The sequence below is a fragment of the Flammeovirga agarivorans genome, assembly GCF_012641475.1.
In the GTDB taxonomy this organism is placed as follows: Bacteria; Bacteroidota; Bacteroidia; order Cytophagales; family Flammeovirgaceae; genus Flammeovirga; species Flammeovirga agarivorans.
Map to the genome: position 1 here is coordinate 403,701 of NZ_JABAIL010000001.1, position 57,671 is coordinate 461,371.

The following is a 57,671-nucleotide window of genomic DNA, read 5'->3' on the forward strand; positions in this document are numbered from 1 at the left end:
TCTGAAATTAATACCCCTAATATGTCTAAGCTTGCTGATCATGGGGTAAGATTTACAAATTTTCATGCTTCTCCAGTTTGTTCTGTGACTAGAGGCATGCTATTGACAGGAAATAATAGTCATGAAATAGGTCTAGGTACTTTTGATTATGCTGTATATCCTGAATCTGTTGGAAAAAAAGGATACGAAGGATACCTCACCCATGATGCAGTAGCGATCTCAGAGTTATTGAATGATGCAGGCTACAATGTATATAAATCAGGGAAATGGCATTTGGGAAATGGCGAAGAAGGCGATTTACCTATGGAATGGGGATTTACTAAAGAGTTTGGAATATTATCAGGAGGATCCAATCATTGGAATGATCGAGTGATGGTGCCAGATATGACTACTCCTAAAAATCAGAAATTGATAGAAGAAGGGAAGATGCCAGGTATTGATCGAGAAGAATGGTCTTTAAACGGACAATCTTATACTCGTCCGGAAGGAATATATTCCAGTGAGTTGTATACCAATCAAATGATTCAATTCATTAAAGAAGATAGAGAATCAGGGAAGCCTTGGTTCGCATATATGGCATTTACTACAGCACATTTTCCCGTACAGGCTCCTCAAGAGCTAGTAGGTAAATACTTTGAGTATTACTATGAAAAAGGTTATGAAGGTCTAAAGAAAGCAAGGTACGATCAGTTGGTATCACAAGGTATTTTATCACAAAATACTAATGAAGCACCTCAAAATGATTTAACAGAAGAGTGGTCTCAATTATCCGAGGATGAAAAAAGAATGCAAGCTAAAATTATGGCGACTTATGCAGCTATGATAGAAGATCAGGACATTCGTACAGGTCAGATTATTGATTATCTAGAAAGAACTGATCAATTGGATAATACATTAATTATTTATTTAACAGATAACGGTCCGGAAGGTATGGATCCTAGTAATCCTGAAGTAGGAAATGCCGTGTTTAACCAATGGATTGAAGCTAATTTTGATCAGTCTTTTGAGAATATTGGTCAGGCTAACTCAGCCCATACAATAGGCGTCTCTTGGGCGAACGCAACAACTGGAGGATTGCAATGGTGGAAATGGTTTATTGGTGAAGGAGGAATTCGAGTTCCAATGATTATAGTACCACCAAAAGCATTTACAGAAAACTATGAAAGAGCGGGAGAACTTTCAGATGCTGTAGTAAGTGTTAAAGATATTCCCATGACAATATTGGAATATGCAGGTATCGAACATCCACAAACAGAGTATAAAGGAAGGAAAATAATTTCTCCAAGTGGTATAACAATGAAACCATTTTTAGACCAGCAAACTGATGAAGTACGAACAGAAAAAGATTGGTATGCATTTGAGCTTTTTGGAAATAGTTACTTGATAAAAGGAGACTATAAAATCATCAAAGTTCGAACAGGAATGTTTGGTGACGGAGAATGGCATCTTTATAATATTGTTGAAGACCCTTCTGAAACGGTGCCTTTAGAAAAGTTAGAAAGAGAAAGATTTGCCTCAATGATTTCTCTGTATAAAAAATACTCATATGATCATAATATTATCAATGTAGAGGCTTCTTGGAGTCCCTTTAAGGCTGCTAAATAAGGCTTTTTTTAGTGTTTTTGATGTTAATGATAAAGAAAAAATAGAGTATATAAAATAGTCATTGATCATATTCCTGTCATTTATTTGATGAAATTATGGTCAATGATTTTTATTTAAACATAATTGTGTTTATATTTGAATCAAAGATCAACAAAACAATCAAACACATGAAAACAATACTACATGGTGTTCTAAGTGATGTACGATATGAGGGGCAGCAAGCAATGGCTATTCTTAAAACAGAAAATGGTCAAGATACTGTTTTATACCTTAGACCAATTGGTTTAAAAATTATACAAGGGTATGCTGAGAGATCTTTTACTGTTAGAGTAAAAGGGTGGAAAAGCCATGAGAGTATTGATGATGGTATTTATGTAACCAATTTAACCGGGTACTTAAAAGCATCAGCTTAAAAAAGAAAAAAGTAGTATTATATTCTTAGGGGATTAAGAATAATACATTCTATAGAAAAAGCGGCTCACTTTGTGTGACCGCTTTTCTTTTTTATAATCTTTATATAATTTCTATAGCCTGAATGTGACTCCAAACTGACCGCCAGAAACTGTACCTCCTCCAAATTGAAGGTTCAAGCCAATAAAGTCATTAATAAACCAGCGACCTCCAATTTGAATTCCACCACCAAAGCCGGTAGCATTGTCACTATATCCATAAAAACCAACATTGGCACCTGCATACACATCCCATTCAGAAGTAAGATTCAATAATCTATTGAAGTGATAATTACCAATAGCAGATAATGTCCATGCACTATGGCTTTTATCGTTGTTCCATTTGTTATGGTAAGAGAAAACACCACCTACTGAAATATCAGGGTGAAATCCATTGTATTCACCTCCAACATAAAATGGAATACCATGATTACTAAAACCGAATCCAGCATTTATAAACCAAGGATGACCAGTTGCATAACTTCCTCCTTTCTTGGAGTTGGAAGATGTCTGAGTACTATCATTACTTTGAGCATTTACAGTAATCGTTGCTAGTACAGAAAAAATAAAGACCAGAACTAATGATCTTAATTGTGAAGTTCTCATATCTAAATTGTTTGTATTGTTAATTATTTCCTGCAAGTATAAAAAGAAAGAGTAAATTTTGTTAGGACAAAAAAAATACCCCTTGAAAAGGAGTATTTATATAACATTTTTTTGTAAGTCATTATAGATTTAAGTGGACTCCAAACTGAAAACCATAGTTGGCATACCCACTAAAGAAAGGAAATGAGAAGGAGGCTTGTAGACCAACTTTTTCATTAAAGTGGAACTTCCCTCCAAAACCTATGGACATATTGAAAGCACTATAATTGTAATAGTTTTTCCAGTAATCATCAGGGTAACTATAAGCTTGGAAACCTGCGTCACCTTGAGCAAAGACATCCCATTGATTGTTGGTAATACCAAATGCCCTATCGGCATACCATCTAAACTTACAAGCGAAATAGAATGCACTCCAGCTATTTCCATTACTGTTCCACCATGTAATATCAACATTAGGACCTACAGTCCAATCTTGAGCCATATTGAATTCATAGTCTCCATGAAAGCCAATATTTCCGGCAAAAATTAACCCTAGGTTTAAATTATTGGGCCCCATATATCCTGAGCCACTACCTTTAGATTTTGCAGACTCTTGTGCCTGAAGATGTGTAGAGAACAAAAGTGCAATAGTCACAATCAAAAGCGATAATAGTTTTCGCATAATTCAATAAAATTGGTTTTTGAGTTTTTACAATCAACAATGTCAACAAAAACACTAGAAAAAGGTAGTAGAGAAATTAAAAGTTGGGAACGATGTTGAAATAATGAAACAAAAGATTGAAAAAAGGAAGAATGAAACAAAAAAAAGGTTCTATCAACTTCATTTTGTTGATAGAACCTTAAATATTTCAATTGCTTGAATGCCTAATATTATAATTGGAATGTTACACCAATTTGAGCACCTGAACCGATGATGGCTTGTAAACCAAATGAGTCACTGATGTGGAATTTACCACCGATACCAAGTCCCCACCATAAACCGTCAGGGCCATTGATATTAAAACCGATGTTACCGTTAGCAAATACATCCCATTTAGGGTGAGTAATTTTTAATACTCTATCAGCATACCATCTGAAACGGGCACCAATAGCGAAAGCAGTATAATCTTTTCCTTCGTAGTTGTTCCAAGAGTTAAATTCAACTGATGGGCCAACTGTAAAGTCTTGTGCTAAGTTAAATTCATAATCAGCACCAACTCCAAGGTAGTTACCAAAACCTGAAGTTAAACCAACGTTTAAAGTACCTGGACCTTTATAATCTGCAGATCCACCACCATTTTGAGCAAAGGCAGCTGTAGTTAAAGATAACAGTGCAAGCGTTAAGATAAGATTGAATAGTTTTTTCATAAAAAATGAGTTATAAGTTTAGAATCTAAATCGTAATATGAATTTATTATTTTCATTCATAACATAGTAAAAATATATAATCTCGTTAACAAAAACTAATCTTAAGATCACCTTAAATAAAGAATAGTTGATAACCTATTGAAAAATAATGTCAATTGGTTATTTGTGAAGTTGAATAAAAGCAAAAAGGGCCTTTCTAAACGAATAGAAAACCCTTTTTATTATAGTATATACCTATAAAATGATGAATTATAGCCCGATTGAAACTCCAATTTGAGCCCCTGTTCCTATAATAGCATGTAAACCAATTTTTTCATTGAAATGATACTTTGTACCGATACCAATACCCCAATAAATAGGAGAAACTCCGCTGCCATGATGTTCGCCATAATAGTCCGCATTGGTAATACCGAAACCAATATCACCAGAAGCGAAAACATCCCATTTATTACTTGTAATACCTAAAACTCTGTCGGCATACCATCTAAAACGTACACCAAGGCCAATTGTACTGTATTTAGCATATGAGTTACTATATCCATAATATGATGCAGCAGCTGCTAATGTAAAGTCCTGCCCTAATTGTAGAAATTCATAGTCGGCCATAAATCCGGTACTATTATGATTGAAACCAAAGCCTAAACCAACGTTTAAAGAACCTACCCCTTGGTAATGTCCTCCATTATTTGGAGTTGATGGATTATTTTGAGCTGTAACAAGGGTAGAAATAGTTAATCCTAATACAATTAATAGTGTCTGATAAATCTTTTTCATCTTTATAGTAGTTTTCTGAACTTAATTAATGATTGTTTTTGAGTAATGATGATTTCAACAAAGTGAATTGCATCATTTATAGGTAGGTGTTAGTTTAATTATAAACCAATCGAAACTCCAATTTGAGCTCCTGTACCGATAATAGCGTGTAAACCAATTTTTTCATTGAAATGATACTTTGTACCAATACCAATACCCCAATAGATTGGAGAAACACCACTACCATGATGTTCACCATAGTAATCAGCATTAGTAATACCGAAGCCAATATCGCCAGAGGCGAAAACATCCCATTTATTACTTGTGATACCTAATACCCTATCGGCGTACCATCTGAAACGAACACCAAGGCCAATTGTACTGTATTTAGCATATGAGTTGCTATACCCATAGTAAGATGCAGCAGCTGCTAATGTAAAATCCTGCCCTAATTGTAGAAATTCATAGTCGGCCATAAATCCCGTACTGTTATGATTGAAGCCAAAACCTAAACCAACATTAAGTGATCCTACACCTTGATAGTGGCCTCCGTTACTAGGAGTAGATTGATTGTCTTGAGCAGTAGCGAATGTGGAAATAGTTAATCCTAATACAACTAATAGTGTTTGGTAAAACTTTTTCATCTTATTTATTTAATTGTTAAACAGTAGTAATATTTTTGTTTGATATCTTACAAAACGGGTTTTTGTGATTGGGGTTGAAAAAAATGAAAGCGATAATGTTAAAATATTAGAAATACGGTTTTTAATGGGAAATAGGATGTTGAAAAATTGATCTATGTTAATCAAATGGATGTATTACGAACAAAAAAGCAGATAAACTCATCAAGTCTACCTGCTTTTCCTATAATTATTACTTACTTGTTTCTATTTATTACTTCATCCCTTTAAAGGTTCGAACTAATTTATTGGCAAATAAGAAGTCTTTTAATGCTTGTGGCTCGGCATCAAGAATATTTGTCTTATCACCTTCCCATACTTTTAAACCTTTATACATAAACATAATATATTCACCAATCTCCATTACAGAGTTCATGTCATGGGAAACAATTACGGTAGTAAGGTTGTATTCTTGAGTAATTTCATGAATTAACTGATCAATCATCCAAGCTGTTTGAGGATCAAGACCAGAATTGGGTTCATCACAAAATAAATATTGTGAGTTCATGACAATAGCTCTAGCAATACCCACACGCTTTTGCATACCTCCGGAAATCTCTGATGGCATTTTATGGGCAGCATTTTCGAGACCAACTCTTTTTAGGTAGAAGTTTACTCTATCGTCTTTCTCACTTTCCGACATGTCAGAGTGGACATTAAGTGGGAAGCGAACGTTTTCAGCAACAGTTAATGAATCGAAGAGTGCAGAACCTTGAAAGAGCATACCAATTTCACTACGAATTTTCTTTTGCTCTTTACGATCTGATCTATGGAAATCTCTTTGATCATACAGCACTTCACCATCATCTGGAGAGAATAACCCTACAATAGTTTTTAACAGCACACTTTTACCTGTACCACTGGCACCAATAATCATATTAGTTCTTCCTTTTTCGAAAGTAGCACTAATGTCAGAAAGTACGGTTTTGCCTTCAAAAGACTTCTGTATATTCTTAATTTCAATCATGATTATCCCAGTAAAGTATCTGCTAAAATAAAATCGGCAGCTAAAATAGCAATACAAGAAGAAGTAACAGCATCTGTACTTGCTTTACCTACTTCTAATGCTCCACCTTTAACATTGTAACCTTTGAATGCAGCAATTGAAGTTACTATAAAACCAAATACGAATGATTTGATGATAGAAAATGGTACTTCAAATGGCACAAACTCTAACTGTATACCATATATATAGTCTTCGACAGGAGATAAGTTGCCAAATAGAGTAGCAAGCCAGCCTCCCCAGATACCTAAGGCACCAGCACAAATACACAATAATGGTAGCATAATCATGCCTGCAGCAATTTTAGGTAGTACTAAATAGGAAGCAGAGTTGATACCCATTACTTCTAGGGCATCTATTTGCTCTGTAATACGCATTGTCCCAATTCCACCAGCAATTTGAGAACCTACTTTACCTGCAAATACGATGGCAGATAGAGTAGGAGCCATTTCTAGGATCATCATTTCCCTAGTGGCCAACCCAATGATATATTTTGGAAGAAGTGGACTCACAATGTTATAAGCCATTTGTAGAGCGATTACCGCACCTACGAATAGAGAAACAAATCCAATTAAGAACAGTGAATTAATACCGATATTGACACATTCTTGAAAAAATAGTCGGAGGTAGGTAGAAAAAGATTCCCTGTTTGTAAACATCCTTCCTAGAAAGATGAGGTATTCACCAAGCCTTCTCATTGTATGTATGATATAAAAAATCTTTTGAGTTCAATTTCAATCAGTATACAAATATAAAGAAGTTCGTCACTTTACATAGATATTTTAAAAATAGACAGGCTATTAGTAGAAATATTAAGTTTTTATTATCGCAGCTTAGAAGATATGATAGATATAGTAGCTATAGAGTAATAATAGTAGGACACCTTTGTAACGATATAGGCTGTGTTGGAAATACATAAGAGGAGTGGAAATAACTGCTATACTAATCATCCATAAAAAATCATATAATGAAATGTCGTTGACATGAATGGGAACAATTAGACTACTTGTACCTAAGACAAAAAGGATGTTGAGGATATTTGAGCCAATTAGGTTTCCAAAAGCTAAATCAGTTTCTCGCTTAAATGCGGCAACGATAGAGGTCACTAATTCCGGTAAGCTTGTGCCTAGTGCTAAAACAAAAATACCTACAGCTCTTTCACTCATACCTAATTGAGTAAGGCAAATAGATTTAGAGCCATTGATAAACCATTCTGCGCCAAATTTAAGTGAAATGATACCGGTTAGGATATACATGATGTCTTTGGTCCATAAAAGTACTTTGGGTTGTTCTCTCTCTTCTCTTTCATCTAATTGAAACTCTTCATCGGTTGTAGCCTGTAGATGTACATCATTTTTTGTTCTTTTCAATAAGAAGAAGATGTAGACAAAAAGTAATAGTAGAAAAACGATGCCTTCTATAGAACTAACTACACCATCACGAGAGAAAAGAAGGAAGGTTAGTGAGCAAACTATTACGGAGGGCCAATCAAATTTTAGTGCTGTTTTACTGACTTTAACTGGATAGATAATCGAAATACAACCTAATACCATGGCTAGGTTGCAGATATTGGACCCGACAACATTACCCAAGGCAAGATCAGCGTTGCCTTGTAATGCAGAATATAAACTAATAAAAAGTTCAGGAGATGATGTACCAAATGCCACTATTGTAAGCCCAACAATTATTGCAGGTACTTTACATCTAAGGGCAAAGCTAGTACTACCTTTTACTAAAAATTCACCTCCACCTATCAGAACGATGAGGCCTCCGATAAGTTCAAGTATGTTGATGATTAACTGGTTTTCCATAAAATGAAAAAAGAGCGTATAGATAGTTAACTTTTTAACGCTATACACTCTTTCTTTATTATATGATAAGTCTTATAATCACTGACTTAATTAAATCTTTTCTCCAAAGCATAAATCACCTGCATCTCCTAAGCCAGGAATAATGTAGGATTTACTGTTTAACTCAGGATCTATTGCACCAAGCCATAATGTACTAGGAACATTGATATTTTCTAAAATATAATCAACACCCGGTTGGCTAGCAATGGCAGCCATAATGTGTACATGCTTTGGTGTACCATTTTTCAATAAACCTTCAAGAGCTAATAAAAGAGATTTACCTGTTGCAAGCATAGGGTCAGCTAAGATCACTAGTTTACCATCTAAGTTTCCAGAAGCAACATACTCCATATTGATTTCTACATCACTACCAGGAGTGTTTGAACGATAAGAGGCAATGAAACCACTGTCTGCATGATCAAAGACGTTCAGCACTCCTTGGTACATTGGTAAACCCGCTCTTAGAATAGTTGTTACCACTAATTCATCCGCAATAGTTCTAGAATGATCTACACCTAGTGGAGTAGTTACATCAATATCTTTATATTCTAGTGTTTTACTGATTTCATAACTAAGCAGTTCACCAACTCTTTCAAGATTTCTTCTGAACCTAGCTCTATCAGTTTGTACGTTTATATCTCTTAGTTCATTAATGTAGTTGGAGCCTACATTAGCTTCTTGGTTTAAAATAAATGTTTTTGACATCTTACTAATTAAAATATGATTTCATTTTCACCTCTGTCGAAAGCTAACAAACTTTTAATTTAGATGTTACTTTAGAACGTTAAAGGTTTTCAATTTCGATGATTTATTAAATTGATTATTAAAATACTGATTTCTGTAGTGTATTTTAAAGTAGGAGAGGCTATAAAATAAAAAAAGCAAACATCAAGAGATATTTGCCTTTTCCAACCAATTCAATTATTTAAACTTTATCTTTACGCTAAGAGTAAATACTCTCGCGGTTTATATCATGTTATGCCATCGTTTATGCCAATTTTAACCCAAACAATGTAACTAACTGATAAATAACGATTTAAATATTTTATTGATTTTTGGAGTGTGTTCGAATATGTACATAAAAACTAGGTAGTGTACGAATTACGTTCAAAATCTTACTCTAAATGCTTTTGTTTCGAAGATTCTCCACTATCTAAAGTCCTTTTAATGTCCCAGTCGGGTTCAGTGACAATAGTTTCTATATTTTCAATACGATTTCTCAGTCTTTCATTCTCTTTTTTAAGACTTTCCAGCTCCTGAGACATCTGTTTCGTAAATTTATTATTGTATTTTTTACCTCTTGTAACGATTGCGACGATTACTGCTGGCATTGCTATTGCCATCAGTGGAATTAATAACGGATCCATACTTTTATTTATATTTCATTGATTTTGCACCAGTTAAGAGCTTTTTTATCCCTTTATTTTCTTTAGGACTAGGTAACTCTAAGCCTAATGTTTCCCCTCTTTTTGTAAAAACATAGTAAGAAGGAATATTATCTTGATTGAAGTGTTCGGAAACGAAACACTTTTCACATTTCGGTGATGTGTTCGGTAACTTATAGGTGTATCTGATGGTTTGTTCTGGTCTCACTCCATTTTCATTGATGAAACTTTCCCAATTATTTAATACATCAGCGACAACAAATAGGAAAGTCACATCCTTTCCCATAAATTCTTTTTGTAAATTTTTTATTTCATCAAAATCATCGAAAAAATCCTGACTCCAAGAAGCAGCAAAAATAACGAACAGTACTTTTCCTCTGAAATCGAGCATTTCTACATGCTTCCCTTCTTTGTTGATGAGATAAAAATCAGCCTTCTTTGAATACTCTTTAATTTCATTCTCCTGAGCATGACAAAATTCAAAAGAGAGCAAGACCAATAGTGTTGAGACAATAATAGATCGAGATAACTTCATATTACATAAAACCGAAAGGCTTATTTCCAGATGTTTTTTGTGAAGCAGAGTTTAACGATGCTCCTTTATCGTCCATAAACATTAAATCCATACCATTTGGCGGTATAGCAAATTCTATATCTAGATCTCTTGCTGTTTTGATGATACTTCTAATCACTTCGTGTCTAAAGTGTAATTCGTCACCCCATGTTGGTGCTTCGAAGAAGATATAGAATAGGATATCGTAAGAGTATAAACCAATATTGTTCAGGTTAACCACATAGAAATCTTTTCTTGTATGTGGATGTTTTCTGATCATTTCTTTTAATCTATCTACAAACTCATCGATTTGATCTGGCTTGGTATCGTAGCTGATTCTTAAATACGTTTTATATCTTCTGAATACACGCATACCCATATTATCAATAGTGAAATCGGCCATTCTACTATTAGGAATAGAAACCACAGAGTTTTCAAATGTTCTGATACGCGTAGATCTTAACCCAATTTGTTCTATAGAACCACTCACTCCATCAGCTTTTACCCAATCGCCAATAACAAAAGGACGATCCATGAAAATCATGATTGAGCCAAATAAGTTCTTGATCGTATCTTGGGCAGCTAAGGCTACAGCAACACCACCAATAGATAAACCTGTCAGTAATCCTGAGATTTCATATCCCATGGCACTTACTGTAAATACGATACCTATTAAAATGATGACCATCTTGGCAGTCATTCCAAAGAATGGAGCGAAACCTCTTTGTATCTGATCTTCATTTTCGTTTGCTTTTCTTAGCCAGAAAGCAACCCAAAGGTCAATAAGATTATAGAAGAATCGGACAACCTGGAATATACTATAGACTTTCAGTACAATAATTAAGAATTGTAATTCCTGAATGGAAAGCTCCAAACTTGGAGAGATCAATTTGTACCAATAGCATATAATAATAAGGATACCCGAGCTAAACATATTACGGATATACCGTCTCTCCTCTCTGGATTGGGAGACATACCCTAAGAATAGCATAATGATTCTAGAGACAAGAATAGCGGCTAGCCAAGCCCCCAAAAACATGACAGATAAACTAGTGACTTGCCAAAATTCGAGGCCGAATAATTCATTTCTTGCATAGTTGCCCAATGGCTTTCTAAGGATACTTCCTACAGTTTCTAATCCATCTGTACCAATAGGAAATACTTGCCTGTGTTTGTTCTCAATAAGCTGAATACTTGCCTCAGAGAACATCCATTTATCATTGTATTTTTCTAGATAGAAATCAGGTAATTGTCTATCAAGGACATAAATTTCTTTATTATGACGCGTAGTATCACGGTAATCGGCTTCTTCAGGAATGTCTTCAATTTCAATCCATAATCCAAGACCATCATAAATTTGCTTTAACTTCATCGATAGAGTAATTCTATCTTCTAAAGAAAGCTGCTTTAATGATTCAAGGGTTTTAGCGGCCAATTCAGGATGGTAATTATCATCTTGTTGAAAAACGAAGAAAGTAGTAACCGTTGCCTTAGGATTGCTAAGGTCAACTTTTGCCAATGGAGGTTTAACAATTGGTTTTTCTTCTACCGAGGGTTTTGTAGTGGGTTTGTTCTTGATGATCGGTTTTCCTGTAGAATCTTTCTCTACAACCTGTGTAGAATCTTTAGAATTCTCTTCTTCCGTATTTTCCTTCTTTGGTCTTTTTGGAGGCAATGCGGCAGGGTAATACCTTCTAAATACAGTATTGATTTCTCGAACAGATTTTGCTGAATACACCCAATTTGCATCTTCTCTGATCAAATAAATTTCAGGAATATCTTCAAATACAGTATAGATATAATCACCATCTTCATTGCGGTAATTTCTACGATTTGAAATTTCATCTAAGTCTAATCCACCATGTTTGTCATATATTTGTTTCAGTTTGATGGCTAGACCAATCTTTTGTTCAGTAGAATAATCGTCTCCACCTAATGTTTTGGCAGCAACTTCAGGATTATAAGCTCCAGAAGAAGGACTTAAAAAACCGATATGTGAAACAATTGTTTTATACGGTGATCTTGTACTAAATTTTAGATTAGAAAATTGAGCATAAGAAGTGGTACAAGCAAAAAGAAAAATAATGCTTAAAAGTACCGGTAACTTATTTTTACTATTTGAGTGCTTCAAAAAAATCATATATATATGACAAATACTCCTTTAGTGACAGTAATTTGTTTGAGTTATAATCAAGAAAAATTTGTTGAAAAGACGCTTTTGTCTATTAAACAACAAAACTATTCTAATATAGAAATAATTATTGTAGATGATGCAAGTAATGATGATTCTGTGAATGTAATCTTATCAACATTACAAAAATACGATATTACTGCAACATTCATTCAGCTAGAAGAAAACAAAGGAAATTGTAAGGCCTTTAACAAAGCATTATCTCTGTCCAAAGGAGAATATATAATTGACTTGGCTGCAGACGATATTCTTTTACCCAATAGAATTAAAGATGATGTAGGTAAGTTTCAACAATGCTCAGACGAGTTTGCTGCTGTTTTTTCTGATATATCTACTATTGATGAAAATGATAAGCTATTAGCACCTTCCTATTTTAAAAGAGATACGCAAGGAGCATTGTTATTAGATGTTATTGAAGGAGATGTATATGAGAGAGTATTGAGTAATCCGCCTTTATTCTCTGCTCCAACAATTACTTTTAAAGCCAAATATCTCTTAGAGATGGGAGGATATGATGAAACGCTGGCATATGAAGATTTTGATATTTGGATTCGCTTGGCAAGGAAGTATAAGTTTGCATTCTACGATGAGATAAATACTCAAAAAAGAGAAGTGAGATACTCTTTAGGTAAACAGTTTTACAAAAAAAGAGGAAACCAACTATTAAGGTCAACCTTAAGAATATGTCTCAAAGCAAAAGATCTGAATAGGAACAGAAAAGAGGATTTATCATTGGCTAATTCTGTCCGTTATCATGCCCAATTAGCCTTTTTTACAGAAAACTATATCACAGCAAAAGCATTTTATTCTCTACTCTTTCAGTTGGTTTCTCCTTCGTTAAGAGATAGATGTTTGTTGATCTTTTTAAAAAATAAGGTGTCTCTAAGTAAGGTTTATAGTATCTTTTTATCAAAAAGAGGTAAGTCCTAAAATATTTTTTATTGTATTTTTGCATTATGAAGACCAAACAAATAAACTTATTTTTTATTTCCTTATTTTTAATCTTATCCGCTTGTGGACCATCATCGGAAGATTTAACCAATCAAGGGAAAAAGAAACTCTCCGAGAATAAATACAAAGAAGCAATTAGCTTATTTGATGCCGCTATTAAAAGTAACGTACAAAATATGGATGCCTACAATGCAAGAGGTTACGCCCATATGTCGTTAGAGGAATATAGCAAAGCACAAGATGACTTTACTGAAGCCATCAATATTTACATGAACACAGAAGAAGATGTACCGAATGCCTACAGATTCTACTACAATAGAGGAAATGTAAAACGTTTTCTTAGAGATCATGAAGGTGCAATTGTTGATTATACTCAGGCAATTCAATTGGATAATTCGATTTCAGATATTTATTTGAATAGAGGTTTAGAAAATGCTGAAATAAATGGTGTAGAAGCAGCCTTAAATGATTTTGATAAAGCGATTGCTCTATCACAAAGTTCAGATAAAAGGATATATTTACATAAAGCGAGAGTGTTGATTGCTGATCAACAATTTGAACAAGCTTTAAATGTTATTGGTAAAGCCATTGCTATTGATAAAGAATACGGAGAAGCATACTATTACAAAGCACTAGCCATGAGTGCCTTACGAGGTGAGGCGGATGATGAAGTGTGTAATACTTTAGCTACTGCGGAAGCTTTCGGTTATTCCCTAGCCGCAGCTGAAATTCAAAAACACTGTAAATAATTATTTGCTTGTATGAGCAACTTTGAAAGTTTTAAAATATTTGCCCTGGAGGATAATGCTGTCTTCTCTAAAATGTTACACTACATTTTGTCTATGGATGACGAACATGAGGTAGTAATGTTTAAAGAAGGAAAAGACCTTCTGAATGCTTTAGATCAAAAGCCTTCTGTAATTACTATTGATTATACTTTACCTGATATGACAGGTGAGGAAGTGATTCAAAAGGTGACTTCTAGGCTTCCGGGAGTGCCAGTAATTGTGATTTCAGGGCAAACAGATGTCAAAACTGCAATTAAACTTTTTAAGTACGGCGCATACGACTATATCACAAAAGAAGAAGATATTCGAGAGCGACTCCTCAATGCTTTAAATAAAATAAAAACGAAGCAATCCTTAGAAGAGGAGGTACAACACCTTAGAGAAGAATTATCACACAAGTACGAATTTGATAAATCGATTATTGGTAATAGTAATGCCATGAAAAAGGTTTTTCAGATGTTACATAAAACAGTGGATAATAATATTACTGTATCGATCACAGGAGAAACAGGTACAGGTAAAGAAGTTGTTGCCAAAGCGATTCACTACAATTCTACTCGAGCAAAAAAGCCATTTGTTGCTGTGAACATTGCTGCAATTCCAACTCCTTTGTTAGAGAGTGAGCTCTTTGGACATGAGAAAGGTGCTTTTACAGGAGCAATTGCAAAACGAGTAGGAAAGTTTGAAGAAGCGAATGGAGGTACTATTTTCCTTGATGAAATTGGAGAAATGGATATCAGCCTTCAAGCAAAACTATTGAGGGTAATCCAAGAAAGAGAGGTTGTGAGAATTGGTGGCAGTAATGTGATAAAGCTGGATGTAAGAATTATCACAGCGACCCATAGAGACTTGTCTAAAGAAATGAAAGCTAATCGCTTCAGAGAGGATTTATACTACCGTCTACTTGGTGTTCCAGTATATCTACCGCCATTAAGAGAAAGAGGTAATGATGTCATCTTGTTAGCCAAACACCTTTTACAAGAATTCTGTAATAGTAATGGAATGAATGCCATTTCATTATCAGCAGAAGCAAAACAATTGTTGATCGATTATCACTACCCTGGAAATATTAGAGAATTAAAAGCAATTATTGAATTAGCGGCAGTGATGTGTTCGGAAAATGAAATAAAAGCAGAAGATTTTCAGTTTTCAGGTTCGTCGGATGTTGAAGCCATTATGTCTAAAGAAATGACACTAAAGGAATATAATATTGAAATCATTCAAAGATTTATGAAACGATATGATGATAATGTGGCAAATGTGGCAAAAAAATTGGACATTGGTAAAGTAACCATCTACCGTTATCTAAAAGAGATGGAAACAAATAATTGATAAACTCAAGTTGAAGAACTTGATAAGTTAACTACAAATTATTTTTATACTACTTACATTTTACATTTAGTTTAGTGTGATTTTCAAATGGAAAAGACAAGAATAGATTTAAGTTATCTTGAAACTTTCGCAGGAGGCGATAATGCATTAATCTCCGAGATGATGGAGAGATTCATTATTGACGCACCTGTACAACTTTCTGAAATCAATACTGCTATCAACAACAACGACTGGAAAAATGCTTATAAGAGTTTACATAGTTTTAAATCTTCAGTAAACTTTATCGCCATCCAACCGATCAAAGATCTGGTTCTCTCTATGGAAAAAATGGCCAAAGAAGAGCATGATACTCATTTGTTGAGTGATCAATTCGCTTTATTGCAAACAGAATGTAACTTTTTGATTGATGAGATTAAAATCAATCTGTTATAGACTTCAAAAAACATTAATTAAAAAAACGGCTTCCTTTCAACAAGGAAGCCGTTTTTGTTATGCTTCAGCACCAGGTAGAATATCAACAAAGTGATGTTCGTCGGTATACTTTCCATAAAATGCAGAAAGTGTGCGTGGCGATATTTCTTCAATAGTTAAAACCACATCTCTTTCTTCATTAAGGTACAGCCAATTTTGTCTTCTAAATCCTTCTGTTACATCTCTCTGATCTGTTACATCAAAGATGTACCCTTTGTCACTTTCTTCTCTATAGAAACGATGACCTTTGAAATATAAAATATTTGGAGGGACCTGATGTGCTCTAACTTTTTCTTCTAATTCAGGATCAATTTGGAAGATATTGACTTTTTTAGAGAAAAAGATTTTTTTGAAAGATGAGCCATGCTTGAATTCAAAATAAGCTTCTTCAATTCCTGCATGAGCTTTGAAAATACGATAGGATTCTCCTTTATTATTATCAAACTGGTCCTCTGCTAGCACTTGCCATGTTTGTCCATTATAGTCAAATAAGAAGCCTTTCTTAAGATGATCTAATGTGATAAAAGTAGGATCGAAGCTCGGTAAGTCTAATGCTTCAGGCTGACGGATAAGGTCACTAGAGTACGCATTATTATTTCTAGCAGATCGCTGTGCATACTTGTATTTATGAGCAATCATTCTAAATGTTTCTCTAGCTACGCCTCTATTGAATTCTCGTACTTCTTCAGGTATGGTGATTAACATGATTAACCACCAAATTCCAAGACCTCCGAAAGTAATCCAGAACAAAAACTGTTGTAACCATTTTCCTACGTACCCTAATGAAAAGGGAATAGGAGAGAATATATGAATAATGTACATCAGCAGAGTAGACCTATTGCTGGAGTTCATTTCTTCCATAAATTCATATTGGGCTTGTTCTGGTAATTGTGCAAGATCCTTAGCCATATCGTAGGGTAAGTATCTAGCGTAATCTTGTGGTATTATTAAATTTGACATCTAGTATAATTATTTATGATAGTTATGGCGTTGGTCGCCGATTTAGTTAATGTATGTAATTATTTTCAACGATAAAGAGTTAGTTGGGTTTCGAAAATAGGTGATTTTATTCTGGATATTCATCACCTATTTTTAAACGGGCTTTCTCCTGAATGACATCTTGCACCGTACGCTTCTCAATTTTACCTTCTAACCAAGAAATAATATCAAAATACATAAATGGATATTTCTCAAAACGATCGCCTTCTAGTGGTAATAAAACTTCTTTTAATTGAATAAAAGCTTCCATTAGTTCTTGATCATTCATGTTTCTTGAAAGTTTTTTCAAGAATGCCATAATGTACTTCTGAAATTTGAAAAGATTGTCCTTTCTCAACATGAAGCGGTAAGTTGACTTTACATAATAGTCTACCAAGTCTGTATTACCCATTTCATAATGACTAATAAGGTTGACAATTCTTGCAAAAACATGGACGTCTTCTCTTACATCCATTTCTAACGCATCAGAATTAATAATTCTATTTAGCCATCTTGATGAAAGTCTAAAATCACTGGCGCCGAAATAAAGACAAGCAATTTTATAATAGAGAATAAGTCTCGAGTGCTTATTCAGTTTTGTGATAAAGAACTCAATATTACTCAATAATGCGTTTAACCTTTGAATACCGCCAGTAAAATCACCCAACATAAACAATCTATTGAACTCATGTATGTATGAGTATTTTAATAGTTTCATTTTAATGTTTTCACTCAGTTCAACTTTTTTCATTGTTCTTATTTTTCTAAACAATGATTTAGTATTCACAAAGTCTTTATACTGATTATTCTTGTATTGCCCATTCAACACGTTATTGATGGACGCAATATATAAGTCCAATTTGGCAGGGATGATGTCTTGATTATTATGGAATATATTCAGAGCCTTTTCAGCATATTCTAAACCTGTATTGACATCATTAGTAAAATAATAAAAACCAACATATAAATCGTAAAGACTAAGTTTTTCATTGATCGAAAGTTTGTCCTCATCGATATTGAATATATCACCTTTAACTAAACTCATGGCTTTGTTTAAGTCTTTCTGACTTTTGACATAACCCGTTTTTAGGTAGAAAGCATTAAGTGTTGCGGATATATTTGTAAATCGGTTGATAGTATTGATTCGGTCATTAGCGTCCTGTACTTCTTGGATCAACTTATTTACTCTACGTTGGTTGTGTTTATCCAAAGTATGAGACAGTAAACTCTTTTCCCATCGAAGAATTTCAAGAAGTAACTCTAAATGATCACTCTTTTGTGCTTTCTTTTTACACTTTCGTAGAGTATCAGCGCACTGATCGTATAATCCTCGATTATATAAAAGCTCGACATGATCAATCATTTCTCTAATCTCAGCATCTTCCATTTTTGTTAAATGAAATTGCCTTAAAGACTGAAGAATACGCTTGTATAAGTGAGCTTTGAGATTGGAGAATTGTGATGGTTTTAGCTCAGGTGTAGACGCTAGCAAAGCATCCTCATCGAAGACTTCTTGCTTATCGATAAGGTCAAACAAAAGCATAAACTTTTTGTTCGTATTAGTATTGGTTTCATTCGAGACCAGTTTAAAATAACGTTTCTCACTGCGAGACATCGACTTGATAAGCTGATATAAGTGATTTGATCTTTCTTTAGGCATCGTAATTATTCAATCCTTTTGTAATGCAATACTATCCATCAAAATTACATTTTATGAGGGATAAAAGTAAATTAAACATCGTAAAATGTATCTTTTTTAGTTTTTGATGCTTTTCATCACCATTTACATTTGAAATTACATTGCTTCTGCAATGAATGGTTTATTTCTAAATGATAATAAAACAAACACCTAAAAGTGTTTAAGCCTATGAACGATAAAGTTTTTATTTTCGACACGACATTACGAGATGGAGAGCAGGTACCAGGTTGCCGTTTGAATACTGAAGAGAAGTTAGTAATAGCTCGTGCACTCGAAGGTCTAGGCGTTGATATTATCGAAGCAGGTTTCCCAATTTCAAGTCCTGGTGACTTCGAAGCGGTAAATCGTATTGCTTCTGAAATACGAAATACAACTGTTTGCGGATTGACAAGAGCAGTTAAAAAAGACATTGAGGTGGCAGCTGAGGCTCTTAAGCCTGCAGCAAGACCTAGAATTCATACAGGTATTGGTACTTCTGACCAACATATTTTTACAAAACTAAGACTAGACAGAGATAGAGTCATTGAAAGAGGGGTTGAAGCTGTTAAGTTGGCAAAAACATTTGTAGAAGATGTCGAGTTCTATGCAGAAGATGCAGGTAGAACAGATAACGAATACTTGGCTCGAGTCATTGAGGCTGTAATTGCAGCCGGAGCTACAGTTGTGAATATTCCTGATACAACAGGATATTGTATTCCAGAAGAATATGGTGCGAAGATCAAATTCTTGAAAGAGAATGTGAAAAATATCGACAAAGCCATTATTTCGACTCACTGTCATAATGACCTTGGTATGGCTACAGCAAATTCATTATCAGGCGTAAGCAATGGTGCTCGTCAGATTGAATGTACTGTGAATGGTATTGGAGAAAGAGCCGGTAACACTTCTATGGAAGAAGTTGTTATGGCGATGAGAAAACATAATATGTTGAACTTCGATACAGCTATACATACTCAAAAAATTTACGAAATCAGCCGTTTGGTTTCTGATACAATGCGTATGCCTGTGCAACCTAACAAAGCAATTGTTGGTGACAATGCATTCTCACATTCATCAGGAATTCACCAAGACGGTGTGATCAAGAGCAGAGACAATTATGAAATCATCGACCCTGCTGAGGTAGGAGTTTCGGAATCATCAATTGTTTTAACTGCAAGAAGTGGTAGAGCTGCTTTATTCTATCGTATCCAAAAATTGGGGCACACATTAAGCCACGAAGCGTTAGAAGAAGCTTATCAAGAATTCTTGAAAATGGCAGATCGCCTTCAAACTGTTGAAGACGAACACCTTCAAGAGCTACTTCAAGCTGTGAAAGTTGCATAACAACTTCACAATGCCTACATTAGAATTTATGTTTATATGTGTTTATATATGGTTTAAAACCATTTATGGTTAGTATGTGGTAAGTGCGGCTTCCAGTTGGAGGCCGTTCTTTTTTTGTCTATACTTTTTTACCCCTTATTCCCTTCCTCAAAATCAATCAATTATCTCATTTTAATCTCGGTGTTTGCTTTGTTCTGAAAACCTGCGTTTTCGCAGGTCATTTTATGGTGTAAAAAATTGATGTCTTGTGTATTATACCATAAGTATTGCCTAATAAACCCTCTACATTTGTAATGTACAATAAAGAAAAACAAAGTAAATTTTCATTTCATATCATAGGACAAATAAACATGTACTCAAAGACTATTAATGTTGTAAGAATAGTTTTCACACACACTAACCAAATCACAGTCTAGTTACAGACTTAGTATAACGTGTTGTAAAATACCAATTCAATTATTAATCATTCATTGAAAATTGTTCCAACATAAGTATTACCAAAAAAAATGACATCCGCTTAGATTAGGCGGATGTCATTATTATTTATATCTATATTATTTTAAGTTTAACCAAGTCCTAGCTCTATCAGCATCTTCCAAAACGAAGTATTCAATATTCACACCTGGTGTGATGATATCACTAATTCTAGTAAGTAGGTCACTCCATTGGTTACTTTGACCTACAAAGGCTATTTTATTGATCTTAGAGTAGTGTTTTAGACCATTCTTAAGATCATTCCATAATGCAGAAATATTAGAGTACCCTTTAAAGTTGTCGAACTGTAAGTAAAGGTTTATCTCAGATTTTGTATCTGCTTGATTGGAAAAATCTTGATCGATCATATAAACTTCTTGAGGGTTTATTTTACCTGAGAGCTTGTAAGCCAAGAAGTTATCATTACTGTCTGTGGCTAACTTTTTAATCGCAGGAGAGTACACTTCATCATCTTGTAATAACCAAACTAATGCCTGATCTCTCTCCGATATATTGAAGCATTTTATAGGGAATTCAGACATCATAAAGTCTGCAAAGGAGGATACACCTTGAAGCCATTCTATGTCAGAAACTATGGCAAATTTTTCAATATGTTTTTTCGCAGCAAACTTTTCCTTAATTATCATGAAAAAATCTTTGTAATGTTCTAATCCTCCGATCTTTGTGTATTCAGCAAGGACCCTAACTTTTCCATTTTTAGCTTTTTCTTCTACAGCATCAACAAAGCTTTCAAAACCTTTCGTATCAATTTCTCCATTTAATGTAATGCCGACAACTTGTGCTCCAAGTGAGTTATTTATGTGTATCATTTTTAATGTATTGTTTTTAAAGTGTAATCTATTTTTACTTATTATTCGTATACGGTATTTACAGTCATTATGGCTATAAAAAATCATTTTTTTATCATCAAGATTTTGGTATTTTCAACAGAGAATTATTAACCATACTGTAAATATGAATATCGCAATAATTGGAGGAGGAATTTCCGGGTTGTATACCGCGAGTATTTTAAAAGAACTAAACTATAATATAACTGTTTATGAAGCTTCAGACCGATTGGGAGGAAGAATTTATACTCATTCAAGAATAAAGAAAAAGTTTGTAGAATTAGGAGCGGCTGAAATTCATGGAATGAAGTCGGTGAATTATGAAATGCTCGACCACCTAGAACATAAAATTGAACCTATTGTTGGTAACGAATATGTTTGGTTTGAAAATAAACTTCATGATGTTGAAAAGAAAGAAGACTTTCCTGAAAGCGTCAATGGATTGTTTGCTTACTTTGGTAATATCAGTAACGAGACTTATGAAGGATCAGTGATGGCTTCTTTAAAGGAGAAGTCCTTGTACTCTTCTAAATTAAGGTACATCGTTGATGGAATTACTAGTGAATATTCTGCTTCTGCTGAAAAATTGTATGCAAAATCTTTGGGAGAGGAAGAATGGAGATGGTCATCAGGATTCAGAAATTTCTTTTCTTATGGAAGGTACAGTGATGCTATCGATTTTTTCAAAGATAAATTAGAAAACGAAATTCAGTTAAATACATCTATTGTTGATATTAATTATGCCGATGATGGTGTAACTCTTTTGACAAGAGGTGGAGAATCGCATCATTTCGATAAAGTGATTGTTAGTACTTCTTTGGGTGTATTAAAAAAGGAGAAAATTAATTTCACACCACCAATGCCAGATGAAAAAAGAATTGCAATTCAGAAATTAGGCTTTGGTAAAGGACGTAAATTATTTATTGAGTTTGATAAACCTTTCTGGGAAGAAGATACAACAGAAATTTTAGGAGGGAAAAAATGTCCTATTTATTTAATACGACCAGCTCAACCTAATTGTATTTGTGCTTATATCATGGCAGATGCAGCCAAAGAGTTTAATCAACTAAGTGATGAAGATGTCGCAGAAATCCTTATTAATGAGTTGGATGAGATGTTTCCTGATCTAAATGTTCAAGCCTTATATTCGAATCACTACGGTAAAGATTGGACGTCAGACCCTTATTTTCATGGTACATATTCTTATTCTCGTAAGGATTCTATTATTCATAGAGAGACACTGAAACAGCCAATAGAAGATAAAGTATTTTTTATTGGAGAGGCCTGCAATACCAGTGGTCATTCTGCGACTGTGCATGGAGCTATGGAAACTGGAGAGGAAGTGGTTAGAAAGTATTTTGATTCTAAAGTAGTATAGTTTTTGTATTAAGTAGTGGAAACAAAACTTTAATCACGAGAATATTATAGAATGAAGAAAGTATTAATTTATCTTCTTGTGTTTATTGGTGTCTTGTTAATCGGTGGTCTCATTTTTAGAGAAGTGATGATCACTCAAACCAAGAAACATAGTCCACAAGTAGAAGAAGTATATCATTCTAACGGAATAAACATCTCTATCAACTATTCATCTCCTTTTAAGAAAGGAAGAGTTATTTTTGGTAACCTTGTACCTTATGGACATGTTTGGAGAACAGGAGCTAATGAACCAACCACCTTTATGACGAATGTTCCCTTGGATATTCAAGGCCAACGTTTAGCACCAGGAAGATATTCTATTTGGACAATTCCAGAATCTAAAGAATGGACAGTCATCTTCAATAAAAAGATAAATGATTGGGGAGTAAGTCTTGGCGGAAAGGCAAGTAGAAATCCTGATGATGATGTTTTGCAAGTCGTAGTTCCTACAGAACACCTTCGAAATGTAGTAGAGAGTTTTATGATTGATGTAAAAGCTGCTGAAGAATCTAATAAAATGTACTTGAGATTTGAGTGGGATAATGTTGGTGTACAGTTATTATTGAAAGAAGCAAAATAGCGTTTTCGCTCTGTTTTAGATAAAAATCAAAGCAATTGTTCAATTTTTTAGTTAATATTTGAATGATTGCTTTTTCTATTTTCTCTTTTTAGAAAGTATTGATTATATTATTTTGTGATTTACTTAAATTTGTAGTTCATACAGTAAGATCATTTTGTATTTTACTAAGTAAATCTTGACATTAAACCAACTAAGGAAAATCGACATGACAACGTCTAAAATTACGCTTGAAGAATATTTGGAAAATCACGAAGCTAAATTCATGAGGATACCAAGGTTTTTTCAAGAAGCATCTCGTGTACTAGGCACAATGTGGGAAGCATTGGAAGGTATCGAGGAGTTTCAGGAAAAAGGAAACCCCGAGCAAATTTTTATTACGTTATTCTATGTTGAAGAAGAAAAGAGTATTCTGATTCAGGAAACTCGTTTTGCAATGTCAATGATGTTCCCAATTCAAGTGGAAGACGGAGTACTTATCATTGATACGTTGGATTTAATTACTGCCTTAAGAAAGTTTGCGGAAAAGTTGCCTGTAGAAAGGGAGCCTATTGCAGAAATTCTTGAATTTGTATTGTACTCGGGGTACTATGGTTTTAAAAATTCAGAGGCTCGCACCTTAGCAAAATTAATTGTAGATGCTGCTTATCTAAGTGGTAAAGGGGATGTGGATGAAGATGAATTTTTCACTATAGTAGATACGCTGTATGCCCCTCCTCAACAGTTTTTCACTGATAAGTATATCGATCAGGAAATATTGGATATCATTGAGGTTCAGGATACAGTTTATAATTATTTACCTGCTGCTTTAATGATTTTAAGAAAACATTTAGTTCAGGACCAAAGACAACATTAAACCCATTTATATGTTAGAACTTTCGAAAAAAGAAAAGAACTTAAGTTTAACGATTGCTGATCATTTAATTAATGATCAAGGAATTAAGTCTGAAGATGAGATCGAAAACTTATCAGAAGAGTATTTAACGAATATCATTGTAGAAGTATCTGCTAACTATGAAGACCCTGTAAACGTATCAGAAGTGTTTTTGAAGACATTTAAAGGGATTTTAAAATTTGATGTAGCCTATTTACTTCGATCAAATCGCTGTTGTTCATAGTAATTTCTTTAGTGAATACTATCTATTACTGAACTATTATTTTGCTGACCTGTATTTGATTTTGAGCTTGATATATCTGTAAAATATATAAGCCTCTTTGCCAATGATCAGTTCTGATATTTATCGTCTGATTACTTTCTATTTCTATAGTTAACATTAACTGTCCTAGTTGATTATAGATACGACCGTTAACCAAAGTAGCGTATTCGTTTTTAATATTTATTTGTTGTGAAGTGGGGTTAGGAAAAACCTTTAACTTCGAATAAACAGTTGGATTTTCAACAGCTGTTGGCTGATCATATTGCCCAATTTTGGCTAGATATAATCCTCCTCCTTCTGATCCTGTAATAAGGTAATCACCAAGTTGTGTACTCTTTAGTCTGTTACCGTAAGTACGATCAATAAACTTTTCGTCATTAAAAAATGCTTTACTCTGATAAGTAGGGTTCTCTGATCTAAAGTTTTGCCATACTCTTGGGGTACCACTATCATCCCATACAAGTAAATCGTCACGTCCATCGTTATTGAGGTCACTGACAAAAGCAGATGGATATTTCCTTAAGATATTACCTTCAATATTTAAAAATGACTCTTCCTGAAGCTCGAAAGTACCATTGGTATTTTGATGATGGTATTCTAGAGCACCAGAAAATTTACCTAGTAAAACATCAATTAGACCATCTGCATCAATATCTACGAAATAGGGTATATCTTCGGGCCTATGCTCAAATATCCTTTCAGGAGTAGTATTCGCTTCGAAATCATTTTCTAGTGAGAATAAATAAACTCCTGCTTGATTACTATTTGGAACTCTACCGCTTATTGCCAATTGTGTTGTGTTTTTCCATTGAATGATCTGAGGAGAAATATCTAACATTCCCCATGCCTGAATATTTAAGAAGTTATCCGTGATCCATTGGAATTCAGGAGATGTATTACTGCCTATATTTTTGTAATAAGAGATACCACCTCCAGAAGAGTTTCCTTCATTGTCAAAACTTATTCTATAACCAATTAATAAATCTAATTTTCCATCATTATCAACATCGTATGTGATGGGTCTACTTCGTTCTCCTAAATCAATTCCTGTATTTTGGATAAAGTTATCTTCTTGAAATGTCCATGCAGGTGAAGTCATAGTACCCGTATTTTTATACCTCCAAACGTATTTTGAAAAATCTGTGAGATCTCCTTCATTAGTATCAATATTTGGAGCTATAATCATATCTTCCAAGCCGTCATTATCTGTATCTACAAAGAATGCTACAGGAAAATCAGGGAAACTTACAGGATGACTTTGCGGAAAAAATGTGATGGATTCATCAAAAGATGCATTCTCATTGGATCCTTTATTAGGTAAAGCGACTAGGTTGGTACAGCTTCTTTCCCCAATCAGCAAATCTAAATTGCCATTCCCATTAACATCATACATCGTAAGTGCCGAACCCAGGTGTTGAATTCGTCCATTTGAGGTGCAATTGTCGTCACCGAAGACATAGGTTGCACAGTCACCACATTCTTGGAAGTCACCCCAATTATCTGTTCTTTTTCGAAAAGATGGAATACCTTCTTCAATACCTTGATTGATATGAGCTTCTATGGTACCGCCTAAACCAGGGACGAAAGTTAAAAAATCAATGAGACCATCTCCGTCAACATCGGCAAACGTAGGGGAGTCTGCCAAAGCAGAAGTAAGAGGTGTTGGTGACCCTGAAAATGTAGTGGTTTCTAATTGAGTGGGTAAATCACTAAAACTAAGCGTTGAAGATGAGCTATTATTTGGGTAAATGTAGATGCCATCTTCTTCTCCAATGATAAGGTCCTTTTTTCCATTATCATTAAAGTCTACTAATTGTATCCAGAATCGGATGTCTTGAGGGAATAAAACTTCATATTCAGGAGCATATTCCCATTGATTATTTTGAAACAGATAAGTACTGATTTTTCTAGTCGTACGATCAAAAAGTACTAAATCGTCTGTATTGTCTAGATTGAGATCTAAATTAAAGAATTGAGGTGCATTTATTCCTCCATTCCATGCGTTATTAAACGCAACGTTCTCTTTTATAACTTGGATATCAGACGCGTTGGTGAATCCGATATTCTGAGCATATATACCTTGTAAATTTAAATAAGTAAGGCAGATAAGGATTAAGAAGGTACGTTGCATTTAGTATTATCAAATAGGGTTACGTAATGATTATTAGTCTTACAATCATAAATCTACTTGAAAATCTAGGTAAAACGCAACTGCTTCTTTTATTATTTCTTCTTGTTTTCGGCCTTCTTTATCTGCAAGTGCCTTTATTTTATTTTTCTGATCTTCAGAAAGAGCATCGAATAATGAATTACTAACTTCAGAAGTTGGTGAAGCATTTAAGGGGTTAGAAGGGGTAGGTTCCACAATTGGAGCTTCCTTCTTTTCTTCTTTTTTAGGTGTTGAGTTAGATAATGGTGAACCTCCTAATAATGAATCCAACCCACCTGAGAAACTTTTCTTTGCCATATTTTCAATATTTAGGATGTAACTTTAGTAGTGGAACGTTCTGCAACTTCTTGTGCTAACGCCCAATAGTCTACCGCACCATTACTTTTAGGATTGTATCTGAAAATATTTGTTTGTTTAGAAGGAGCTTCAGCTAAAGCGACGTTGTCTCTAATCACAGTATTGAAAAGTGTATCTCCAAAATGTTTTTGAATTGCTTCTTTCACATTTCTATTTAAGATTTTTCTTTTATCAAACTGAGTAATGAAGACCCCTCCAATTTCTAAGTCTTGATTTAATCTTTGTTGCACTTTTTCAATTACTTCTAAAAGCTTTTTTAGGCCTTGAGTTGCCAAAAATTGCGCTTGCAATGGGAAGTAAACTTGATTAGAAGCGGTAAATGCATTTATCGTAAGTAGACCTAAACTTGGAGGACAATCAATTAATATAAAGTCAAATTGATCTTTCACCTTGTTTAAGTGATCTTTGAGAATAAATTCCCTACCTGCTTCCATACTTAATTCTAACTCAGCACCAGAAAGGTCTAGTTCTGCAGGAATTACAAATAAGTCCATCTCTAATTCATGCATGCTTTCTTCTGTAGTACAGAATCCTCGCAACAAGGTATATACCGATTTTTCAGGTTCGAATATCCCTAAAGACTGACTTAAATTTGCTTGAGGATCCATATCAACCATCAAAATACGCTTACCCATTTGATGTAGAGCGGCGCCTATATTGACAACAGAAGTAGTTTTTCCTACTCCTCCTTTATGATTACTTATAGAAATGACCTGTGCTGCCATTGTTAGTTGTGCTTTTAAAAAATTATGATGATAAACTCTATGTAGTAGTATTTACCTTAAAATATTTTTAAGCAATTAACGTGCACTATTTCGTTTTTCTGCCCATTTTGTTTGAAGCCAAAAGGCAATAGGAACTAATGTATAAGGAACTTGAGCATATTCGATAGCAACGTAGCCTAAAATTAAAGAGATGAAAGCCAAAAGCGGTTCCATCCATAGTCCTTCGCTTATTTCTTTATTGTCTAATGGATCAACAGGGTTTTTAAGCAGTCTATTATTAAAACTAACATGCTTCCAAGCTGAAAAAGAAAGTAGGCCGATAATTATTACATTAATACTGTATGCTGCAATTGCCACAAAATAATCAGGAAAAGCAGTCGCTAAACCGTTAGAAAATGGCAATAATGCAACAAATGCCAGCATTAATAAATCGAGCCACATATACACCGTATCTGCTCCTTTCATGAGTCTTGTCGTAACGGTATGCTTTAACCAGTATACCGCTAATAAAACAAAGGTCGAAAGGAAGATACCAAGTATAGGTAACTGATTAGAAAACGCAGAAAGTAGCTGTTTATTACTTTTTATATCTCCTACTTCTGGAAGATCTATTGCTAAAAGGAGCATAGTCATAGAAGTAGCGAAGATAATATCCGCTAATCGGGTAATTCTTGTTAACCAGCTTTTTGAAATAGTTTTGGGTTGGTAATCTTTTTTAAATACCATCATTTTAGAATGTTGTAGTTAATTATTTTTATGGCATAAGCATCTTTTCTAAGTATTCATCACAAAATTCTAAGATTCTCTTCTGAGTATGTTCATTGTAGTTGGATACTCCTTCAACAGTAGGTTTAATTATTATTCTTTCAGAACGGATGATATAGTCATTCAATGCATTCACTAAAAACGAAACAACTAGTTCTTCGTCTACATCAGCATTGTAGATGCCTTGCTTTTTACCCTCAACGATTTTATCTAAAAATAAGTTACTTACAATATTGGCAACTTCATCATTTTTTGTAATTACCTCTGCTCTAAGCTCCATCATCTCCTCTACGTTCATGATACGGGCTAAATCACGGTTCATTAAAGAAACTTTAAAAAACTTACGAAGTGCTAATTTTAAAAACTCTAACCCTTCATTCTCAGAGTTTTTAAGGCTTTCCACTACATTTTGAATCTGAGAAGAAAAGTCAGTAATAATCTCTTTTAATAATGCTTCTTTAGAACCAAAGTAGTAGTTAATCATCCCTTGGCTAACTTTGGCCGTTTGTGCTATTTCTCTTGTTGATGCACCATCAAAACCTCGTTGTGATATTAGTTTTGTTGCAACCTTTAAAACGTGTTCTCTGTTATTTTTCATATCCTTTAATTGATCGAATGATTAATAATTAATAAAGATAATCATCAATTCGAAAAAAAAAACATAAAATGTATATCAGAGATTGGAAAGATTTATATTTGTATATGAGATAGAGTAATCACGAATTAATACACTCAGAACACTTTAAATGAAACTCTATTTGATTTTCAATTTTTTGAATCTAATTATGTTAACCATGAAAAACTGGATCTTACGTTCATTTACTTTCTTTGTTTTATTCTCATTTATTGGCCTTTCAAATTTTGCTACTGCTCAAGACACTAAACCTGAACAGGAACTTACTGAGAAAGAAAAGAAAAAACTTGCTCGTAAAAAGGCAAAAGAAGAAAGAAAGAAGGCAAAAGAATTAGCAAAACAACAAGCTCAGGCCGAAGAAAAAGCTCGTTTTGAGATGGCAAAGGCAGGAATGTTGTCACAGCAATTTGTGTTACAGGCAAATCAAGTATATGATCGTTATGGAAATACTGCCCAAGTAACAAACAATATTAACTTTGTGAAGTTAGATGATGATAAATGTGTAGTTCAATTAGGCTTTGAAGGTATAGTTGGATACAATGGTGTTGGAGGTATCACTTTAGATGGTAAAATATCTGATTTGAAAGTAGAAGAAAATGATAATGGAAGCATCATGATGTCTTTCAATGTACAGGGGGCAATGATGCAAGCCGCCGTAAGAATAAATTTAAATGGTGCAGACAATTGGGCTGATGCAACAGTTCGTTCTCAAACGGAGAACATTGAAATCAGATTTAGAGGAAATATTCTTCCTACCAACTTGTCGTCTGTATACCAAGGAGCAACTCCTTATTAATTGATTTTTTTAAGCAATGTGGCAAATTTTTCAACGAGAAATAAGTAGTTTTTTTAGTGCCGTTTTAGGCTATTTGGTAATGGCTGTATTTTTAGTGATGATGGGGCTATTTGTTTGGGTTTTCCCTCAAACAAGTGTCTTAGAAGGAAGTTTTGCTTCTCTTGATTCACTCTTTAATATAGCTCCTTACATTTTTATGTTTTTACTACCTGCAATTACCATGAGAGGTATTGCAGAAGAGAAAAAAACAGGAACACTAGAATTACTTTTTACAAGACCTGTGACTGACTTCCAGATTGTTGGAGGGAAATTTTTATCTGCTTGGGCAACCGCTTTACTAGCTTTGTTACCGACAGTTATTTATTACTTTTCAGTTTATGAATTAGGGGCACCCAAAGGTAATATAGATACTGCAGGGGTTTTTGGTTCTTATATAGGTTTGGTATTTCTTGCTGGTGGGTTTGCTGCAATCGGTACTTTTGCTTCTTCCATTACATCGAGTCAGATTGTTTCGTTTATTGTTGCAGTAGTTATCTGCTTCGCTAGTTACGATGGTATTTCATCAATAGCTTCTATTCCTGCTCTAAGCGATTATGCTTACAGTATTGGTTTATGGGGTGTTGATTTTCATTATAGATCTTTAAGTAGAGGATTGGTTGATTCTAGAGACATCCTTTATTTTTGTAGTATGATTGTTGTGGCACTTAGCCTTGCAAAATTATCTTTAAGTAGTCGTCGCTGGGAATAGCGAACATCATTTTTTATATGGCATCATTTGATTTAAAAGAGGCAGCCCAGTTGCTGGCAGATGAACTTGAACAACAAAAATTCGGAGAGGCTCCGGAAACATTATATGCACCATTAAGGTATATCCTTTCGTTGGGCGGTAAGCGTCTTAGACCTGCTTTAACGCTATTAGGATGCTACCTTTTTGATGACGATTACAAAAAAGCAATAGATCCTGCTATTGGAGTAGAAGTGTTCCATAACTTTACTTTAATGCATGATGATATTATGGACGAAGCACCTCTTAGAAGAGGGAAGATGACAGTTCATGAAAAATGGAATTCTAATGTTGCTATTTTATCTGGCGATGTGATGTTTGTACGTTCGTATGAATATATCTCTAATGTTGAGGATAAGATATTAAGACAAGCATTAGCACTATTTAATAAGTGTGCAGCTGAAGTTTGCGAAGGACAGCAATTCGACATGGATTTCGAAGAGAGAGAAACTGTTGGAGAAGAAGAATATATCGAAATGATACGTTTAAAAACTGCCGTTTTGATAGGTTTCGCATTACGTTTAGGTGCCTTAATCGGTGGAGCTACAGACGAACAATCGAAAGTAGTTGAAGAATTTGGTGTTAACGTTGGATTAGGTTTCCAGCTTAAGGATGATATTCTTGATGTTTACGCAGATCAGGATAAGTTCGGTAAGCAAGTTGGAGGTGATATTATCTCTAACAAAAAGACATTGATGTTAATTAAGGCTTTAAAACAAGCGGAAGGTGCTGATGCTGTAGAACTTCAAAATTGGTTAGAAGCTAAAGATTTTGATAAAGAAGAAAAAGTAGCGGCTGTAACTGATATCTATAACAGATTAGGTATTAGAGAAATGGCGACAGAAAAATCCAATGAGTATTTTACAAAAGGATTTGCTGCTTTAGAAAACCTTGATGTATCTGAAGACAGAAAGAACCTGTTAAAAGAATTTGGTGTTTATCTCCAAAACCGAGATCATTAAATTTCAGGTATAATTTATAAAGTAAAAAGCCATCCTTTCCTAGTGAAAGGGTGGCTTTTTGTCTTTTATTAATCAAGGTAATTGGTTCTATGCACATAGACTGCATTTCGGGTACATAAATTGCAAAAGCTATATTTTCCTTTTGTTTCACCAAACGTTTTATATGCAGAAAACGCACAAGTTGCACCAAGAGATTTTCGACCTTCTTATTCAAGAAGGATTAAAAGGAGATCAACTAGAAAAAGAAGTACAAAGCTTCATTATGAAAAACTTGGATTGGAAATTTATCGAGAAATTCGATTTAGAAAATCCAGATGCTCCGAAAGGAGGGATTCCGATACCTTTGAAAGAAGAGCTTTATGACAAAGTCAGAACGAAACAATCAGAGTTGAACCGGATGAGAACTAATGAATCTGCACTTCGATTCCTCCATCGTAACTTTTTAAATTTGGATCAGAATTAACAGAGAATGCCAAGTGCGGCACCCTACTTCGAAAATGAAATTTATGTGATATTAAAATGATTCTGATTTGAGAAAGTTTATACCATTACATCAAACTATTTTAGAAGACTGTTTATTCATTTCTGAGAAAATTGAAAGCCTTAGGAAAACGAATTCAGCGATTCTTAGTCATTTTATTGATGAGGAAGCGATGAAAAATATGAAAGTTGACCCGAACAGGCCACAAAGAGTTCCTATTCGCAAGGAGATGGAAGGTGAATTTGTAAAACGATTAAACGAAATCCAATGTTTGGAAGGTAGGTTGGATGATCTGAAGTATTTACATCAGGCAATCTACAGTCCTCACCAAAATTAGGAAATGAAATGGCCCTACTTCTTCTGGAGTAGGGCCTTTTAAAACTAAAAAGCCTTGATCAGATTGCTCCGACCAAGGCTTTATATGATTACAACAAATGTTGATTATTGTGAACTATTTTGCAGCTGCAAAACGCTTAGCTACTTCTTCCCAGTTTACAACGTTCCAGAATGCAGAGATGTAATCTGGACGACGGTTTTGGTAGTTTAAGTAGTATGCATGCTCCCAAACGTCAAGGCCTAAGATTGGTGTTCCACCGCACTCACCTTTCATTAATGGGTTATCTTGGTTTGCAGTTGAGCAAACAGATACAGCACCATCTTTAACACATAACCAAGCCCAACCTGAACCGAAACGAGTAGCTGCAGCATTAGCAAATTCTTCTTTGAATTTGTCGAATGAACCAAATGCAGCGTCGATTGCAGAAGCTAACTCACCTGAAGGAGCACCACCACCGTTTGGTGAAAGGATTGTCCAGAATAAGTTGTGGTTATAGTATCCACCACCGTTATTTCTTACAGCACCTGATAAGTTGTCTGCAGATAATAAATCTTCGATAGATTTGTCAGCGTCAGCTGTACCCTCAATAGCACCGTTTAATTTTGCAGTGTATGCAGCGTGGTGTTTTGAGTGGTGAATTTCCATTGTACGAGCGTCGAAATGTGGCTCTAATGCGTCATAAGCATATGGAAGTTGAGGTAATTCGAATGCCATTTTTTTAAGTTTTATGTTTTAAGTATAATGTTTTAAAGTTGGATAAGCGATAAAAGCATTTTGATGAGCTAGATCACTTTTTAATCGCCATCGAATTTAGCTAATTCATCTTGAAAAGTGAATTATTCTTGAATGAAAAAATCTATACCCCTATAAATTTTATCAATGCACTATCCTTTAAACTAGAAAATAGGGTTCAAATTGTCTTTTTCGACCATTTCGATCAATTCAGAAGTACCTTTAGACAAATCGCCAGATGTCCATTGCCACTCTTCCTTAAGGTGTAAAGTACCACTCTCATCTGTGAAAGGAGTAGATTTACAGAAGCCTGTCATGATCTCATGTTGAAGGTTCACATGTTGGTAGTTGAATTCTAAAGTACCATCATTTTTGATGACACCTGTAAGTGTACCCATTCTGATACTAGGTCCGTGGTAAGTAGCCCAAATGACATCACCGCCTTGTCGGTAATGAAAAAAAGTTTGTCCATCCACTTCACCATTGTCTGTATTGGAAATTGCTCTGAAACGTTTGTTGTGAAAATTAATCTTTTCCATAAGTGTTGTTAGTAATAATAAGTCTTGAGTGTTTTCAGAGCCGAATATACTATCTTATGCCGTTTTATTTCCTACTAAAATGGTATTTTTTAGTTCTCCTCCAATTGCTGAGTTATTTTGACTAGCCATTTTTAAAATATATCTAGCTTCTCTCAATCTTTGGTTTACAGCACCCCATACCGAACTTTTTGTTTCTGTTGGTGGCTCTTCTTGATAATACGACTGGAAGTCTTTCTGTTGATAGAAAATAGGGAATAACATCAAGTTGGTATTCTTACTTACTTGTTGTCTTCTCATGTAAGTAAAGGAATGGCCTGAATGTATCCATAGATAGTTTGTAAAGATATTTCTATCGTGATTTTTGTTACTTTCTGTTTTTACAACACAAACTTCAATCTCATAAGGACGTTTTAGTTTGTTTTTTAACTCCCATTCTAAATACTTTTTCATAGAAGCAGGTTTATCTCTTAACTCTACACCAATAAGTGTAAGCTGATAAACTTTTGATTCTAACTTTTCAGGTAAAAGGGAATTAAGCATTGGAATTAGGTTTTCATCCATCTCTCCAAGGTCTTTTAAAAGGTAATTATCAATGATTACCATAGAGTTATGTGGATGTTTGAATCGTTCCAATTGATTCCAGTTTTCGAAACGTTTTACCGCTCCTCTGTCTTTTGTGACATTATATAATGACCAATTGAACATAAAACCACCTTTCTGACGAATTCTATTCGCGTTCAAAGTAATTAAGCCCAATTGATTTTCTAGTTCCTCACACTCCGAGTTGCTTTTATCTAAGAAAAACATCGTTTGAGGCATGCTATTATTACTCACTTCTTCTAGGTTATCAAACGCATCTTTTTCACAGCGTAATGATGAACCTCCAGAAGAAGCACTTTTCAACATCTTTTTGATATATGGGTTAGTTTTGCTCATCATAGACAATTCTGTCGGATCAACATCTAACCTTAAATCTGCTTGTTTGTTGATAAATGAATAGAAGTCCATCCATGATCGGCTCCATTCCATATCGTCTAATTCGTCTTCAATAGAAGGACGTTTAGAGAAGAAAGCAGTAAGTGAATTTATATTTGCGTAAGTCGTTATTCTTTCCATGGTCGTCGTGATTTGTAAGTAAGAAAAATGGAGGAAAATAGTAGAATGTAGAAGCAGTCGAAAATCGTCAACCTCCAATAGTTACTACATCTGTTTTAAATGGAACAGTTCAATGGCAATGTTGTCCGCTTCATCGAAGAAGCCTTCTCCAAATTCATTGTCCAATTCTCCATCTTTCATGATGTTCAGCAGTTGTACTTGTGGTTTCCCTTCAGGTACACGCTCAGGGTTATATAAATAATATATTTTGGACTCATAAGGAGTGATTTTCCTTTTCGCAGTCCAGTATTGTAGCTTTCTGATGAGATATTCTGAGTGAGTCTCAATCAAAAAGTTTGTTTGATATCTGTAAGATGCATCAATAATTAAATCGGCCAATTTTGATTGCATTTTTGGATGCAGATTGGTCTCAGGTTCTTCAATTAATAATGATCTATGTTCATCTAAAGCAATTTTTAATAGGATAGGAAGCAGTTGTGATATACCATAACCTAAATCGGCTAAATCCAATTGATGGCCTCTTTTGTTCGTAATGACTACATCATTTGCAATTCCTTTTACCGAGTTGATGGTAATATCATGACCAATTTCAAACTCTCTAATCCAGTGTTTTACAAAATCTTGCGCTTTTTGATCTGCATTTTTTGCAAATTCAAACAACAGTTGTGATAGTACACTAGACTCTGTGTGAAGCATAATACGTTTAGTACTTCCTCTTTGCGCTTCTAGTAACCCAAAGTTGAATAACTTACCACAAGATTTGAAGATATGTTTGATCCCTTGAACACCTTCTTCTAAACATTTTAAGAATGAACCTCTTAATACTTTATCAACATCAATTTCATATAATTTATGGAATTCTTCTGATGTTAAAGGAAGTTCTGGTAAGTGGTCTAAATCCTCCAATGAGTTTTCAGCCGTTTGAACATTAAGAATTCTTCTGTCATTGTTGTCTAATAATGGAAGATCTCTTAACAGGAATCCGAGAGAAGCGACTTTAAAACCACTTCCATCTTCTTTTCTCTCCGCTAAAAATTTCATAAGATCACCTCTTTTAAAGAGGTTCACTTTCTTTATTTTAGATTGATGTTCTGTCATGTAAGCATTGAGTCTAGATCCTAAAAGGGATACGACTTTTTTATGCATTACTTCTTGAAGCACTTCTAATTTATCATTGTCAGTGATACCTGTTTTTTCAGAAAGCTTACGTTTATCGATACTGAAATTTTTACGAACCGGAGTATGGATATCCATATGAGAACCATATTCATATAAATTATTGATATCGAAGAAGCTTGTGAAAACAGGGATTTCTCCATCTGTTTTAAAATAGTCACCTCTGTGGTTGGCAGCTAATAGGTAGCTATTACCGTTTTCACTACCTACATAATGAAGACTACCGTTACTTAATGGAGAATACAAAAGCTTTCTTTTTCCTGTAAATCTTTCTGAATAAGAAAGGCTGATATTACATAACTTTCCTTCTTGGCTATCATAACTTAATTCTAAGAAAAGTCTTTCAGTAGTATTTACCCCTACAGGCTTAAATGTATAGATAATACCGTCATCCTGGATATTCAATAAGTCTTTTACCAAAGGAGACATTGGTATATCCATTTCTAGCCAAGAAACAACGGCAGATCTTAATTCTTCAACATCAGTGATGTTATTTTTCTCAATAAGATCTTTCCATCTTTGGTTATGCTTTTTTGTTTGCTCCTTACCTCTGGTAGGAGTTGGTTTTGCATCTGTTAAATGGTGAAGTTTTTTCACTCCAATAAGCTCATGAGCCCTATGTTTTGCATACCAAGCTTTTTTAATCAGATCGGCAAAAAATGCTCGATCGATATTACTTGGGATATTGAGGGCAACATCTACTGGAATTTCTAAATCTTGAAGTTTTAAAATTACCTTATTGGCTTCACCAAAAAGCATTTCAATATTTTCTACGGTAATTCTATGTTCAAAAGCGATGTTCAATAACTTATGAAGAATAGCTCTTATAGTAGAAGAATATTGGATTTCGCCAGATCTAGTTAATTTCTGAATATGGCGAATCATATCTTGTGATCTGTTGATCAACACACCTCTAAGAAAGTACATCCAATTTTTCCAATTGGGTATTTTCATTAAATCAGAAAATGTCTCTACATTTTTTAGATCTGCAAATGCAATAGAGATATTTCTTTGGCCTAATTCAAATCTTTTAAATGGTGCAGTACCCGGCTGAGGAGCGAATTCCAACATAAATGTGATGGGCTTCTCAGGATCAGTATCATGATTTCTTGCTTTATCGATATTACCAAGGTTATGGTATGGACCTCTAAAGTCAAGTTCTTCTAATCGGTTTTTAGCACCATTATCCTGAAGCAATAGTAAAGCTTTAAACAACGAACTCTTTCCACTACTGTTTGTACCTGTAAGCACATTAATAGGGGAGAAATTAAAAGTCGTACGTTCTTTGAATACTCTAAAGTTTTCTAAGGTCAGGCTTTTGATATTGGCCATATGATGAGTTTATTAAATCAGTCCACAAAATGATACTATTCTCTTTTAGGATATCAGAATAGTAATTTAAAAGGAAGAAAGATTGATAATAAGTACAGCTTATTATTATAGTATTAGGTTCCTCTTGTTTGTGCAAATATAGAAGATTACCACTCTTTAAACAAGTGTTAATCTTCTGTAAGTGCAATATTTATCAATTACTTTAAAATTCTTTTTAATCCGCCTTAAATCCTGCTTTTACATGATTACCGTCACAATACGGTTTGTTATTGGAATGTCCACAACGACAAAGTGCTACTTGTTTATCTCCAAGGTTTTCTGTTTTTCCCGAAATTGTTATGTCAATATTTCCTTTAACGAGAACAGGACCATCTTTTAAAACATTGATTTCTACAGAAGGAGTAGTTGAAGTATCAGTCTCATCACTTTTCAATGATAGTGCTCCAGAAGGACAATTTTTTACTGTCTTGATAATATCAAATGTTTCTCCATTAGACATGTTAACCCAAGGTCTATTAGATGGGTTAAAGACATTAGGTAAAGCTTGAAAACATTTGGTAGAGTGGATACATAAATCAGGCTGCCAAAGTATTTCAATATCTCCATTAGAATAAGTACGGGTAGTGGGTTTATCGCTCATAGTGTGCTTTGCTTTGTGTTAAATAACAATAAATATCTTTAATTTGGGTATCGTAAAAATTTATTATACGTATGTGTCTTCATTAATTTACGTATAAAAATTTTCATAGCAAACTGATACTATAAACATTAATATATCCATAAGTTATTACCAATGAGTGAGAATAATGTATCGGGGTTTATGAGGTCTTTTAGGAAATTAGCTGTTGATACACTAAGTATAAGAGAAGGATCCGACCCCACTGCTACCATAGAGGGTATTAAAAAAGATATGACTTTTAAAGGTCCAGGAGCATGGATTTTGATTTTTTCAATCCTGATAGCTTCTATTGGCCTTAATGCTAATTCGACTGCTGTAATTATTGGAGCCATGCTTATTTCTCCACTAATGGGGCCAATCATCGCTGTAGGTACTGCTATTGGTATCAACGATTTGGAGATGATGAGAAGAGCATTCAAAAACTTAATGATTGCGGTTGTGATTAGTTTGATCACTTCAACAATTTACTTTTCCATCACTCCATTAAATGTCGAGCAATCTGAATTACTGGCGAGAACAAAACCCACCATATTAGATGTGTTTGTGGCTATTCTTGGCGGTTTCTCTGGTATTATTGCGGGTTCCAGAAGAGAGAAGAGTAATGTTATTCCAGGTGTAGCTATTGCCACAGCATTGATGCCACCACTATGTACTGCAGGCTTTGGTTTGGCGAATGGAATGTATAATTATTTCTTTGGTGCCTTTTATCTATTTTTCATTAACTCTGTATTTATCACTTTGTCCACATACATTGTTGTTAAGTACCTGAGATTTCCGATGAAAAGTTTCATTGATAGACGTAAATACAGAAGGTATCAGTTTTTCTTTGGAGTATTTATCGCAGTTGTAATTATGCCATCTGCAGTGATATTCTATCAAATGATTCAAGAAACACGATTTAAGATTGCTTCCGAGAGATTTATCACAGAAAACACCAAGTTTAAAGGCAGTGAATTAATTACTCAAAAAGTGGTGTATACTGATAGTATTTCAACCATCGATCTATATTATATGGGAAATAGAATATCAGATGATATGGAATTATTTCTTAATGATAAAACGAGAAGTTATGGTCTTGCAGCAAAAGATGATGATTTTTTCCCTCTAACAAAGAAAACCATTATTAAGATTCACCAGCAGGAAGGTGCTGAGTTTGGAGAAGGAGAAGCAACAAAAATGATGGAAGCATATACGAAAGATCTTCATATTCAATTACTCAAAGATGTTTACACCAAAAATGAAGAGTTGATTGAAGATAAGGATGCCAAGATCAAGTTATTGGAAAAGAAGATTTATGATATGAGTAAAGTAAAAATCGATACTTTTCCTGTTCATCAATTATCCAGAGAAATACGATTACAATTTCCTGACGTAGAAAAATATGCTGTATCTAAAGTTCAGGTACAGACATGGGAAGGAGATTCTCTTATGGTAAATAACTTACCGGTCTTGTTGGTAGACTTGGGTAAGAAATCACATAAAAAAGAGAATGAGTATATCGATCAACTACAAACTTGGATTAGAGTGAGACTCAATAATAAGACAATAAAAGTGATGAAACTATAAAAGTCTCATCACTCAACGAAAAGTATATAGATAGTTTAAATAGCACTGTAAGAAATTACGGTGCTAATTTTCTCCTAATAAATTCCTTTTTGTTGCCATCTGATTTAGCATATATTTCTTATCCGATTCACTTTTTACAATGTGATTAGTAATTGAAAATCGGTTCTGATAATCATTAAGCTCTACATGAGGCTTGATTTTTATCGTTGAAGGAAAATGCCAAACAGAGAAGTTGATCGAAAGGTATTTGATCATTTGGACGTCATCTTTGAGTTTATAAAAATGCTCAAAAATTTCAGGCTTGTTAAATAGGTAAGCAAATTCTTTACTCATCCAATAATAGTAATCTGCCCAACTTTCGATCGGGTAGTACTCTTCGCCTGAAACATAATAATCAAACACAAGATTGCTTTGTGATAAAGAATCACTTTTGATGCCTCTTCCTGTAATGTGTGGTGGAGGGCTTTTAGAGAACGCATTGTAGCTACTAAATTCGTTTGCTTGAATTTCTACATATTCTAAATCTTGAGAATACACAATATGAAGTACAAACAATAGTGCTAATGTTGGTAATAATCGCATGAGAAAAGAAATGTAAGTAATCTATAATAGAAAGTAGAGTATCTAAATATTGTAAAAAAATAGCAGAAATAATAGTAACTAATTATTTTTCATGTAGTTATATAAGAAATGTGATAAAAAAATCCTCAATTATTTCAATATGTAATAATTGAGGATTTCATTTTTTGCTAACTTCTAAAAACTAGGGGAGTTGATTGAAAATAGCTTCTAATTAAATATCTTTTGGTAGGACTTTATTTAATACAACACCGACTAAAGCAGCAATAGTTAAACCCGATACTGTGATACTATTGTAGACTGCAACTTCCTTAATACCAATGCCTAGTACAAATATCAATGCGGCAATGATTAAGTTTCTAGAGTGATTGAAATCTAGTTTTGCAGAAATTAGGGTACGTACACCCACTGCGGCTATCATACCAAATAATATAATTGAGATACCACCCATTACAGGTACAGGTATTGTTTGAAGTATAGCACCTACTTTACCAATTAAGCTTAGTAAAATTGCGAATACGGCAGCAATACGTATTACTGAAGGGTCATAAACTTTAGTGACTGCAAGTACGCCAGTATTTTCACCGTATGTAGTGTTAGCAGGACCTCCGATGAGACCAGCAAAGATGGTTGCCAATCCATCTCCTAACATAGTTTTATGAATACCAGGTTTCTTTAAAAAGTTTTTTCCAACAACAGCACCATTCGTTGTAATATCACCAATGTGTTCTATAAATACTACCAATGCAATTGGGGCAATAGCGAAGAAGCCTGACGTAGTAAAGTGAGGTATTGTTAAGACCTGATCTACTACTTCACCAGAGAAGCCAAACCAATGAGCTTCTTTTACTGCAGTAAAATCTACTAATCCCATAAAAGCGGCAGTAATATAGCCTACAACTACAGAGATAAGAATAGGCATCATTCTGAAAAATGAATGTTGTACCATAGACGAAATGACCATGGTTGTAATGACCACAAGTGCAATGATTAAACTAGAGTTATCAAAGGCACCATCATTATAACCTGCCATTTCTAAAGCTATGGGGCTTAGTCTTAAACCAATCACCATAATAGTAGGGCCTATAACAATAGGAGGGAAATAGGACTGTACTACTTTTACTCCAAATTTTTTAATGACGAAGGACATGATCACATATACAAGTCCGGCACCAATGATTCCGGCTTTAACTTCTGCGAGCCCTTCTTGTTTTAATACTAAACCAATAGCACCAATAAAAGCGAAAGAAGATCCCAAGAATACAGGGACAATTTTGTTAGTAACTTGATGGAAGATTAAAGTACCACACCCAGCTGCAAATAATGCGATTAATGGGTTTAAACCAGTAAGAAAAGGAACCAACACTGTTGCACCGAACATGGCTAGTACATGTTGAATACCCAAAAGATATTTCGTTTTGCCTGTTATTTTATCCATTTGATTGAGCTTTATGAAAATCGTACAAATCTATATCATTCCATCGCTACATTAAATGTCCAAAGTCAATATGTTGTAAATTGTTATGATATTTTTTTGTCAATAGCGGTAATGTTCAGCACAATAAAAAAGCACAATAATTAATTGAAATTATTGTGCTTTAATGTATATAACATCCTTTCTACAGGATACAATTCTTAAGCGTTTTGTTGTTTTGATGTCAAAATGATTTCAGTAATTTCTGGGTCCATACCGATACGACCAGCATATGCATGGTAACCAAACCCTCTGTTTACATACAACTTTTGTTTTCCTTTTTCGTATAAACCAGCCCATCTAGGATATTTATATTGAACAGGACTCCATTTTATACCAGGTATTTCAATACCGAATTGCATACCATGTGTATGTCCTGCAAGCATTAAGTCCATGTCTTTATGATTTAAAACTTCAGCATCCCAATGTGATGGATCATGAGAAAGTAATACTTTAAATGGAACATTTTCTAACCCTTGATTGGCTCTATTAATATCACCTAATTGAGGGAATGGTTTTAAGCCCCAGTTTTCAACTCCTACAATAGCGATTTTTTCACCATCTTTTTCTAATACTCTATTTTCGTTCAAAAGTAAATCAAAGCCTATATCTCTATTGGCTTGTTTTACATTATCAAGGTTTTGTTTTTTCTCTTCTCTAGAATTCCATTGTACATAATCTCCGTAATCGTGGTTACCAAGAATAGAATACATACCATGTTTCGCCTTTAGATTTTTGAAAACATCAATCCAACCCTCTGTTTCGGAAGCAAAGTTGTTCACTAAGTCACCAGTAAAGACAATAACATCTGGTTTTCTACTATTAATAAGTTCAACTGCTTTCGCAACAGATTCATGTCCTTTAGGAAAACTCCCAATATGTATGTCAGAAATTTGAATAATTTTTAGACCTTCAAAAGCTGCAGGTAGATTGTCAAAACCTAATGTTTTTCTAATTACTCTAAAGTTGTACCTACCTTTTGTAAAGCCATAGGCAAATGCCCCCAGTGGTACAGTAGCTAAACCAGCTCCAACTAAAGTTAAGAATTTGGCCCTACTCATTCCATCACCAGCAAAGTTGGTTTTGGAACCGAAAACATTATGGTACACTTTAGATGCTAAGTAAGTAATATCATCTGCTCCATGAAAAATATTGAAAACCAATTTTGTCATAAATGCCATTAAGATAAAGGCATTAATAGAGAAAATAATATTAGTGTATTCAGGAGCTCTAAACTTATCTGCATTTAGTGCTAGCCAGCCTACTGCGAAGTAAACGAGAAAATTGAAAAACCAGAATCCTCCAATGGATAATTGACGATAAATGGGTTTAATATTTTCAGTAATTAATTTAATGCCTTTGAAGGCGTATAGGTCAATAGCTAAAATTATGGAAATAAAGATCCCCATAAATATTAATACTCGACTATTCATTCTTTATAGTTGGTTAATTTGACATTTATCTTGTTTAAACAACTTTTATACTAAAGAAATATAACTGACAAATTGTCTGAATAGTTTTCCAATAAAGTAGAATATGAAAATTCTATCTTTATCATTTATCAAAGTCGCACAATTTATATTGATCACTATACCTAATTGATGAATTTGTGAGATGCCCCTCTTTTTCTTATCTGAAATTAACACAAAATCCCTTTTTTTTGAATGATAGTGATACACAGTGCATCCACTTTTTACTGAAATTGAAATTTAAGTAAATTGTTTGTAATCAGTGTGTTGTGCTGTTTTTGGTTCCACATATATCCACTTTTTTATTTTATAAGTGTAAAATTGATATTTAATCTATCTACATTTGAATCAGTTAATGACCGGTTTAAAATAAATAACAGAAGATCTTTTTTAACTATATGATTTAATATAAACTATGTTAGATTTTAAAATACCAAAAATAGTAGTGGGCATTTTATTAAGCTCTCTATTATTACTCTTTAATCAGACAATATATGCTCAACAATCTTCTCTATCTGGTAAAGTATCTGATAAAGAAGGGAATCCTATTCCAGGAGTAAGTATTATAATAAAGGGTACTAACAATGGAGTAATTACAGACTTTGACGGAGAATACAAAATAATGAACTATAAGCCTGGTGACATATTAGTTTATAGTTATGTAGGTATGCAAACGTTGGAAGAAAGTATAAACTCAAGAACAAGAATTGAAGTAGAATTATTGGAAGACTTAGTTCAACTAGAAGAACTCATTGTAGTAGGCTATGGTGCACAAGATAAAAAAGACATTACAGGTGCTGTCGGAATGGCAACAAGCGAAGATTTTGTAGATCGTCCAAATTCTCAAATTGGTAGTTTATTACAAGGGAAAGTAGCAGGTGTTCAAATTGCATCGTCATCTGGTAGTCCTTCTCAACAATTAAGTTTAAGGATTAGAGGAACTAACTCTTTTACGGGTAGTAGTGAACCGTTATATGTAATTGACGGAGTGCCAACCGCAGACACAAAGTCATTAAATCCTTCGGATATTGAAAGTATTACGGTATTAAAAGATGCCGCATCTGCTGCTATTTATGGTGCCCAAGGTGGTAATGGAGTTGTATTAATCACCACAAAACAAGGAACGACTTCTGAAACAAGAGTGACATTAGATGCTTATGCAGGTATGTCTCAGGTATGGAGAAAGTTAGATGTATTGGATGGTGCTCAATATAGAGACTTAATGACCGAGATGGGGTATACTACAGATTGGAGTCAGTATAATGAAAATACCAATTGGCAAGATGAAATATTTCAGGATGGAGTCACTCAAAACTATCAGTTAGGGGTTTCAGGAAAGAATGGAGGAACTACTTACTACATGTCTGGAGGTTGGACTAGTATTGTAGGAGCAGTAAGAAGTTCTGAAATGCAAAGAGCCAATGTAAAAGTAAATCTAGATCAAGAAATATATAATTGGTTGAAAATTGGAACTCGATTGAATTATTCAGATTACAATGATGTATCTGTAAACGATAATTCTTCTAGTGACAGAGGAGGAGTTTTACTTGGTGCATTAAACACACCATCTGTGATAGGTATTTATAATCCTGATGGAACTTTTACAAGTAACCCTTTTCAGAATTGGGAAAACCCAATAGCAAGTACTGATGGTACAGATAGAAATTATAACAAACAACGTTTTTTAGGTAATGCCTATGTAGAAGTAAAAATACTCAATGATTTAAAGTTTAGAAGTAATCTAGGCATAGAACAAAGTACAGGGAAATTTGAATCTTTCTTGGATCCATATAGAACAAGTTATGGTAGAGCTATTCAAGGTGAAGGAAATAGCAACATAGATCAATATAAATATCAAATTTTTGATAACCTTCTTACTTACAATAAGTCAATCAATAAGCATAATATTGAAGCGATGGTAGGCCATGTTTATCAGAAATTCTTGTGGAGTGAAAATAGAGTAACAACAAGAAACTTTGCAAGTGATAGAATAAAAACGGCGAATGGAGGATCTGAATTGGTAGAAGCGACAGCATTCGCTACAGAAAAAGCAAACCTTTCTTATATCAGTAGATTAAACTATGCTTTTGATGATAAATATCTATTAACTGCCAATTTTAGAGCAGATGGTTCTAGTGTCTTTGGTCCAAATAACCGTTGGGGGTACTTTCCTTCTGTATCTGTAGGTTGGAGGATAAGTGAAGAGGCCTTTTTACAAGAATCTGAAAAAATCAGCAACTTAAAATTGAGAATGGGCTGGGGTGTTGTTGGTAACGATAACGTTGGATCGTATGCGTACTTGGGCCGAGTAGGGTCAGGTGCAAATTATGTGATTGGCAACCAATTGTTACCTGGTACTTATCCTTCTACTATTGAAAATAAGGATTTGCAATGGGAACAATCAGAACAAAAGAACATAGGTTTAGACTTAGGGTTGTTTGAAGGAAGAGTGGAGTTGAATGTTGATGCTTATATCAAGAATACAAACCAATTGCTTATCGATGCACCACTTCCAACATCTTCAGGTTTTGAAAGTGCTATACAAAACCTTGGTGAGTTAGAAAATAAGGGTATGGAGTTTAACTTGACTACGGTTAATATCAATAAAAAAGGATGGGATTGGAGAACAAATTTCAATATATCATTCAATAGAAATAAAGTAGTAAGTCTTGAAGGAGGTGATAAATTTGGAGGTTATATCCATGATAGAGATAATGCTGGATTAGCAAGAGAAGGATATCCTTTGGGAACATTATTTGGTTATGTATTCGATAAAGTAGACCCAGTAACTGGTAATGCAATGTACTTAACTAAAGATGGAGAAAGTACAGATAATCCATCAACGGAAGACCGAACAATTATTGGCGATGCAAATCCTGACTTCTTCTATGGGATGACTAATACAGTTACATACAAAGGATTTAGCTTAACTGTATTCTTACAAGGAGCACAAGGAAAAGAGATGCTGAATGCTACTCGAATTGACTCTGAAAGTATGAATTCTCCAAGGAATCAATTGGCTATTGTTGAAAATAGATGGAAAAAACCAGGTGATTTTACAAACATACCTGCTTTTGAGAGAAACGGAGGAACAAATAATTCAAGAGTATCTACAAGATTTATTGAAGATGGTTCATATTTAAGACTTAAGACACTATCACTGGCCTACAGTTTCCCAACTTTAGAAAACAGTAAATATGTGAAAGGGATGAAACTATATGTAACCGGTGAAAACCTGTTTACAATTACAGATTATAGTGGTTTTGATCCAGAAGTAAATACTTATGGAGGAAGTAATCTTGCAATGGGTATTGATTATGGTACTTACCCTCAAACAAGAACTATTTTGGTAGGTCTAAACCTTACACTTTAGTGATATTAAAAAGAACTTTCAAGTCATTTTTTAACGTTGAGAAGTGCTCCACTTTTATCAAAATAGATGAAGCTTCTTCAATTAAATAAAAATCAAATATGAAAAATACATTAATAGGATTACTACTGATATTAGGGCTCACCCAATGCCATAGTTTGATAGATTTAGACCCTATTTCAGAAGAAACTCGAGATACAGCCTACGTAAAAGGGACTCAACTAGAAGCAGCATTAGTAGGTCTTTACAGCACATTTGCAAGCTCAGAATATTATATCTGGGATAAAATGAATATGCAAGATATGAGAGCTGATAATCACTATGCAGGAGGAGATACTCCAGACCTTTTTGCTATTGATGCCTTAAATATTACACCAACAAATAGCAGGTTATTTGAAATTTGGAAAAACTTGTATGATGCAATTTCAAAAGCAAATAATTTAATAGAAAAAGCAGAACAGTTGGATGACCCTTCATTCTCAGAAGAACGTCTTTCACAAATTTCAGGAGAAGCTTATTTTCTTAGAGCATATCACTATTATAACCTGGTGAATATGTTTGGTGGAGTACCGTTAGTCACTGAATTTACCACTTCTGTAGATAACGAGAAGTTACAAGTAAAAAGAGCTACCGTAGAAGAAGTCTATGCTCAGATAATAAAAGATTTAGAAGTTGCAATATCATTACTTCCGGATAGTTTTGGTAATGATAATAGTGTAAATAAAGCAAGAGCAACTTCAGGGGCAGCAAATGCAATGTTGGCTAAGGCTTATCTCCAAATGCCATCTCCGAATTATCAAAAGGCATTAGTATACATTAAGGCTGTAGAAGAAAGTACTGCAAATTATCAGCTAATTGATTACGGACATTTATTTGATGGAACACACCAAAATAATGCTGAATCCATTTTAGAAATACAGTTTATGGGACCTAATGCTGGTAGTTTTGGCCCTCAATTACTATTACCACCATCAATTTCTGGAGATACTTGGAGAAAGTTTTTAACACCTTCTCATGACTTAATTAATGCTTACAATGCAGAAAATGATAATGTAAGATTAAATGCTTCGGTATTGTTTGAAGCTGTAGATTGGTCTGATGAATATTGGGGAAATACTTCAGGAACTTCGATTCCATTCTCTTACAAATGGAAAAATGCTTCTGGTTGGCAAAGTTCTGACAATACTTACTTGTTACGATTTGCTGATATTGTATTATTAAAAGCGGAGGCATTAGCACACACAGGGTCATTAGTAGAAGCGGCAAATGAAGTGGATAAAATCCGAAGAAGAGTTGGACTTCAAGGGTTGACTAGTGATAAAAAATCTGATAAAGAATCTTTATTGCAGGCAATTTTAGATGAAAGACGATTAGAACTTGCTGCTGAAGGACACCGATGGGATGATTTGGTAAGATTTGGAAAAGTGGTTTCTACTATGAACAATTTAGTTGAAATAGATTTAAGAACAGGTGAAGCAGTAAACTATAATATGACAGAGAATAAGATTCTGCTTCCAATTCCTCAGCAAGAAATTGATCGAAATCCTAACTTGGATCAAAACCCAATGTAGACGGCAACCAATAGAAAAATTAATCAATCCTTTTTTTAAAAACTAAAGAGCTTTTACAAACGGGATAGGTGAATACTATGGAGTGAGTTGATTACACTGATACACAATTTAATTTTCTTTTTTCTTTCAAAAAGAGACTTGAAGCATACACCCTAATGATTAGAAAGTTGCTATCAAAGAATTAAAATTTTCATAGGGCAAACAACAACTAAAATAAAAATGAAGACAATGAATTATTTTGTAAAAATTAGTGCATATGCACTTTTATTAGGAGCACTTTCATGTTCATCAGATGATACTGAAATGGAAGGACCAATGCCAGTGGCAAACTTCACATATGAAATATCTGAAGAAAATGACGGAACTGTAACCTTTACATCAAGTAGTGAAAACAAAGTAACTAGTGTTTGGGATTTTGGTGATGGTTCTGATATATCTCAAGAAGATCACCCCATCCACACTTATTTAGAAACAGGTACTTATGAGGTTTCTTTAACAGCTATCGGGGAAACTTCATCAGATATTATGGTGAAACAAGTCGATGTTGTTATTGAAGAAGACAATGGTGGTTTTGGTGATAACTTGGTAACATCTGGCGATATGACCGATGAAACTGCTTGGACACTAAGACAAGTATGGGCAGATGAAGGAAATGAAATATTACATGAATTTATAGATGAAACTTTTGTATTTGATATCCCTGAAGGTAATGAGTACTCATCTTCTTTCTTTTACCAAAAAGTAAGTGGTTTGGAAGCAGGAAAAACTTATCAGTTTAATGCTCATGTAAAAAGTTCTGGAACAAGTTCTGTTTGGTTTGAAGTACACTTTGGAAATGAAGACCCTGAGTCTGGAGCTTATGAAGGTGGTGCAAGAGTGTATATGTCAAGTTTTGGAGGAGAAGGTTCTACTTGTAGTGTTGATGCTTTTGATGGAGATATTAATGCCATTTCTCAAAATGGCTGTGCTAATCCAGATGAAAGCGAAAAACTAATTAATGCTGATGGTACATTTACTTTAACAGCTGAAGAGTTAACAGAAGACGGCTCAATTTACCTAGTATTTAAAGTAGGTTCAGGTTGGGGAACTGTTAACTTTGGTGATGAAGGAATAGCATTGGATGAAGTAAGTATCAAAGAGGTACTTGACTAAACAATATAGTTAAAAGAAACTTGCCCAACTCGTTACTGAGTTGGGCAAAAACTAAAATTTAAATTAAATGCGTTTCGTACTTATTATTGTAGGCTTATTCTTGTCGTTAGCTCCAAAAGTACAAGCTCAACAGGAAGAGTTATTTTCAGATCAATTCACTTCTTTAGGAGAAGGTTGGAAACCTTTGTCTTTAAGTGGAGCCTCTGGAGAATTTAAGGTAGAGAATAACTTACTAAAAGCCACTCCAGAGAATAACAATGGTATCTATGGAACATACTATCAAACACAATCTTTCGATGGCCACTTTTATGTTGATGTGGAAATTGTTGAAGATCAATCTGTAGGTTTAGTACTTCTTAGCGACAAAGAAGGTGCTCCAGATACAGATAATTATACGATGATGTATGTGACGACAGACGATGAAGGTCGTTCTGTAATAGAGATAAATGATAAACAAAACGGACAAGCGAATGTATTAGACAATACCAACAAAGTAAATAAATCGCGTTATAAACAAACGCTTACAGGAATTACTTATTCTGTACCATTTACTTCTACAGCTAAAAAACTTAGAATTATACGACATGCTTCTGAGCGTTTCTTTCATTTCTACTACGCAGTAGCAAAAGAAATTGAGGGAGAAACAGCAGAAAATTGGATGGAATTGTCGCCATCAAAAGAATGGTTATCTGCTGATGCTCATTACTATGTGGGATTAGTAGGTATTGAAGGAGAAGGTCAATTTGATAAAGTAACAGTAACTAAAACGCCACTAAATGATCGCAGTGATGTTAACACTGGATTTAAAGCCACTTGGAGAGATTACAATTGGTCGGGTTATTTTGGAGATGCTTTGGTCATCACATTTGGAGATGATTTCGAAGAATCTGCAAACGATAGAAAGTTCGTTTTCTGGGAACAATTAAATTACATTCCAGCATGGCACCTAAACAACGAAACTCAATATTCTTACGAGTTTGTAGAAACTTGGGGTGGTGGTTCTGAAGGATGTTTTGAACCTATGTCAGATCGATTATTACGCTACTCTAAAGTAGAATTGATTGAAGATAATGAAGTGAGAAAAGTGGTGCATTGGCACTATGTTTTAATGGATCCAGATTATAATTATCCCGATTATCAAAATGGTCCTGATATGCCGGAAGTGGACGAATATTATACCATTTATGCAGATGGATCTATCATTAGAGAAATTCAATATACGCCTAAGTTAGATACCAATTTTAGAAATTGGCATGAGTTAACTGAACCTATGGTGATTGCAGGAAATAACAATTGGCCAAAAGACCTATTGGAAAATCCAGCATTAACTACCTACACCATTTTTGATGATAAAAAGACAACCTACTCCTTAAGAGGAAATACCTATTTTAGTCATGATAACCCATTGGGACCAATGGTTTTGGTAGGACACATTAAGAATGCACCAGATGTATTTAGTACATTTTCTGATGATACCACTGTTCCAGAAACATACTCAGGTTATCAGTTAGATTATAAAATTGATTGGCACAACTTGAACCTCAATTTCGCCCATTGGCCTATTAATAAAGAACCGTACAGAGAGCCGCATAAATCTTGGGCCGATTGGAAAGAACAGATCGCTCATACCTCTTTGATTGGAATGGGTGTATATGGAGGTACTGATTGGAATGATAACTATCTAGAAAGAGAAAATGGTAGAAAGTATAGAAAGTGGTCGATGTTGGGAGGTCTTCTTCCAAAGAATTCTGTTGAAAAAGGAAAAGATTTAACCAATTCTTGGTTGTACTCAGGCTATGTGATATTGGCCAATGATTCAAGTAGATACATTGGCTATGAAAGAGACGATAAAACCTTTGAGTTTACCGCTCTAGAAGAGAAAGCAGCCGCTTATTTTGATTTATCGCCTGATAAAAAATTGATTAACCCAGTATTTAAAATCAACAATTGGAAAGATCAAAAGGTGTACATCAATTTGGATGGTAAGAATGTAGATGCTCCTGAATTTTTGGTGGAACACCAAGGTGGTGTATTATATATTTTATTGAAAAAAGAGATCAATGCTAAAACTAGCATCAGTATTTCAAGCAATAAAATTGAAGAAGTAGAACCACCATTAAGTTCTGATGATATCGATCTAGGATTTAATATTCAAGTATATCCTAACCCAGTTTCAGGAGATTTTTTTAGAATAGACGTTAGTGAAGAAAATGACTTTGAACTCAAATTGATGGATGCAAATGGGAAAGTGATTTTGCAAGACATAATGAGTTCTACAAGCAAAAAAGTCAGTACTGTTGGTTTGACAAAAGGCGTCTACATTCTGAAAATGAAAACAGATAAAATATTTATCACCAAAAGAATACTAGTACTATAATAGGTTGTATTCCTAAGTGTAAAGTGATGGTGAAGAGGAGTTGAAATAGGGCTCATGACAACTTCTCTTCCCGAGCTAGTTCACGAAAGTGAACCTGGAAGAAAACACCCTAAACGATAGTATAAATAATAAGTATGCACCGATTTTTTTTAAAAAAATAATTAGTGTAATACAATCAAAAGAGATTTCGATTATGAAAGCAAAATTCAATTTATTTTTCTCCATAATGATTTTATGGGGCTGTCATCTTACATCCGCAGATACGGTAGAGAAGATATTTTTACATCAAAATTGGGAATTTAAGCAGCAAGGGAAAACCGATTGGTATCCAGCTAAAGTACCTGGTTGTGTGCATTCAGATTTAATTGCCAATGAGTTGATCAAGGATCCTTTCCATAGAGTAAATGAGAAAGAAATTCAGTGGATAGGAGAGAAAGATTGGGAATATAAATCAACTTTTAAGGTAGATCAAAAAGTATTAGATAAAGACAATGTTACCCTAAACTTTAAAGGGTTAGATACCTATGCAGATGTCTATTTAAACGATATCAAAATCCTTTCAGCAGACAACATGCACAGAGAGTGGAAAAAGGATTGTAAGTCTGTATTGAAAGCAGGAGAGAATACATTGCGTATTCATTTCAAATCCGTTTTTAAAGAAAAAATGGAGGACTATTTAAATGCTCCATTTAAACTTCAAGCATGGCCGAACAACGATCAGAATTCGGAAATTTGGTTGAGTTTATATGCAAGAAAAGCGGGTTTTCACTTTGGATGGGACTGGGGGCCACGTTTAATTACTTCGGGTATTTGGCGTCCAGTATACTTAGAAGTTTGGAACGATGTGAAGTTGGAAAGTGTACAAATTATTCAAGAAAACGTATCGAAAAAGTCAGCTGATATTACGTCTATTTTCGAAGTGGAATCAACAAAAGATAATGCAACGGCAACGTTAGAGATTTCTTCGGAAGCTTTCTCAACAGTAAAGAAACAAGTGACATTAAAAGCGGGTATCAACAAGATTCCTGTGAGCTTGAAAATGAAAAACCCTAAGCTTTGGTGGTCGAACGGATTGGGTGATCCTAACTTATATACTTTCGATTATAAAGTGACTTCTGGAAATAGTATCGATACAAAATCAATTACTACGGGTATCCGATCGATTCGAGTTTTGAGAGAAAAAGAGGAAGACGGACAAAGCTTTACTGTAGAGTTAAATGGTGTTCCTGTATTTATGAAAGGAGCCAACTATATTCCTTTACATAATTTCCAAGATCAGGTAACAGAGGATAAATATCAGTATTACATTCAACAAGCAAAAGTATCGAACATGAACATGATTCGTGTTTGGGGTGGAGGTATTTACGAAGAAGATATTTTCTATGATTTATGTGATCAGAATGGACTTTTAGTATGGCAAGACATCATGTTTGCTTGTGGAATGTTCCCAAGAGATGAAGAATATTTGGCAAATGTAACCGAAGAAGTAAAAGACAATGTAAAGCGTTTAAGAAATCACCCAAGTATTGCACTTTGGAACGGTAACAACGAAAACGAAATCTCTTGGTACGGATGGGGTTGGAAAGATAAATACACAGAGGAAGAGCAAAAAATCTATGTAGCCAGCTTAGAAAACCTTTTCTATAAAGTGATTCCAGAGGCGATTAATAGTATGGATGAAACACGTTATTATCATCCAACATCACCGAACACGGGATATAATGATATTTCTGAAAACTTTGGTGATGTACACTTATGGGATACGAAAGGTGACGCTCCATTAACTATTTACGATGAGGTGGTTGGTCGATTCATGTCAGAATACGGTTTCCAATCTTATCCAGAAATGGAATCCATCAAAAAATTTACTGATGATTGGGAGAGAAATAAAACATCTGAAACAATGTTTGCACACAATAGAGCAAGACAAGATCAGACGAGAGACCCTAACTTCGGTAACCAAGCGATCGAGCGTAAAATGGGAACGTATTATGGTATTCCAGAAGACTTCGAAAACTATGTATACCGCACTCAGATACTTCATGCAAAAGCCACTAAAATAGCGATCGAAGCACATCGTAGAAACATGCCTAACTGTATGGGTACATTGTATTGGCAGTTGAACGATTGCTGGCCAGCGGTATCTTGGGCAACTATCGATTTCTATGGAAAATGGAAAGCACCTCAATACATGGTTAGAGATGTTTACGAAAACACTATCGCTCCAGTCATTGTAGAGAAAGACCAACTAAGAGTGTACATCGTTACCGATGAGCTGAAAGAACAAAAAGCACAGTTAATCGTAAGAATGCAAACTTTAGCAGGTAAAGAATTGATGAAGGAGAAATCGTCGATTACTATTGCAGCTAACACTAGCCAAGTGTATTTCGAAAAGAAAGTAGAAGAGCTTCTTAAAGGTGTAGATAAAAACAACGTAGTTCTTGATGTATCTGTGATGAACGGTGCAAAAGAATTAGCCAAGAATATTTTCCACTTTGCTCCAGAAAAAGATTTGAAATTACAATCGGGTGTAGTGAAGAGCGAAATCAAACAAGCAAAAGACAAAACAATCATTACCCTTACAGCAAGCAGCTATACAAAAAATGTATTCTTATCCTCACCAGGTGTAGATGGTCACTTTAGCAATAACTACTTTGATATTCTTCCTGGAGAAACAGTAGAAGTAGAGTTTACTGGAGCTGATAAAGCACCAAAAGGAATTTCTATAAAATCATTTGCAGATTTTACAGACGTAGTTAACTAACCTACTAAGTGCCGAGGCCTTCACAGCAGGTCTCGGCTTTCTTACTTTTCATCATCGCCAGCTTTCCCCACATCAACAATATAAATACAAATTGATATGAAAATAATTATTACTTCCCTATTGCTTTTGAGCATCCTCTTTGGTTGTGAAACTACAAAGACTTCCAACGATACTACCTCTATTTTTCAAGATACGCTACAATTAAAAAACGATTTTCTAACGGTTAAAGTCAAAACCTTTGGAGCTGAATTGATTTCGATTCAATCCAATCAAGACCAACAAGAATATTTATGGCAGGGCGATACAATTTCATGGCAAGATCACGCTATTGTCCAATTTCCTATTGTCTGCAATGTAAAAGATGATAAGTATACTTTTGAAGGAAAGGAATACGAAATAATGTCTCACGGTTTCGGAAGAGTAAGTCAGTATACAGTTGATATCCTTTCGGATACCTCTGTAATCTTAAGCATACAAAGTGATGAAAACACCAAGAAAATGTATCCTTTCGATTTTACCTATGCCGTATCCTATACTTTGATAAACAATAAGGTAAATGTGAGTTTTGATATCAAAAACTCCGGGTCGAAAGAGATGTTTTACTCTTCGGGGTATCACCCTGGGTTTAATTGTCCGTTAGATGACAATGCAACTTTCTCCGATTATCAATTATCATTCGAAAAAGAAGAAACCATAGAGAGCCTCACTTTAGAAAAAGGAATGGTGACCTCTCAAAAAAGACCTTTTTTAAACGCTAATTCTAATTTTGCCCTTACTAAAAAAGCATTCGAGCAAGATGTGTTTATTCTAGAAAAGCCATCTTCGAAAACAGTATCTATCAATAAAATTAACGCTACAGAGCAAGATAAATCGGTAGTACTCACTTTTGGTGATGTGCCTTATTTAGGTATTTGGTCGCCTTCAAACGAGAGTCCGTTTGTCTGCATTGAACCTTGGTTTGGCTTGCCAGACGATGAAGGTGATCGCGTAGATTTTAACGAGAAAAAAGCAATACGACACTTACAGCCAAATGATAAATTTCAATGGGACTTTGCTATGGAGTTCCGTTAACAGCTACTTAAATCTTTTATAAATTAAAAACACGTGAAATGAAAAAACTTACTTTTTTAGTGTTCTGTCTATTGGGATGGAATACTTTATTTGCACAGGTAATGATTGATGAAAAGTTTAATAACCTGAGCAGTAATTGGAAGGCGGTGAATCTTTCTGGAGGAGGAAGTCACCAAGTTTCTAACGGACAATTAACGATTACTCCGAACAACAACTCTTGGTACGGAGTGTACAACAATCAAGCACTTTCGGGACACTTCTATATTGAAGTGGAATTTACAGCCGACGATAATGTTGGCTTAGCACTCTTCAAAAAAAATGGAAATAATGCAGATGTATCCAACTACTCGATGATTACCGTCGAGAACAATAGCGGTACGCCTGTTGTACAAATTCGAGATAAACAAAACGGACAATCGGATGTCTTAGACAATACAGGTTGGGCCGATAAAAACTTGAGATACAAAAACACTTTGAATGCACAAACACACTCGGTACCTTTTACAAGCACCAACAAAAAGTTTAGAATCTTCCGACATGAAGGAGAGAAGTTTATTCACTTTTTCTACGAAGTAAAGAAGAACGTAGATGGACAGGAAGCTGTTGGTTGGCAAGAATTGGCACCATCGAAAGAATGGAATCAGTTAAGCGGCGAATTCTATTTGGGTTTAGTGGCATTAGGTGGATCTGCCACTTTCGATAATGCCTATGCAACCACAAAACCTAAAGTCGATAAAGACGATACCAATACAGGTTTTAGTGCACAAAGAAGAGAGTTAAATTGGTCGGGATATTTTGGAGAAGCATTAGTGGTAACTTTCGATAAGAATGATGCACCACTAACAGATGGTAAAAGAAAGTTTGTCTTCTGGAGTGAACTTAATTATGTGCCTTCATGGTATTTAGACGACAGTTTGATGTACACTTACGAGTTTGTAGAAACTTGGGGTGGAGGAAATCCGGGTTGTCACGAACCGATGTCGGATAGAATTTTACGCTATTCGAATGTTACCTTAGATTATGATGGAGCCGATTACAAAATTGTACATTGGGAATATGCGTTAATCGATCCAGATTATAAATCACCAGACGATGGGCAGGGTGCACAAATTCCATGGGTAGATGAATGGTATAAAATCTATCCTGATGGTACCATTTTGAGAAAAATTAGGTACAAAGCGAAGTTGGATACCAACTTCAGAAATTGGCATGAGTTGACAGAATTTATCGTTATTTCTGGTCATACCACAGATCCATCAGAACATTTGAGTAATCCAAGCTTATCCATTTGGCCTATCAATGGAAATAGTCAGTCTTACCACCCAACAGGTCATGGAAACAACTATGAACAATCGAATAATGATGCTACGTTAATTGGCATCCATTTTAAAGATCATCCAGATGTGGTTAGTGCTTTTAACGACAATGCTTCTAATCCGGAAACTTATGCAGGAGAGGGGATCACTTTCTATAAAACATGGCACGATGCCTACTACCATATGTCGCATTGGCCAGTAAATAAGGAGCAATACTATACTGATGATTTTAAATCTCAGACGACTTGGAAAGAGCAAGTGAAACACGCATCATTAGGTGGAGCAGGTGTTTATGGCGGGTCAAACTGGAATAACAATTATCAGATTGATACAGATGGAAGAAAATATAGAGAATGGATTTCCTATTTATCATTAAGTACAAAAGGTGATTTCGCCTCTAAAAAAGCCGATATCGAAGCATGGTTAACTGATACTTGGAATTGGGATCCGACGGGAACAACACCAGAACCTCCAGTCGATCCAACGCCTCCTCCAACAGAAACAACTAACGTAGCCTTAAATAAAAATGTGGTGACAAGCAGTGTTTCTCAAGGAAATCAAGGCAGCAATGCGGTTGATGGTGATGGAAACACACGTTGGGAATCGAATCATTCCGATAATCAGTGGCTATATGTTGATTTAGGACAGACGTATTCCGTAAGCAGTGTAGAAATTGATTGGGAAGCGGCTTATTCTTCTTCTTATAAAATTGAGGTATCGAACAACGCCAATAATTGGACAGAAGTATACAGTACCTCATCTGCAAATGGAGGAACTGATGTGATTAACTTTACACCAACGAATGCACAATATGTTCGTTTATACGGTCAACAAAGAGCAACGAATTGGGGACATTCCCTCTATGAATTTAGAGTGATGGGAGAAGTGCCATCAGTGGTAGAACCTGTAGAATTAGCCTACAATAAAAGCGTTACTACATC

Annotated in this window: 52 protein-coding genes (2 of these 52 cut by a window edge); 24 read left to right on the forward strand and 28 right to left on the reverse strand. The window is 34.6% G+C overall.

The features are described 5' to 3' along the window. Nucleotides 1-1,605, forward strand: the 3' portion of a protein-coding gene (locus tag HGP29_RS01675) for an arylsulfatase (protein WP_168880574.1). Its footprint begins 156 nt before the window's first position; 1,605 of the gene's 1,761 nt are visible here — the last part of the coding sequence; its start codon lies off the left edge, out of view; its stop codon occupies nt 1,603-1,605. A gap of 167 nt (nt 1,606-1,772) precedes the next feature. Beyond that, the gene (locus tag HGP29_RS01680) at nt 1,773-2,018 is read left to right on the forward strand and encodes a hypothetical protein (protein ID WP_168880575.1); all 246 of its coding nucleotides are present in this window, start codon (nt 1,773-1,775) and stop codon (nt 2,016-2,018) included. 111 nt (nt 2,019-2,129) lie between these two features. Here HGP29_RS01680 and HGP29_RS01685 read toward each other — a convergent pair whose 3' ends face one another. From HGP29_RS01685 to HGP29_RS01740, 12 genes are all read right to left on the reverse strand, one after another. Then, entirely contained in the window at nt 2,130-2,660 is a 531-nt protein-coding gene (locus HGP29_RS01685) for a hypothetical protein (protein WP_168880576.1), read from the reverse strand. Nucleotides 2,661-2,781: 121 nt separating this feature from the next. Beyond that, nucleotides 2,782-3,321, reverse strand: a complete 540-nt coding sequence (locus HGP29_RS01690) for a hypothetical protein (protein ID WP_168880577.1) — start codon at nt 3,319-3,321, stop codon at nt 2,782-2,784. A 209-nt stretch (nt 3,322-3,530) separates the two neighbouring features. After that, the gene (locus HGP29_RS01695) at nt 3,531-4,007 is read right to left on the reverse strand and encodes a hypothetical protein (protein ID WP_168880578.1); all 477 of its coding nucleotides are present in this window, start codon (nt 4,005-4,007) and stop codon (nt 3,531-3,533) included. Nucleotides 4,008-4,256: 249 nt separating this feature from the next. Continuing rightward, nucleotides 4,257-4,781 (reverse strand): hypothetical protein, encoded by a 525-nt coding sequence (locus HGP29_RS01700; RefSeq protein ID WP_168880579.1) that lies wholly within the window; start codon nt 4,779-4,781, stop codon nt 4,257-4,259. 98 nt (nt 4,782-4,879) lie between these two features. After that, on the reverse strand, nt 4,880-5,404 hold the full coding sequence (locus HGP29_RS01705) for a hypothetical protein (protein ID WP_168880580.1): 525 nt from the start codon (nt 5,402-5,404) through the stop codon (nt 4,880-4,882). Nucleotides 5,405-5,654: 250 nt separating this feature from the next. Next, complete coding sequence (locus HGP29_RS01710) at nt 5,655-6,407, reverse strand: ABC transporter ATP-binding protein (RefSeq protein WP_168880581.1); 753 nt, start codon at nt 6,405-6,407, stop codon at nt 5,655-5,657. A 2-nt stretch (nt 6,408-6,409) separates the two neighbouring features. Further along, nucleotides 6,410-7,141 carry an MlaE family ABC transporter permease gene (locus HGP29_RS01715; RefSeq protein WP_168880582.1) on the reverse strand — a complete coding sequence of 244 codons (732 nt, stop codon included), beginning with the start codon at nt 7,139-7,141 and terminating at the stop codon, nt 6,410-6,412. 135 nt (nt 7,142-7,276) lie between these two features. Beyond that, on the reverse strand, nt 7,277-8,254 hold the full coding sequence (locus HGP29_RS01720) for a calcium/sodium antiporter (protein WP_168880583.1): 978 nt from the start codon (nt 8,252-8,254) through the stop codon (nt 7,277-7,279). A 90-nt stretch (nt 8,255-8,344) separates the two neighbouring features. Next, on the reverse strand, nt 8,345-8,998 hold the full coding sequence (upp, locus tag HGP29_RS01725) for a uracil phosphoribosyltransferase (protein WP_168880584.1): 654 nt from the start codon (nt 8,996-8,998) through the stop codon (nt 8,345-8,347). A gap of 410 nt (nt 8,999-9,408) precedes the next feature. Next, a complete protein-coding gene (locus tag HGP29_RS01730) occupies nt 9,409-9,660 on the reverse strand; it encodes a hypothetical protein (RefSeq protein ID WP_168880585.1) in 252 nt (83 codons plus the stop codon). 4 nt (nt 9,661-9,664) lie between these two features. Then, nucleotides 9,665-10,213, reverse strand: a complete 549-nt coding sequence (locus tag HGP29_RS01735; protein ID WP_168880586.1) for a TlpA family protein disulfide reductase — start codon at nt 10,211-10,213, stop codon at nt 9,665-9,667. Nucleotide 10,214: 1 nt separating this feature from the next. Then, nucleotides 10,215-12,362, reverse strand: a complete 2,148-nt coding sequence (locus HGP29_RS01740) for a mechanosensitive ion channel family protein (protein WP_211093171.1) — start codon at nt 12,360-12,362, stop codon at nt 10,215-10,217. A 15-nt stretch (nt 12,363-12,377) separates the two neighbouring features. Here HGP29_RS01740 and HGP29_RS01745 point away from each other — a divergent pair, with 15 nt between their 5' ends. The 4 genes from HGP29_RS01745 (at nt 12,378) to HGP29_RS01760 (ending at nt 15,925) form a co-directional block, all read left to right on the forward strand. Beyond that, nucleotides 12,378-13,352, forward strand: a complete 975-nt coding sequence (locus HGP29_RS01745) for a glycosyltransferase (protein ID WP_168880588.1) — start codon at nt 12,378-12,380, stop codon at nt 13,350-13,352. A 26-nt stretch (nt 13,353-13,378) separates the two neighbouring features. Then, nucleotides 13,379-14,122 carry a tetratricopeptide repeat protein gene (locus HGP29_RS01750; RefSeq protein WP_168880589.1) on the forward strand — a complete coding sequence of 248 codons (744 nt, stop codon included), beginning with the start codon at nt 13,379-13,381 and terminating at the stop codon, nt 14,120-14,122. 12 nt (nt 14,123-14,134) lie between these two features. Beyond that, entirely contained in the window at nt 14,135-15,493 is a 1,359-nt protein-coding gene (locus tag HGP29_RS01755; RefSeq protein WP_168880590.1) for a sigma-54-dependent transcriptional regulator, read from the forward strand. Between the two features lie 87 nt (nt 15,494-15,580). Then, nucleotides 15,581-15,925 carry an Hpt domain-containing protein gene (locus tag HGP29_RS01760; protein ID WP_168880591.1) on the forward strand — a complete coding sequence of 115 codons (345 nt, stop codon included), beginning with the start codon at nt 15,581-15,583 and terminating at the stop codon, nt 15,923-15,925. A 57-nt stretch (nt 15,926-15,982) separates the two neighbouring features. Here HGP29_RS01760 and HGP29_RS01765 read toward each other — a convergent pair whose 3' ends face one another. Continuing rightward, nucleotides 15,983-16,924, reverse strand: coding sequence for a TM2 domain-containing protein (locus tag HGP29_RS01765; protein WP_168880592.1), 942 nt, complete (start codon nt 16,922-16,924; stop codon nt 15,983-15,985). Between the two features lie 106 nt (nt 16,925-17,030). Then, the gene (locus HGP29_RS01770) at nt 17,031-18,602 is read right to left on the reverse strand and encodes a hypothetical protein (protein WP_168880593.1); all 1,572 of its coding nucleotides are present in this window, start codon (nt 18,600-18,602) and stop codon (nt 17,031-17,033) included. A 207-nt stretch (nt 18,603-18,809) separates the two neighbouring features. Here HGP29_RS01770 and HGP29_RS01775 point away from each other — a divergent pair, with 207 nt between their 5' ends. Next, nucleotides 18,810-19,964, forward strand: a complete 1,155-nt coding sequence (locus HGP29_RS01775; protein WP_168880594.1) for a 2-isopropylmalate synthase — start codon at nt 18,810-18,812, stop codon at nt 19,962-19,964. 554 nt (nt 19,965-20,518) lie between these two features. On the opposite strand, the gene HGP29_RS01780 is transcribed toward HGP29_RS01775, so the two are convergent. Further along, nucleotides 20,519-21,268, reverse strand: coding sequence for a SpoIIAA family protein (locus HGP29_RS01780; RefSeq protein WP_168880595.1), 750 nt, complete (start codon nt 21,266-21,268; stop codon nt 20,519-20,521). Nucleotides 21,269-21,413: 145 nt separating this feature from the next. On the opposite strand from HGP29_RS01780, the gene HGP29_RS01785 reads away from it, so the two are divergent. The 4 genes from HGP29_RS01785 (at nt 21,414) to HGP29_RS01800 (ending at nt 24,397) form a co-directional block, all read left to right on the forward strand. After that, a complete protein-coding gene (locus HGP29_RS01785; protein ID WP_168880596.1) occupies nt 21,414-22,664 on the forward strand; it encodes a flavin monoamine oxidase family protein in 1,251 nt (416 codons plus the stop codon). 51 nt (nt 22,665-22,715) lie between these two features. Continuing rightward, nucleotides 22,716-23,282: a DUF2911 domain-containing protein gene (locus HGP29_RS01790; RefSeq protein WP_168880597.1), complete on the forward strand. Its 567-nt coding sequence runs from the start codon at nt 22,716-22,718 to the stop codon at nt 23,280-23,282. A 205-nt stretch (nt 23,283-23,487) separates the two neighbouring features. After that, entirely contained in the window at nt 23,488-24,135 is a 648-nt protein-coding gene (locus HGP29_RS01795; RefSeq protein ID WP_168880598.1) for a hypothetical protein, read from the forward strand. Between the two features lie 10 nt (nt 24,136-24,145). After that, nucleotides 24,146-24,397 (forward strand): hypothetical protein, encoded by a 252-nt coding sequence (locus HGP29_RS01800; protein ID WP_168880599.1) that lies wholly within the window; start codon nt 24,146-24,148, stop codon nt 24,395-24,397. A gap of 25 nt (nt 24,398-24,422) precedes the next feature. On the opposite strand, the gene HGP29_RS01805 is transcribed toward HGP29_RS01800, so the two are convergent. The 5 genes from HGP29_RS01805 to HGP29_RS01825 form a co-directional block, all read right to left on the reverse strand. Further along, nucleotides 24,423-26,567, reverse strand: coding sequence for a T9SS type A sorting domain-containing protein (locus tag HGP29_RS01805; RefSeq protein WP_168880600.1), 2,145 nt, complete (start codon nt 26,565-26,567; stop codon nt 24,423-24,425). 45 nt (nt 26,568-26,612) lie between these two features. Continuing rightward, nucleotides 26,613-26,903, reverse strand: coding sequence for a ribbon-helix-helix domain-containing protein (locus HGP29_RS01810; protein WP_168880601.1), 291 nt, complete (start codon nt 26,901-26,903; stop codon nt 26,613-26,615). Nucleotides 26,904-26,914: 11 nt separating this feature from the next. After that, a complete protein-coding gene (locus HGP29_RS01815; RefSeq protein WP_168880602.1) occupies nt 26,915-27,688 on the reverse strand; it encodes a ParA family protein in 774 nt (257 codons plus the stop codon). 75 nt (nt 27,689-27,763) lie between these two features. Continuing rightward, nucleotides 27,764-28,417, reverse strand: a complete 654-nt coding sequence (locus HGP29_RS01820) for a TMEM175 family protein (RefSeq protein ID WP_317169929.1) — start codon at nt 28,415-28,417, stop codon at nt 27,764-27,766. Between the two features lie 25 nt (nt 28,418-28,442). Further along, a complete protein-coding gene (locus HGP29_RS01825) occupies nt 28,443-29,051 on the reverse strand; it encodes a TetR/AcrR family transcriptional regulator (protein WP_168880604.1) in 609 nt (202 codons plus the stop codon). A 196-nt stretch (nt 29,052-29,247) separates the two neighbouring features. Between HGP29_RS01825 and HGP29_RS01830 the strand changes: the two genes are divergently transcribed. The 5 genes from HGP29_RS01830 to HGP29_RS01850 all read left to right on the forward strand — a co-directional run bounded on the left by HGP29_RS01830 (nt 29,248) and on the right by HGP29_RS01850 (nt 32,447). Beyond that, a complete protein-coding gene (locus HGP29_RS01830) occupies nt 29,248-29,883 on the forward strand; it encodes a DUF4251 domain-containing protein (protein ID WP_168880605.1) in 636 nt (211 codons plus the stop codon). Nucleotides 29,884-29,899: 16 nt separating this feature from the next. Further along, nucleotides 29,900-30,631: a gliding motility-associated ABC transporter permease subunit GldF gene (gldF, locus tag HGP29_RS01835; RefSeq protein ID WP_168880606.1), complete on the forward strand. Its 732-nt coding sequence runs from the start codon at nt 29,900-29,902 to the stop codon at nt 30,629-30,631. 17 nt (nt 30,632-30,648) lie between these two features. Beyond that, nucleotides 30,649-31,629, forward strand: a complete 981-nt coding sequence (locus HGP29_RS01840) for a polyprenyl synthetase family protein (protein WP_168880607.1) — start codon at nt 30,649-30,651, stop codon at nt 31,627-31,629. Between the two features lie 163 nt (nt 31,630-31,792). After that, the gene (locus tag HGP29_RS01845) at nt 31,793-32,092 is read left to right on the forward strand and encodes a hypothetical protein (RefSeq protein ID WP_168880608.1); all 300 of its coding nucleotides are present in this window, start codon (nt 31,793-31,795) and stop codon (nt 32,090-32,092) included. A 67-nt stretch (nt 32,093-32,159) separates the two neighbouring features. Beyond that, on the forward strand, nt 32,160-32,447 hold the full coding sequence (locus tag HGP29_RS01850) for a hypothetical protein (RefSeq protein WP_168880609.1): 288 nt from the start codon (nt 32,160-32,162) through the stop codon (nt 32,445-32,447). A 114-nt stretch (nt 32,448-32,561) separates the two neighbouring features. Here the strand turns inward: HGP29_RS01850 and HGP29_RS01855 are convergent, their stop codons facing one another. The 5 genes from HGP29_RS01855 to HGP29_RS01875 form a co-directional block, all read right to left on the reverse strand. After that, a complete protein-coding gene (locus HGP29_RS01855) occupies nt 32,562-33,161 on the reverse strand; it encodes a superoxide dismutase (protein ID WP_168880610.1) in 600 nt (199 codons plus the stop codon). Between the two features lie 182 nt (nt 33,162-33,343). Continuing rightward, the gene (locus HGP29_RS01860) at nt 33,344-33,718 is read right to left on the reverse strand and encodes a n-acetylglutamate synthase (protein WP_168880611.1); all 375 of its coding nucleotides are present in this window, start codon (nt 33,716-33,718) and stop codon (nt 33,344-33,346) included. 54 nt (nt 33,719-33,772) lie between these two features. After that, nucleotides 33,773-34,834: a hypothetical protein gene (locus HGP29_RS01865; protein ID WP_168880612.1), complete on the reverse strand. Its 1,062-nt coding sequence runs from the start codon at nt 34,832-34,834 to the stop codon at nt 33,773-33,775. Between the two features lie 84 nt (nt 34,835-34,918). Then, complete coding sequence (locus HGP29_RS01870) at nt 34,919-37,342, reverse strand: AAA family ATPase (protein ID WP_168880613.1); 2,424 nt, start codon at nt 37,340-37,342, stop codon at nt 34,919-34,921. A 214-nt stretch (nt 37,343-37,556) separates the two neighbouring features. After that, entirely contained in the window at nt 37,557-37,982 is a 426-nt protein-coding gene (locus HGP29_RS01875) for a (4Fe-4S)-binding protein (RefSeq protein WP_168880614.1), read from the reverse strand. 153 nt (nt 37,983-38,135) lie between these two features. On the opposite strand from HGP29_RS01875, the gene HGP29_RS01880 reads away from it, so the two are divergent. Next, on the forward strand, nt 38,136-39,587 hold the full coding sequence (locus HGP29_RS01880) for a TIGR00341 family protein (protein WP_168880615.1): 1,452 nt from the start codon (nt 38,136-38,138) through the stop codon (nt 39,585-39,587). A gap of 63 nt (nt 39,588-39,650) precedes the next feature. Here the strand turns inward: HGP29_RS01880 and HGP29_RS01885 are convergent, their stop codons facing one another. The 3 genes from HGP29_RS01885 to HGP29_RS01895 form a co-directional block, all read right to left on the reverse strand. Continuing rightward, a complete protein-coding gene (locus HGP29_RS01885; RefSeq protein WP_168880616.1) occupies nt 39,651-40,169 on the reverse strand; it encodes a hypothetical protein in 519 nt (172 codons plus the stop codon). A 211-nt stretch (nt 40,170-40,380) separates the two neighbouring features. After that, entirely contained in the window at nt 40,381-41,604 is a 1,224-nt protein-coding gene (locus HGP29_RS01890) for a uracil-xanthine permease family protein (RefSeq protein WP_168880617.1), read from the reverse strand. Between the two features lie 197 nt (nt 41,605-41,801). After that, nucleotides 41,802-43,073 carry a metallophosphoesterase gene (locus tag HGP29_RS01895; protein WP_235958247.1) on the reverse strand — a complete coding sequence of 424 codons (1,272 nt, stop codon included), beginning with the start codon at nt 43,071-43,073 and terminating at the stop codon, nt 41,802-41,804. Nucleotides 43,074-43,524: 451 nt separating this feature from the next. On the opposite strand from HGP29_RS01895, the gene HGP29_RS01900 reads away from it, so the two are divergent. From HGP29_RS01900 to HGP29_RS01930, 7 genes are all read left to right on the forward strand, one after another. Next, nucleotides 43,525-46,482, forward strand: coding sequence for a SusC/RagA family TonB-linked outer membrane protein (locus HGP29_RS01900; RefSeq protein ID WP_168880618.1), 2,958 nt, complete (start codon nt 43,525-43,527; stop codon nt 46,480-46,482). A 98-nt stretch (nt 46,483-46,580) separates the two neighbouring features. Further along, nucleotides 46,581-48,050: a RagB/SusD family nutrient uptake outer membrane protein gene (locus HGP29_RS01905; protein ID WP_168880619.1), complete on the forward strand. Its 1,470-nt coding sequence runs from the start codon at nt 46,581-46,583 to the stop codon at nt 48,048-48,050. A 228-nt stretch (nt 48,051-48,278) separates the two neighbouring features. Beyond that, nucleotides 48,279-49,202, forward strand: a complete 924-nt coding sequence (locus tag HGP29_RS01910) for a PKD domain-containing protein (RefSeq protein WP_211093172.1) — start codon at nt 48,279-48,281, stop codon at nt 49,200-49,202. A 67-nt stretch (nt 49,203-49,269) separates the two neighbouring features. Beyond that, nucleotides 49,270-51,579 (forward strand): T9SS type A sorting domain-containing protein, encoded by a 2,310-nt coding sequence (locus HGP29_RS01915; RefSeq protein WP_168880621.1) that lies wholly within the window; start codon nt 49,270-49,272, stop codon nt 51,577-51,579. Between the two features lie 193 nt (nt 51,580-51,772). Then, nucleotides 51,773-54,343 carry a beta-mannosidase gene (locus HGP29_RS01920; RefSeq protein ID WP_168880622.1) on the forward strand — a complete coding sequence of 857 codons (2,571 nt, stop codon included), beginning with the start codon at nt 51,773-51,775 and terminating at the stop codon, nt 54,341-54,343. Nucleotides 54,344-54,439: 96 nt separating this feature from the next. Next, nucleotides 54,440-55,414 carry an aldose 1-epimerase family protein gene (locus HGP29_RS01925; protein WP_168880623.1) on the forward strand — a complete coding sequence of 325 codons (975 nt, stop codon included), beginning with the start codon at nt 54,440-54,442 and terminating at the stop codon, nt 55,412-55,414. Nucleotides 55,415-55,452: 38 nt separating this feature from the next. Then, nucleotides 55,453-57,671: the 5' portion of a galactose-binding domain-containing protein gene (locus HGP29_RS01930; RefSeq protein ID WP_168880624.1), read on the forward strand. Its footprint extends 628 nt past the window's final position; only the first 2,219 of its 2,847 coding nucleotides appear in the window; it begins with the start codon at nt 55,453-55,455; its stop codon lies off the right edge, out of view.

What these genes read in the sequence shown, in the direction of transcription:
- HGP29_RS01735 (WP_168880586.1), bottom strand. Translation starts at nt 10,213, where the DNA reads ATGAAGTTATCTCGATCTATTATTGTCTCAACACTATTGGTCTTGCTC.
- HGP29_RS01770 (WP_168880593.1), bottom strand. Translation starts at nt 18,602, where the DNA reads ATGCCTAAAGAAAGATCAAATCACTTATATCAGCTTATCAAGTCGATG.
- HGP29_RS01880 (WP_168880615.1), top strand. Translation starts at nt 38,136, where the DNA reads ATGAGTGAGAATAATGTATCGGGGTTTATGAGGTCTTTTAGGAAATTA.
- HGP29_RS01755 (WP_168880590.1), top strand. Translation starts at nt 14,135, where the DNA reads ATGAGCAACTTTGAAAGTTTTAAAATATTTGCCCTGGAGGATAATGCT.
- HGP29_RS01730 (WP_168880585.1), bottom strand. Translation starts at nt 9,660, where the DNA reads ATGGATCCGTTATTAATTCCACTGATGGCAATAGCAATGCCAGCAGTA.
- upp (WP_168880584.1), bottom strand. Translation starts at nt 8,998, where the DNA reads ATGTCAAAAACATTTATTTTAAACCAAGAAGCTAATGTAGGCTCCAAC.
- HGP29_RS01900 (WP_168880618.1), top strand. Translation starts at nt 43,525, where the DNA reads ATGTTAGATTTTAAAATACCAAAAATAGTAGTGGGCATTTTATTAAGC.
- HGP29_RS01830 (WP_168880605.1), top strand. Translation starts at nt 29,248, where the DNA reads ATGAAAAACTGGATCTTACGTTCATTTACTTTCTTTGTTTTATTCTCA.
- HGP29_RS01685 (WP_168880576.1), bottom strand. Translation starts at nt 2,660, where the DNA reads ATGAGAACTTCACAATTAAGATCATTAGTTCTGGTCTTTATTTTTTCT.
- HGP29_RS01825 (WP_168880604.1), bottom strand. Translation starts at nt 29,051, where the DNA reads ATGAAAAATAACAGAGAACACGTTTTAAAGGTTGCAACAAAACTAATA.
- HGP29_RS01780 (WP_168880595.1), bottom strand. Translation starts at nt 21,268, where the DNA reads ATGATACACATAAATAACTCACTTGGAGCACAAGTTGTCGGCATTACA.
- HGP29_RS01910 (WP_211093172.1), top strand. Translation starts at nt 48,279, where the DNA reads ATGAATTATTTTGTAAAAATTAGTGCATATGCACTTTTATTAGGAGCA.
- HGP29_RS01890 (WP_168880617.1), bottom strand. Translation starts at nt 41,604, where the DNA reads ATGGATAAAATAACAGGCAAAACGAAATATCTTTTGGGTATTCAACAT.
- gldF (WP_168880606.1), top strand. Translation starts at nt 29,900, where the DNA reads ATGTGGCAAATTTTTCAACGAGAAATAAGTAGTTTTTTTAGTGCCGTT.
- HGP29_RS01870 (WP_168880613.1), bottom strand. Translation starts at nt 37,342, where the DNA reads ATGGCCAATATCAAAAGCCTGACCTTAGAAAACTTTAGAGTATTCAAA.
- HGP29_RS01865 (WP_168880612.1), bottom strand. Translation starts at nt 34,834, where the DNA reads ATGGAAAGAATAACGACTTACGCAAATATAAATTCACTTACTGCTTTC.
- HGP29_RS01785 (WP_168880596.1), top strand. Translation starts at nt 21,414, where the DNA reads ATGAATATCGCAATAATTGGAGGAGGAATTTCCGGGTTGTATACCGCG.
- HGP29_RS01860 (WP_168880611.1), bottom strand. Translation starts at nt 33,718, where the DNA reads ATGGAAAAGATTAATTTTCACAACAAACGTTTCAGAGCAATTTCCAAT.
- HGP29_RS01760 (WP_168880591.1), top strand. Translation starts at nt 15,581, where the DNA reads ATGGAAAAGACAAGAATAGATTTAAGTTATCTTGAAACTTTCGCAGGA.
- HGP29_RS01695 (WP_168880578.1), bottom strand. Translation starts at nt 4,007, where the DNA reads ATGAAAAAACTATTCAATCTTATCTTAACGCTTGCACTGTTATCTTTA.
- HGP29_RS01775 (WP_168880594.1), top strand. Translation starts at nt 18,810, where the DNA reads ATGAACGATAAAGTTTTTATTTTCGACACGACATTACGAGATGGAGAG.
- HGP29_RS01790 (WP_168880597.1), top strand. Translation starts at nt 22,716, where the DNA reads ATGAAGAAAGTATTAATTTATCTTCTTGTGTTTATTGGTGTCTTGTTA.
- HGP29_RS01885 (WP_168880616.1), bottom strand. Translation starts at nt 40,169, where the DNA reads ATGCGATTATTACCAACATTAGCACTATTGTTTGTACTTCATATTGTG.
- HGP29_RS01810 (WP_168880601.1), bottom strand. Translation starts at nt 26,903, where the DNA reads ATGGCAAAGAAAAGTTTCTCAGGTGGGTTGGATTCATTATTAGGAGGT.
- HGP29_RS01920 (WP_168880622.1), top strand. Translation starts at nt 51,773, where the DNA reads ATGAAAGCAAAATTCAATTTATTTTTCTCCATAATGATTTTATGGGGC.
- HGP29_RS01680 (WP_168880575.1), top strand. Translation starts at nt 1,773, where the DNA reads ATGAAAACAATACTACATGGTGTTCTAAGTGATGTACGATATGAGGGG.
- HGP29_RS01720 (WP_168880583.1), bottom strand. Translation starts at nt 8,254, where the DNA reads ATGGAAAACCAGTTAATCATCAACATACTTGAACTTATCGGAGGCCTC.
- HGP29_RS01705 (WP_168880580.1), bottom strand. Translation starts at nt 5,404, where the DNA reads ATGAAAAAGTTTTACCAAACACTATTAGTTGTATTAGGATTAACTATT.
- HGP29_RS01875 (WP_168880614.1), bottom strand. Translation starts at nt 37,982, where the DNA reads ATGAGCGATAAACCCACTACCCGTACTTATTCTAATGGAGATATTGAA.
- HGP29_RS01805 (WP_168880600.1), bottom strand. Translation starts at nt 26,567, where the DNA reads ATGCAACGTACCTTCTTAATCCTTATCTGCCTTACTTATTTAAATTTA.
- HGP29_RS01820 (WP_317169929.1), bottom strand. Translation starts at nt 28,417, where the DNA reads ATGATGGTATTTAAAAAAGATTACCAACCCAAAACTATTTCAAAAAGC.
- HGP29_RS01845 (WP_168880608.1), top strand. Translation starts at nt 31,793, where the DNA reads ATGCAGAAAACGCACAAGTTGCACCAAGAGATTTTCGACCTTCTTATT.
- HGP29_RS01800 (WP_168880599.1), top strand. Translation starts at nt 24,146, where the DNA reads ATGTTAGAACTTTCGAAAAAAGAAAAGAACTTAAGTTTAACGATTGCT.
- HGP29_RS01715 (WP_168880582.1), bottom strand. Translation starts at nt 7,141, where the DNA reads ATGAGAAGGCTTGGTGAATACCTCATCTTTCTAGGAAGGATGTTTACA.
- HGP29_RS01840 (WP_168880607.1), top strand. Translation starts at nt 30,649, where the DNA reads ATGGCATCATTTGATTTAAAAGAGGCAGCCCAGTTGCTGGCAGATGAA.
- HGP29_RS01795 (WP_168880598.1), top strand. Translation starts at nt 23,488, where the DNA reads ATGACAACGTCTAAAATTACGCTTGAAGAATATTTGGAAAATCACGAA.
- HGP29_RS01925 (WP_168880623.1), top strand. Translation starts at nt 54,440, where the DNA reads ATGAAAATAATTATTACTTCCCTATTGCTTTTGAGCATCCTCTTTGGT.
- HGP29_RS01765 (WP_168880592.1), bottom strand. Translation starts at nt 16,924, where the DNA reads ATGTCAAATTTAATAATACCACAAGATTACGCTAGATACTTACCCTAC.
- HGP29_RS01700 (WP_168880579.1), bottom strand. Translation starts at nt 4,781, where the DNA reads ATGAAAAAGATTTATCAGACACTATTAATTGTATTAGGATTAACTATT.
- HGP29_RS01745 (WP_168880588.1), top strand. Translation starts at nt 12,378, where the DNA reads ATGACAAATACTCCTTTAGTGACAGTAATTTGTTTGAGTTATAATCAA.
- HGP29_RS01895 (WP_235958247.1), bottom strand. Translation starts at nt 43,073, where the DNA reads ATGAATAGTCGAGTATTAATATTTATGGGGATCTTTATTTCCATAATT.
- HGP29_RS01815 (WP_168880602.1), bottom strand. Translation starts at nt 27,688, where the DNA reads ATGGCAGCACAGGTCATTTCTATAAGTAATCATAAAGGAGGAGTAGGA.
- HGP29_RS01915 (WP_168880621.1), top strand. Translation starts at nt 49,270, where the DNA reads ATGCGTTTCGTACTTATTATTGTAGGCTTATTCTTGTCGTTAGCTCCA.
- HGP29_RS01855 (WP_168880610.1), bottom strand. Translation starts at nt 33,161, where the DNA reads ATGGCATTCGAATTACCTCAACTTCCATATGCTTATGACGCATTAGAG.
- HGP29_RS01750 (WP_168880589.1), top strand. Translation starts at nt 13,379, where the DNA reads ATGAAGACCAAACAAATAAACTTATTTTTTATTTCCTTATTTTTAATC.
- HGP29_RS01905 (WP_168880619.1), top strand. Translation starts at nt 46,581, where the DNA reads ATGAAAAATACATTAATAGGATTACTACTGATATTAGGGCTCACCCAA.
- HGP29_RS01690 (WP_168880577.1), bottom strand. Translation starts at nt 3,321, where the DNA reads ATGCGAAAACTATTATCGCTTTTGATTGTGACTATTGCACTTTTGTTC.
- HGP29_RS01710 (WP_168880581.1), bottom strand. Translation starts at nt 6,407, where the DNA reads ATGATTGAAATTAAGAATATACAGAAGTCTTTTGAAGGCAAAACCGTA.